This is a genomic window from Streptomyces sp. NPDC093568, from assembly GCF_044764945.1.
In the GTDB taxonomy this organism is placed as follows: Bacteria; Actinomycetota; Actinomycetes; order Streptomycetales; family Streptomycetaceae; genus Streptomyces.
Map to the genome: position 1 here is coordinate 280,170 of NZ_JBIWJD010000002.1, position 56,551 is coordinate 336,720.

Consider the following 56,551-nt stretch of genomic DNA (forward strand, 5'->3'; position numbering starts at 1 on the left):
GCGTGGTCGCGGACTGCCGCTACACCAACACCGGCACCGGGCTGCACCGGATGACCGACCCCGCCGACGGCAGGGTGTATCTGTACACCCATCTCCAGGTGGCCGAGGCGGCCAAGGTCTTCGCCTGCTTCGACCAGCCGTCCCTGAAGGCCCGCTTCACCCTGAGCGTCACCGCGCCGGCGGGCTGGCAGGTCTTCTCCACCTCGCCCACCCCCGCCGAACCCGACGGCGGCACCTGGCACTTCGAGCCGACCCCGCCGCTGCCGACGTACGCGGTGGCCCTGGTGGCCGGCGAGTACCACGTCGTCCGCGACGACACCCACACCGCCCCGGACGGCCGGCCGATCCCGCTCGCGGTGGCCTGCCGCGCCTCGCTCGCCGCGCACCTCGACGCGGACGAGATCCTGCGCACCACGCGCCAGGGACTCACCCACTACACCGAGCTCTTCGGGCCCTTCCCCTTCGCCAAGTACGACCAGATCTTCGCCCCCGAGCTCAACGTCGCGGCCATGGAGAACGCGGCCTGCGTCACCGTCCACGAGAACTACGTCTTCCGCTCCCTGGCCACCGAGGCGGTCCAGGTGCGCCGGGCCGGGACCATCCTGCACGAGATGGCCCACATGTGGTTCGGCAACCTGGTCACCATGCGGTGGTGGGACGACCTGTGGCTCAGTGAGTCGTTCGCCACCTACGCCTCGGCCCGCTGCCAGGCGGAGGCGACCGAGTGGACCCAGTCGTGGACGATGTTCGCCAACGTCGAGAAGGCCTGGGCCTACCAGGCCGACCAGCGGCCCACCACGCACCCGGTCGTCGCCGACATCGACACCCTCACCGACGTCCAGGTCAACTTCGACGGCATCACGTACGCCAAGGGCGCCGCCGTCATCAAGCAATTGGTCGCCTGGGTCGGTGACGAGGCCTTCAACGAGGCGGTCCGCGAGTACTTCCACCGGCACGCCTGGTCGGGCGCCTCCCTCGCCGACCTGCTGTCCGTCGCCGCCGCGAGCTCCGGCCGCGACCTGGCCCAGTGGGCCGAGGAGTGGCTGCGCACCGCGGGTCCGAACACCCTGCGCCCCGAACTCTCGGTGGACGCCGAGGGCAGGTTCACCTCCTTCGCCGTACTCCAGGAGGCGCCCGCCGACCATCCCGTGCTGCGCTCCCACCGGATCGCCGTCGGCCTGTACGAGCTGCGCGACGGCCGCCTCGAACGCGTCCGGCGGGTGCAGGCCGACATCACGGGCGCCCGCACCGAGCTGCCCGAGCTGCACGGGGTGCACCGCCCCGACCTCGTCCTGCTCAACGACGACGACCTCGGCTACACCCGCGTCCGCTTCGACGACCACTCCCTCGTCACCCTGCTGCGCCATGTCACGGCGCTGCGCGGCCCGGTGCAGCGGGCCGTGTGCTGGTACGCGCTGTGGGACATGGTCGGCAGCGCCGAACTGCCCGCCCGGACCTATCTGCGCACGATCGCCGAGTGCCTGCCCCACGAGGCCGACTTCGGCGTGGCGCAGGTCCAGCAGCGCCAGGCGCAGACCGCCGTATCCCAGCTCACCGCCCCCGCCCACCGCGACCGGGCCCGTGACGCGCTCGCCGCCACCTGGTGGGAGCTGCTGGACGGGGCGAAGCCCGGCGGTGACTTCCAGCTGATGTGGGCCCGCGCCTTCGCGGAGACCGCCCGTGCCGACGCCGACCTCGACCGGGTGGCGGCGCTGCTCTCCGGAAGTCTGGTGGTCCCGGGCCTCGATGTGGACGCCGAACTGCGCTGGCAGCTGCTCACCGCGCTCTCGGCGGCGGGCCGTGCCGACGCCGACGCCGTCGACGCGGAGGCGGCCCGCGACCACACGGCGGTCGGCCTGCGCCACGCGGCCCGCGCCCACGCCGCCCGCCCGACCGCCGAGGCGAAGGCGGCCGCGTGGGAGTCCGTCGTCCGGCGCACGGATCTGCCGAACGCCGTGCAGACGGCCGTCGCCGGCGCGTTCAGCGGCCTGCCGCAGGACGGCGGCGAGTTGCTGCGCCCGTATGTCGCCCAGTACTTCGAGGTGATCGAGGACCTCTGGCGCGAGCGCGGCGGCGACGTGGCCAAGGGAGTGGTGGACGCGCTGTACCCCCGCGCCCTGGTCGAGGAGGCCACCGTGACCGCGACCGACACCTACCTGGCCACCCACAGCCCGGCCCCCGCCCTGCGCCGCCTGCTGCTGGACGCCCGGGACGACGTCTCCCGCGCCCTGCGCGCCCGCCGTCACGACGAGGCGGCGGCGGACTGACCGCTGAGCCGTTGTGCCGGCTCCCCCTGCGGGGGGGGCCGGCACCCTCCGACTGCCTCGTCAGCGCACTGAGCTGAACGCGGCCCGCACCTCCGAGGAGAAGAGTTCCGGCGCCTCCCAGGCGGGGAAGTGGCCGCCGCTGTCGACCTCGTTGAAGTAGGTGAGCTTGGGGTAGACCGTCTCGACCCAGCCGCGCGGGGCCGCCCAGATCTCGCCGCGGAACGTCGTGAAGCCGACCGGAACCGAGACCTCCGGCGGAGCCTGGCCGGCCGCGTGGGCTGCGGCCAGGGCGGCCCCGAACTCCCAGTACCAGCGGGCGGCCGAAGCACCGGTACCCGTCAGCCAGTACAGCGTGATGTTGTCGACGATGCTCTCCCGGGTGAGGCCGCCCACGGGCTCGTCGTCGACGAACGCCCGGGAGATCTTGTAGTGGCTGTCCGTGTCGTGGTCGAGCAGCCAGGCCGCCAGCCCGACGGGTGAGTCCAGCAGGGAGTAGCCGATCGTCTGCGGCCGGGTGGACTGCTCCAGGAAGTAGCCGAAGCCGTCCGTCATGAACGTGTTGACCGCGTCGTGCGCGGCCCGTTCCTGCTCTGATTCGGCGGGCAGTTGGTCCTTGAGGCCGAGCGCACCGGCGAGCAGGTTCATGTGGATGCCGATCAGCCCGGCGGGCGCCTGGCGGCCCATCGCGTCGGTGACGGTGGCGCCCACGTCGCCGCCCTGGGCGACATAGTGCGAGTAGCCGAGGCGGTCCATCAGCTCCGCCCACGCGCGTGCGATGCGGCCGGACTCCCAGCCGGGCTCGGTGGGCTCGGCCGAGAAGCCGTAGCCGGGCAAGGACGGCAGCACCAGGTGGAAGGCGTCCTCGGGGGAGCCGCCGTGCGCGGTCGGGTCGGTCAGCGGGCCGACGGTCTGCAACAGCTCGATGACCGAGCCGGGCCAGCCGTGCGTCATGATCAGCGGCAACGCGTTCTCGTGCGGCGACCTGACGTGGATGAAGTGGATCTCGACTCCGTCGATCTCGGTCGTGAACTGCGGCAGCGCGTTCAGTGCCGCCTCGCACTTGCGCCAGGCGTAATCGGTCGTCCAGTACTCGGCGAGTGCCCGCAGGGTCGCCTCCTGCACGCCCTGCGACCGGTCGGCGACGAGTTCACCGGAAGGCCATCGCGTCGCCTCGATCCGGCTGCGCAGCTCAGCGAGCTGTTGCTCCGGAACCTCGACCCGGAACGGACGGATATCTGTTGCTTCGGCCGTGACGGACATGACGGCGCTCCTCGGTTCGCGGACGGCCGGAAAGCCTCGTGGCGCCGAACGCGGCCGCCGAACCCCCGCCCACCGATCTGCCGGCCACCGCCGTGCAACGCCTTGTACCGCGGGCTCACGGCACAACGTCGGCGCCGGCTCGTCCCCACGTTCGTAATGATTCCCATCTAACACCCACAAAAGGCGCACTTCCATTCCGGCCCGTTCCGGGTCGATCACCCCCTGACGTGCGGCCCGCTCATCGCCGCCCCGGGCTCCCGTTTGACAAGGTTCGGACCGGTGACATGGTGGGAGGCGGGGCGAGGTCGACTCAAGGCCCCAGGGCAACAGCGCCAGGAAGCCGAAATGGCCACGACCAAATGGTTCTTCGAGCCCGGCCACACGGGCGCGGAGTTCCGCGCGCGGCACATGATGGTCACCTACGTGCGCGGACAGTTCAAGAACGTGCACGGCTGGTTGCGGGTCGATCCCGACGAGCCGGAGAAGGCCCGCGTCCGGGCGACCGTCGACGCGACCCAGGTGTACACCGGTCAGCCCCAGCGTGACGCCCACCTGCGCAGTGCCGACTTCTTCGATGTCGAACACCACCCGACGTGGACCTTCGTCGGGTCACGCGTTCACCAGCTCAGCGCCACCGAGTTCGAGGTCACCGGGGATCTCACGGTTCGGGGCGTCACGCATCCCGTCTCCTTCGACGTCACCTACTTGGGACAGTGGGACACCCCCTGGTGGGAGGACGACCGTGACCTCGGCCCTCGGCGACGCGCCGGCTTCACGGCCACCGCCCGCATCAACCGCCATGATTTCGAGGTGAGTTGGAACGACACCGTCGACCGGGGCGGAGTCGTCGTCAGCGCCATGGTCGATGTCGTGGTGGACATCGAGGCCGTCCTCGAGCCCGGCGAAAGCCACGAGGTGTGAGTTCCGCTCGCGTCTCCCACAATTGAAGTGTCGCCCCTGGGGCCGTCGGTGTTGTGCACCCCTGACGGAAAGAGGCATATCCATGGGAATCGTTTCGCGAGGCTTTCACGGCCGGGCGCGCCCAGCGGATGTGAAGCTGCCTCCCGGCCAGTATCTGACCGAGGACTTTCCGGTGCTGTCGGCCGGACCCACGCCTCGCATCGCCCAGGAGGACTGGGAGTTCACCATCAGATCCGAGAACGGGACGAGCCACCGCTGGTCGTGGCGGGAACTGCTGGCGCTGCCGAGCGAGCGGCCGACGGTGGACCTGCACTGCGTGACCAAGTGGTCGAAGCTGGGCACCGGTTGGCAAGGGGTGTCGCTGGACACGCTGTTCGCCGATGTGGAGACGGCGGCCGAGTTCGTGCTGGTCCACTCCTACGGCGACTACACGACGAACCTCCCGCTGGAGGACCTGCTGGGCGGCCGGGCCTGGATCGCCTACCGGTACGAGGGCGAGGATCTCGCCCCGGCGCACGGCGGCCCGGCCCGGCTGCTGGTGCCGCATCTGTACCTGTGGAAGTCGGCCAAGTGGGTGCGCGGCATGCGGCTGCTCACCGAGGACGAACCGGGGTTCTGGGAGAGCGCCGGCTACCACGACTACGGTGACCCATGGCGCGAGCAGCGGTACCAGGGCGACTGACGGCGCCCCTGATCTGGCAGACCGCCCGGCTGGCCGGTCTGCGTGACGAGACGCCTTCGGCCCGCACGCTGGCCTTCGACGTGCCCGGCTGGTCCGGGCACCTGGCCGGCCAGCACGTGGATGTGCTCCTGACGGCCGAGGACGGCTACAGCACCCAGCGCAGCTACTCGCTGTCCTCGGCACCCGACGGCGACCGGATCGAGCTGACGGTGCAGCGCGTGCCCGACGGGGAGGTCTCGCCGTATCTGGTCGATGTGATGGAGCCCGGTGACCTGGTGGAGCTCCGGGGCCCGGTGGGCGGCTGGTTCGTCTGGCGACCGGACGACACCCGGCCGGTGCTGCTGGTGGGCGGCGGATCGGGGATCGCGCCGCTGATGGCCATGATCCGCACGCGCCGCGGCCTCGGCAGCCGTGTCCCCTTCCGGCTGGTCTACTCGGTCCGCACCCCGGAGGACCGGTACTACGCCTCCGAACTGCGCATCGCACAGCCCGGTGACGGCGGCCTGGACGTGACCCACCTCTACACCCGGCAGGCGCCCGAGGGCTGGCCGAGACCGGCGGGGCGCCTGCAACCCGCGGACCTGCAGACCCACGGCTGGCCACCGGAGTTCGAGCCGATCTGCTTCGTCTGCGGGCCGACCGGCTTCGTCGAGACCGCCGCGGCCCAGTTGGTGGCCCTGGGCCACGACCCGCGCCGGATCAGAACCGAACGCTTCGGCCCCACGGGAGGCTGACATGGACCGACTCGAGACCATGGACTACGAGGACGGCAACGCGCTCGCCGGCCCCCTGCGGGAACTGTTCACCGCGGACGTCACCTCGGCGGCCGGGCGCTGCGCAGGCTGCGGGCACACCGCTGTCGTCGCCGACCTGCGCGTGTACGCCCGCGCCCCTGGCCTGGTGGCCCGCTGCCCGAGCTGCGACACGGTGCTCCTGCGATTCGTACGGACCCCCGACGCCGCCTGGCTGGACCTGCGCGGCACGGTCTACATGCGCGTCCCCATGTCGCCCGCGTGAAGCCACCGCCCGGGGCGGCGACCGTCGCTTCTCCCGGCTGCCCCGGGTCGGGGCGACGACGGTGATCCGCGGCGGACCCTAGTCGCCGCGCCGTACCCGCGCGGGATCCTCGTCCCGGATCCGCTCGACGGCCCGGTCCTCATCGCCTTCGATGCGGGCGGCCTCCTCCACCACCCTGTGCACGCTGTCGGCGGGGATGACGACGGCGCCGCTGGAATCGGCATACGCGTAGTCACCGGGAACCACGCACACCCCGCCGACCTCGACAGGAATGTTGGCGGCGAACGGCATGACGGTCTCGCCACCCCAGCGAGTGGTCTCGCCCCCGCACCAGGTGGCGAACCCGTAACCGGCGAGCTGAGCGAAATCGCGGAGCCGGCCGTCGGTCAGCACGCCGGCGAGGCCATGGTTCTGCAGCCGGGACAACTTGGTGCCGCCACCGTGGGAGGCATCCGGACAACCGCCGCTGGACAACACCATGACCTTGCCCTCCGGGGTGTCGGCGACGGCCCGGTGGAACAGGGTGGCGAAACCGAGGCCGGCCTGCGGCAGGTCGTCACGGTAGGGAAGGAACGCGACGGTGACCACCGGCCCGAACAGGACCCGGTCCGGGGCAGGGCTGACCAGGTCGAGAATGTGCGCGCGGTGCCCGTGGACCCGTCCCATGGCGTCGACCAGCGACGCGCAGCTGACCCCGGCCACCGACCTGCGGAGATCGTCATTCACACAGCAACACCGCCTCTCACTCCTCCATGGTCACCGCTCGCGCTCCGCTCTTCCCGGTGAGACCGAATGCGGCGACCTTGCGGACGGCGATGATGGCGACCGTCTGCACGATGGCGCTCCACGACAGATCACCCGCGAGGCGCAGCAGGCCGGCCGCGGTGAGAAAGTCCAGGAGCAGCGCGAGAGCGACGCGGATCGTGCGCGTGACCGCGTAGGCCGTCAGGAACGACACGACGCCGAGACCGGTGACCAGCAGCGAGGCTGCCTCGATCGCGTCGTTCACGCTACGGCGCCTTCCGCCCGCCGGACCGGGCCCCCGCCGCCTGCTCCGGTTCGGCTTCCGACTCGCGTTCGAGCTCGGCACGTTCCTGGGCGATCTCGCGGCCCAGGAAGTAGTTGAGGGCCGTCCGGATGGCGGCGATCGCGGCGAGCTGTCCGATCTCGGTGAAGCTGGGCGCCACCGCGGTACGCAGCACATCGCCCGCCAGCTGGAACTCGAGGCCCAGCACGAGGAACCTGCCCAGCGTCAGCCGGATCCGGTTGAAGCTCCGCCCCTGACCGTCACCACGCGCCAGGGCGGCGACGAAACGCGCGAACGCCCAGACCGCCCCGACGAAAATGATCACCGCGCCCGCGGTCTCCACCAGGCGGACGAGGACGCCGATCGCCTCACGGAGGTCCGACTCCGGGAGTACCTCCCACGACAGGATCATGACTGGCGGTTACCCGCCCGCAGGAGTCCTCTCACCGAGGCGCCTGCCGGACCGGTCCGCTCAAAGTCCTGAGTACACACCTCTGCTGAGACGTTTCCGCGAGTCACAGAGGCGCACGGTGGGGCGGGTGGGACTCGAACCCACGGCCGACGGATTATGAGTCCGCTGCTCTAACCGGCTGAGCTACCGCCCCATAGCGGCGTGTCGCGTACAAGTGTGCGCGCCGTCTGCCGCAGCATAGCCGCTCATACGATCTCCTGCTTCGCATGGTCGACTTCGCATGCCCTGAAGGACTCCGCCGTGACCTGCGCGGTTCCCACACAGGGAAGAGGACATGAAAAAGGACCCCTGCGTGGGGTCCTCGTTCAGCATGCTCCCCCGACTGGACTCGAACCAGTAACCTGCCGGTTAACAGCCGGCTGCTCTGCCAATTGAGCTACGGAGGACCGAGCTCCCCCGACTGGACTCGAACCAGTAACCTGCCGGTTAACAGCCGGCTGCTCTGCCAATTGAGCTACGGAGGAATGCCTCGTTGCATCGAACGTACCTACCTGGGTAATCGCCAGGGGGCGTGCGCTCGCTGCGACACATACATTAGCGCAAGCAGGGGGGTGCTCCGCCAATCGGTTCCCCCCGGCACCGACGCCGCACCAGGGACCTACGCAACGGAAGGGTGGTCGCCATGCGCTACCGGCTCACGTTCGTCATCGGAATCGCCGTCGGTTACGTCCTCGGCACACGCGCCGGCCGCGAGCGCTACGAGCAGCTGAAGAAGACCGCCCGGGACATCTCCCAGAACCCCGCGGTCCGCAACACCGCCGAGACGGCCGCCCAGCAGGGCCGCGTCTTCGCGGGCAAGGCGTACCACACGGTCAGCGAGAAGGTGGGCGACCGCGTCCCGGAGACGGTGGCCGCACGGGTCCGCAGCCTGCGCGAGCGCAGCGCCCACAACGGAGGCGCGGAGGATGACTGGGGCACGAGCAACACGTAACGGCACCTTCTGGATGCCGGGGACAGGCACGCCGTCAGGGGCGCGGGGAACCGCGCGACAAGCCACACACAACCCGCACCCCAAATCCCACACGCACCCCTACGGCGCCCACGGCCCAAGCCAGCGCAGCGCTACGGCACAATTTGGGCCATGGGGATAGTCGCCGGGCTGGACAGTTCGCCCGATTTCACTCGCATCGTCGTCTGCGACACGGACACAGGCGCCGTGCTCAGGCAGGGGTACGCCCCGCACCCGGTGGAGTCGCCGGACGGCGGCGCGCGCCCCTCCGACGTCGACCCGCAGGCCTGGCTGCTGTCCCTCGGTGAAGCGGCCGGCGGGGGGCTGCTCGAAGGCGTGCAGGCCATCGGCGTGTCGACGCAGCAGAACGCGGTGGTCCCGCTCGACGCGCAGGGCAACACCGTGCGCCCGGCGATGGTCGGCGGCGACAAGCGTGCCCAGGTCGCGGCGGCCGATCTGATCGACGCGCTGGGCGGGCGCGAGGCGTGGGCGCAGGCCGTCGGGTGTGTGCCGCAGGCCGCGCAGCCGGTGACCAAGCTGCGCTGGCTCGCCAAGACCGAGCCGGAGCACGCCGCCCGCGCCGCCGTCCTCATGCAGGCGCACGACTGGCTGGTGTGGCAGCTGCTCGGCCGGCCCGTGAGAAGGACCACGGACCGCGGCGGCGCCTCCGGCACCGGCTACTGGTCGGCGGCGACCGGCGGCTACCGCACCGATCTCGTCGAGCTGGCGCTCGGCCACCAGGCGATGCTGCCCGAGGTGATCGGTCCGGCCGAGGCGGCCGGTACGACGCCGGAAGGGCTGCTGATCTCCGCGGGGACCGGCGAGACCATGGCCGCCGCCTTCGGGCTCGGCATCGGGCTGGGGGACGCGGTCGTCTCGCTCGGCGCGTCGGGTTCCGTCATGGCCGTGCACCCCGAGGCGCTCGTCGACAGCTCGGGGATGATCACTTCCCTGGCCGACGCGACCGGCATGCACCTGCCGGTCGTCACGACCCTGAACGCCGTACGCACCCTGCGCGGCACCGCCGAACTCCTCGGCGTGTCCGACCTGGAGGGCCTGTCCGACCTGGCGATGAAGTCGACGCCGGGCGCGCACGGGCTCGTACTGCTGCCCTATCTGGAGGGTGAGCGGACGCCGAACCTGCCGCACACGGCGGGCACCCTTGCGGGGCTGCGGCGGGAGTCGATGAAGCCGGAGCATCTGGCGCGGGCCGCGTTCGAGGGCATGCTGTGCGGGCTCGCGGACGCGCTCGACGTGCTGCGCGGGCGGGGTGTCGAGGTGCGGCGGATCTTCCTGCTCGGGGCGGCCGCCGAGCTGCCCGCGGTGCAGGCGGCGGCGCCCGCGCTGTTCGGGACGCAGGTCGTCGTACCGCAGCCCGCGGACTACGCCGCGATCGGCGCCGCCCGGCAGGCGGCCTGGGCGCTCGGGGTGTCGCAGGGCGCCCTCGACCCGCGCACCCCGCCGGTGTGGCAGGGCGCGGCGGCGCAGATCCTGGAGCCCGGGGACGAGCTGGCGGTGGGCCAGGCGGTGCGTCAGCAGTTCGTGTCGGTGCGGGAGCAGACGCATCCGGGTGCGTTCCGGTCGTAGGGACTGGGGCATTCCGGGGGCGTCGGAAGGTAAGACACCGGTATGAACCGAACCCGGAAGGCCGTACGAGACAGCGCTGACGGCTTAATCGGTTGAGGTAACGCCGCCGGAGTGTCCGACGATAGGGGCCAGGGGCAACCAACCCCGCCCCGTCGCCGACTCGCCCACCCCGAGAGAAGCAGCGTGCTCATACGACTCCTGCGGACCTACCTCAGGCCGTACCGAAAACCCATCGCCTGGCTGGTGCTGCTGCAGTTCCTGCAGACCTGCGCCACGCTCTACCTGCCCACGCTGAACGCGGACATCATCGACAAGGGTGTCGTCACCGGCGACACCGGCTACATCCTGAGCTACGGCGCCCTGATGATCGGCATCTCGCTGGCGCAGGTCGTGTGCAACATCGGCGCCGTCTACTACGGCGCCCGGACCGCGTCGGCGCTCGGCCGGGACGTGCGGGCCGCCGTCTTCGACCGGGTGCAGTCCTTCTCGGCGCGTGAGGTGGGTCACTTCGGCGCGCCCTCGCTGATCACCCGGACGACCAATGACGTCCAGCAGGTGCAGATGCTGGCGCTGATGACGTTCACGCTGATGGTGTCGGCGCCCATCATGTGCGTCGGCGGCATCGTGCTGGCGCTCGGCCTGGACGTGCCGCTGTCCGCGGTGCTGGTCGCCGTGGTGCCCACCCTCGGCATCAGCGTGACCCTGATCGTGCGGCGGCTGCGGCCGCTGTTCCGCAAGATGCAGGTGCGGCTCGACACGGTGAACCGGGTGCTGCGCGAGCAGATCACCGGCAACCGGGTGATCCGCGCCTTCGTGCGCGACGACTACGAGCAGCGGCGCTTCGGCAAGGCCAACGCCGAGCTCACCGAGATGGCGATGGGGACGGGCAATCTGCTCGCGCTGATGTTCCCGATCGTCATGACGGTGGTGAACCTGTCGTCCATCGCGGTGGTGTGGTTCGGCGCCCATCGGATCGACAGCGGCGGGATGCAGATCGGTGACCTGACCGCGTTCCTCGCCTATCTGATGCAGATCGTGATGTCCGTGATGATGGCCACCTTCATGTTCATGATGGTGCCGCGCGCGGAGGTGTGCGCCGAGCGGATCCAGGAGGTCCTGGACACCTCCTCCAGCGTGGTGCCGCCGGTCGCGCCCGTGCGCGAGCTGCGCCGGCACGGCCATCTGGAGATCCAGGGCGCGGGCTTCCGCTATCCGGGTGCGGAGGAGCCGGTGCTGAAGTCGATCGACCTGGTGGCCCGGCCCGGTGAGGTGACGGCCGTGATCGGCTCCACGGGCAGCGGCAAGTCGACCCTGCTCGGGCTCGTCCCCCGGCTGTTCGACGCGACCGACGGGCGGGTGCTGGTGGACGGCGAGGACGTGGCGACGCTCGATCCCCAGGTCCTGGCCAGGACGGTGAGCCTGGTCCCGCAGAAGCCGTACCTGTTCGCCGGGACGGTGGCGACCAACCTGCGCTACGGCAATCCGGACGCCACGGACGAGGAGCTGTGGCACGCGCTGGAGGTCGCGCAGGCCAAGGAGTTCGTGGAGCGGCTGGAGGGAGGGCTGAACGCGCCCGTCGCCCAGGGCGGCACGAACGTCTCGGGCGGTCAGCGGCAGCGGCTCGCGATCGCGCGCACGCTGGTGCAGCGCCCGGAGATCTATCTCTTCGACGACTCCTTCTCCGCCCTCGACTACGCCACCGACGCCGCCCTGCGCGCCGCGCTCGGGCGGGAGACGTCCGAGGCGACGGTCGTCATCGTCGCCCAGCGGGTGGCGACCATCCGGGACGCCGACCGGATCGTCGTACTGGACGAGGGCCGGGTCGTCGGCACGGGCCGGCACCACGAGCTGATGGCGGACAACGAGACGTACCGGGAGATCGTGCTCTCCCAGCTGACGGAAGCGGAGGCCGCCTGATGGCCGGGCCCATGGGACGGATGATGGCCGGCGGCGGGCCCGATCAGCGCTCGCTGGACTTCAAGGGGTCGGGCAAGCGGCTGATCGGCCGGTTCAGGGCCGAGCGGATCACGATCTACGTGCTGCTGTTCTGCGTGGTCGTGAGCGTGGGCCTGTCGGTCGCCGGGCCGAAGATCCTCGGTGAGGCCACCGACCTGGTCTTCGCGGGCATCGTCGGGCGGCAGTTCGAGTCCGGGATGACCAAGGAACAGGTCCTCGCGGCCATGCGGGAGCGCGGCGACGACCAGATCGCCGACATGCTGCGCGGCACGGACTTCACCCCCGGCCAGGGCATCGACTTCACGGCCGTCGGACACGTCCTGCTCTTCGCGCTCGCCGTGTTCGTCGTCGCCGGTCTGCTGATGGCGGTGGCGACGCGGCTGGTGAACCGGGCCGTGAACCGCACGATGTACCGGATGCGCGAGGACGTGCAGACGAAGCTGTCGCGGCTGCCGCTGTCGTACTTCGACAAGAGCCGGCGCGGTGAGGTGCTCTCCCGGGCGACCAACGACATCGACAACATCGGGCAGACGCTCCAGCAGTCGATGGGGCAGCTGATCAACTCGGTGCTGACCATCATCGGTGTGCTGGCGATGATGTTCTGGGTGTCGTGGCTGCTGGCGCTGGTCGCGCTGGTGACCGTGCCGCTGTCGTTCGTGGTCGCCACGCGCGTCGGCAAGCGTTCGCAGCCGCACTTCGTGCAGCAGTGGCGCACGACCGGCAAGCTCAACGCGCACGTCGAGGAGATGTACACCGGGCACACCCTGGTGAAGGTGTTCGGGCGGCAGGAGGAGTCGGCCGCGCAGTTCGCAGAGCAGAACGAGGCGCTGTACGAGGCGGGGTTCAAGGCGCAGTTCAACAGCGGTGTGATGCAGCCGCTGATGCTGTTCGTGTCGAACCTCAACTACGTCCTGGTCGCGGTGGTCGGCGGTCTGCGGGTCGCGTCGGGCTCGCTGTCGATCGGTGATGTGCAGGCGTTCATCCAGTACTCGCGGCAGTTCTCGATGCCGCTGACGCAGGTCGCGTCCATGGCGAACCTCGTGCAGTCCGGTGTCGCCTCGGCGGAGCGGATCTTCGAGCTGCTGGACGCCGAGGAGCAGGCGGCGGATCCCGTGCCGGGGGTGCGGCCGGAGGAGCTGCGGGGCCGGGTGGCGCTGGAGCAGGTGTCCTTCCGGTACGACCCCGACAAGCCGCTGATCGAGGACCTGTCGCTGACGGTGGAGCCGGGGCACACGGTCGCGATCGTCGGCCCGACGGGCGCCGGCAAGACGACCCTGGTCAACCTGCTGATGCGGTTCTACGACGTCTCGTCCGGGCGCATCACCCTGGACGGCGTCGACATCGCCCGGATGTCCCGGGACGAACTGCGGGCCGGGATCGGGATGGTGCTGCAGGACACCTGGCTGTTCGGCGGCACGATCGCGGAGAACATCGCGTACGGGGCGTCCAGGGACATCACGCGGGGCGAGATCGAGGAGGCGGCGCGGGCCGCCCACGCCGACCGGTTCATCCGTACGCTGCCCGACGGGTACGACACGGTGATCGACGACGAGGGGTCCGGGGTCAGCGCGGGCGAGAAGCAGCTGATCACGATCGCGCGGGCGTTCCTGTCCGACCCGGTCATCCTGGTCCTGGACGAGGCGACGTCCTCGGTCGACACCCGTACGGAAGTCCTGATCCAGAAGGCCATGGCGAAGCTGGCCCACGGCCGCACGTCGTTCGTGATCGCGCACCGGCTCTCCACGATCCGGGACGCGGACACGATTCTGGTGATGGAGAACGGCTCCATCGTGGAACAGGGCACGCACGGGGAGCTGTTGGCGGCCGACGGGGCGTATGCGCGGTTGTACAAGGCGCAGTTCGCTCAGGCGGTGGCGGAGCTGGACTGACGGCTGCGGGTCCGTTGCGGCTGGTCGCGCGGTTCCCCGTTTCAGGGGCGCGGGGAACTGCGCGACCAGCCCCCACCGGCCCCGCAGACGGCATCAGTCCAAATATCCCCTCAGCTGATCCGCAAATGCATGATCCCTGAGCTTGTTCAGGGTCTTCGACTCGATCTGGCGGATGCGCTCCCGCGTCACGCCGAAGATGCGGCCTATCTCCTCCAGCGTGCGGGGGCGGCCGTCCGCGAGGCCGTAGCGAAGTTGTACGACCTTCCGCTCCCGCTCGCCGAGGGTCGAGAGGACCGCCTCGAGGTGCTCCCTGAGCAGCAGGAACGCCGCCGACTCCACCGGTGACGCGGCGTCGCCGTCCTCGATCAGGTCGCCCAGCGCGACGTCGTCCTCCTCCCCCACCGGGGCGTGCAGGGAGACCGGTTCCTGGGCCAGTCGCAGTACCTCGCTGACCCGCTCGGGCGCCAGGTCGAGGTGGTCGGCGACCTCTTCCGGGGTCGGTTCGTAGCCGCGTTCCTGGAGCATGCGGCGCTGCACGCGGACGACCCGGTTGATCAGCTCGACCACGTGGACCGGCACCCGGATGGTGCGGGCCTGGTCCGCGAGGGCGCGGGACATGGCCTGGCGGATCCACCAGGTGGCGTAGGTCGAGAACTTGTAGCCGCGGGCGTAGTCGAACTTCTCGACGGCCCGGATCAGGCCCAGGTTTCCCTCCTGGACGAGGTCGAGCATGGTCAGGCCGCGGCCGACGTACCGCTTGGCGACGGAGACCACGAGCCGCAGGTTCGCCTCGATGAGGCGCCGCTTGGCCATGCGGCCCATGACGACCAGGCGGTCCAGGTCCAGGGCGAGCTGACTGTCGAGGTCGGGAGTGCCCGCCAGCTTCTCCTCGGCGAACAGGCCGGCCTCGACACGGCGGGCGAGTTCGACCTCCTCGGCCGCCGTGAGCAGCGGGATGCGGCCGATCTCCCGCAGGTACTGGCGGAACAGGTCGGAGGAGGGCCCGCTGTTGTCGGCGCGGGCACGGGCCGGCAGCGGCGCCTCGACCGGCTCGGCGGCCTCGGAGCCGTCCAGCGCCCCGGCGGGCGGCTCGGCCGGCTCGGGCGGGGCCTCCGGCTCCGCCTCGGGATGGTGCACGACACGGTTCTGCGGCGGGACGGCGACGAGAACGTCGGTCTCCGCGGCCGGCGCCGTGCCGTCCGTACTCGTGTCGGTCTGGATGAGGGTCTGGGTCTGCACGGGGGCGACCTCCAGGATGATCGCTGCCGCTGCGTACGACAGCGCTGCTTCGAGGGCGGAGTCGGCGGCCTCGCCGCTGTCCGTCCCGTACGCGATGAGCGGAACCGCGGGGGTCTGGGACCCGTGGGGGACGGGTCGGCCGCGCTCCGAGGACTCAGGCACCGGAACCCAGTGTGGAGTACGACACATCGCCGCCACGAGGGGCGTGCGGTGACTTTTTGCGTCCGGTCCGTGACCGCGTGGTTACCTTGGCGTACGCGAATCCCCGGGAACGGCTCAGAGCGCGGCCGCGCCCCGCTCCCGCAACGCCTGGTCGTACTGCTGCAACACCCACAGTTCGTTCTGCACGGCGGCCAGTTGGGCGGGGTCGCCGCCCGCGCCGAGGCGGGTCAGCTGGCTCTGGATGTCACGGATGCGGCGTTCGACGGCGCGGCGGCGGACCGTGACGAGTTGCTCCCCGGCGTAGTTCTCGTCGACCGTCCGGCGCAGGATCGCCTCGACCGCCAGCTCCGTCACCATCGCGCGGACCTGGTCGTCGGGGGCCGCGTCGCGGACCCGGACGAGGTACTCCTGCGCGTCCTGGAGGCCGTACTCGGCGCCGCCCGCGTCCATGATCGCCTGGCGTACGGCGGCGTAGGGCGCCGCCGTGAACTCGTCGACTCCGTACGCGTCGAACGCCGGTGAGACCAACTCGGGCCGCTGGAGGGCGAGTTTGAGGAGCTCGCGCTCGGTGGCGTAGACCGGGTTGCGCAGGGTCAGGGCCGGGCCGGACATGCGGGGCGCGGGGGCGGCGTCGTAGGGCTGCTGCGGCCCCCGGGACGTCGGCGCCCCGCCTCTGCCGCCCCGCTCCCGGGCCCAACGGGCCAGCTGTGCCACCCGCTTGACCACGAACTGGGTGTCCAGGATGCCGAGCATGCCCGCGAGCTGGACGGCCACCTCGTGCTGGGCGCCGCTGTTCTTGATGCGGGCGACGATCGGCGCCGCCTCGTCCAGCGCGGCCGCGCGGCCCGCCGGGGTGTCGAGGTCGTAGCGGACGACGATCTGGCGCAGGGCGAACTCGAACAGCGGCGTGCGCGGTTCGACCAGGTCGGTGACCGCGTCGTCGCCCTTGGCCAGGCGCAGCTCGCAGGGGTCCATGCCGTCGGGCGCGATGGCGATGTACGTCTCGGCCGCGAACTTCTGGTCGTCCTCGAAGGCGCGCAGGGCCGCCTTCTGGCCGGCCGCGTCGCCGTCGAAGGTGAAGATGACGCGGGCCGAGCCGTTGTCCATCAGCAGCCGGCGCAGGATCTTGATGTGGTCGCCGCCGAAGGCCGTACCGCAGGTGGCGATGGCGGTGGTGACGCCGGCGAGGTGGCAGGCCATGACGTCCGTGTAGCCCTCGACCACCACCGCGCGGCTCGCCTTCGCGATGTCCTTCTTCGCCAGGTCGATGCCGTACAGGACGTGGGACTTCTTGTAGATCGCCGTCTCGGGGGTGTTGAGGTACTTCGGCCCGTTGTCCGCCTCGTACAGCTTGCGGGCGCCGAAGCCGACCACGTCGCCGCCGATGTCGCGGATCGGCCACATCAGGCGGCCCCGGAAGCGGTCGATGGGGCCGCGGCGGCCCTCCTGGGACAGGCCGGACAGGAGCAGTTCCTTGTCGGTGAAGCCCTTGCCGCGCAGATAGCGGGTGAGGTGGTCCCAGCCCTGGGGGCTGTAGCCGACGGAGAAGTGCTGGGCGGCGGCCTGGTCGAAGCCGCGCTCGGCGAGGAACTGGCGGCCGGTGTCGGCCTCCGGGCTGGTGGCCAGCTGCTCCATGTACCAGTCGGCGGCGATCTTGTGGGCCTCGACCAGGCGGATGCGCTCGCCGCGCTGGTGGGAGGGGTTGTACCCGCCCTCCTCGTAGCGCAGGGTGATGCCGGCCTGGGCGGCGAGCCGCTCGACCGCCTCGGAGAAGGACAGGTGGTCGACCTTCATCACGAACGTGATGGTGTCGCCGCCCTCCTGGCAGCCGAAGCAGTGGAAGAGCCCCTTGCTGGGGCTGACCTGGAAGGAAGGCGACTTCTCGTCATGGAAGGGGCACAGCCCCTTGAGGTTCCCGCCGCCCGCGCTGCGCAGCTGGAGGTACTCGGACACCACGGCGTCGATCGGGACCGCGTCCCGTACCGCCTTCACGTCCTCGTCGTTGATCCGTCCTGCCACGCGTGAATTCTACGGGGGTGTACTGACACCTAAGAGACGAGGTTTTCGAGCGGAATGTGCGGGTCCGCCAGGGACTCCGTGTTCACCTGGGTCTTCGAGCGGATCAGCTGCTGGATCGGCTCTGTGACGTCCCACACGTTCACGTTCATCCCGGCCAGCACCCGGCCGTCCTTCAGCCAGAAGGCGATGAACTCCCGCTTGCCCGCGTCCCCGCGGATCACCACCTCGTCGTACGACCCCGCCGGCGCCCACCCGCTGTACTCCATCCCCAGGTCGTACTGGTCGGAGAAGAAGTAGGGCACGCGGTCGTAGGTGGCGTCCTGGCCGAGCATCGCCCGGGCCGCCGCCGGTCCCCCGTTCAGCGCGTTGGCCCAGTGCTCCACCCGCAGCCGGGTGTCGAACAGGGCGTGCGGGAAGGAGGCGACGTCACCGGCCGCGTAGATGTCGGGGTCGGAGGTGCGCAGCCGTTCGTCCACCACCACGCCGCGGCCGTCCGCGCGGTCGGCGATGCCGAGTCCCGCCGCCTCCGCAAGCCCCGTACGGGGAGCGGCCCCGATCGCCGCGAGGACGTCGTGCGCCGGGTGCTCCTCGCCGTCGTCGGTGCGTACGGCCAGCACCATGCCGTCCTGGCCGACGATCTCCGTCAGCCGCCGGCCGAAGTGGAAGCGCACGCCGTGCTCGCGATGCAGCTCGGCGAAGACGGCGCCCAGCTCGGGGCCGAGGACGCCGTGCAGCGGGGTCGGGTTGTGCTCGATGACGGTGACCTCGGCGCCGTACTCCCGGGCCGCCGCCGCCACCTCCAGGCCGATCCAGCCGGCGCCGGCGATCACGAGGTGGCCGTTGTCCCGGCCGAGCGAGGTCAGGACGCCCTTGAGGCGCTCGGCGTGCGCGAGCCGGCGCAAATGGTGGACGCCGGCCAGGTCGGTGCCCGGGATGTCCAGGCGGCGCGGCTCGGCGCCGGTGGCCAGCAGGAGCTTGTCGTAGTGGGCGAGGGTGCCGTCCTCGCCGAACCGGACGGTCTTCGCCGTGCGGTCGATCGCGTCGACGGTCTGGCCGAGGTGCAGCTCGATGTCGTGGCGCGCGTACCAGGCGGGCTCGTGCACGAAGACGCTGTCGCGCTCCTCCTTGCCGAGCAGGTAGCCCTTGGACAGCGGCGGCCGCTCGTACGGGTGGTCGCGCTCGTCGCAGATCAGTATCACCCGCCCGGTGAAGCCCTCGGCCCGGAGTGTCTCGGCCGCCTTGGCGCCGGCGAGCCCTCCTCCGACGATGACGAATGTCTGATCCGCGTCGACCACTTGATGCCTCCTCGTAAGGGTGCCGCCACACGAGCGTCCCGCACGCAGCGTGATGCGGGAAGAGGGGGTGACCCGATCAGGCCACGCAGGGTCACTTTCGTGTGCCTGTTCGTCCCCCGAGCCTCACCTGTCGCGCGCGGGTGACGGGACGGCGCTCAGCCCCGGCCCGTCAGCCGCGCGTGCAGCGACCGCGCGGAGGCGTCCGTCAGCGACGCGATCTGGTCGACGATGACGCGCTTTCGGGATCGGTCGTCGGTCGCCGCGTCGAACAGCGCCCGGAACTGCGGATCCAGCCCGTCCGGCGCGCGGCCGGTGAGCGCCTCGGCCAGCTCGGCGACCACGATCCGCTGGTCCGCGCGCAGCCGCTCCTGCTCGGCGCGCTGCATGACGTACCGGTCGGCGACGGCCTTGAGGACCGCGCACTCCAGGCGGATCTCGTGCGGTACGACGAGTTCGGCGCCGTAGCGGGTGAGCCGTCCGTCGCCGTACGCCGCGCGCGTGGCGCCCTCCGCGGCCAGGCAGAAACGGCCGATGAGCTGGCTGGTGGCGTCCTTGAGACGGGCCTGCGCGACGGCCGAGCCGTCGTAGCCGTGCGGCCACCACTCCTCGTCCTGGAGCCGGTCGAGGGCGGCGGCGAGTTCGGCGGGGTCGGTGTCCTCGGGGACGTACCGTCCGACGGCCACCGCGAACACCGCCTGGCGTTCGGGCTCGGCGTGCAGGCAGTTGGGGTCGATGTGGCCGGCGTGCAGACCGTCCTCGACGTCGTGCACGGAGTACGCCACGTCGTCGGACCAGTCCATGACCTGCGCCTCGAAGGTCGTACGGGAGCCGGGGGCGTCCTTGCGGACCCAGTCGAAGACGGGCCGGTCGTCCTCGTAGACACCGAACTTCGCGGACTTGGGGTCGGCCGGGTGGGCGCCGCGGGGCCAGGGGTACTTGGTGGCGGCGTCGAGGGTGGCGCGGGTGAGGTTGAGGCCGACGGAGCCCTCCGGGGTGAACCGCTTGGGTTCGATGCGGGTGAGCAGGCGCAGGGACTGGGCGTTGCCCTCGAAGCCGCCGCAGTCCTCGGCGAACTCGTTCAGCGCGACTTCGCCGTTGTGGCCGAAGGGCGGGTGGCCGAGGTCGTGGGCGAGGCAGGCGGCTTCCACGAGGTCGGGGTCGCAGCCGAGGGCCGCGCCGAGCTCGCGGCCGACCTGGGCGCACTCCAGGGAGTGGGTGAGGCGGGTGCGGGGGCTTGGGTCCCACGCGTGGGTGTGGGTGCCCGGGGTGACGACCTGGGTTTTGCCGGCGAGCCTTCTCAGCGCGGCGGAATGCAGGATTCGGGCGCGGTCTCGCTGGAAGGCGGTGCGGCCGGGGCGCTTGTCGGGCTCGGGGGCCCAGCGTTCGAGGGACGGCAGGTCGTACGACATGTCTCGACAGTAAGGGCACGTGGTGACAAACGGAGTGCGCCTTCGCGTCTGCCAGGTGGCGTCGAGTGGCGGGTGCGGGTGGTTTGGTGGCTGGTGGCGCCCACGCGGCGGAGCCGCATATCGATACAGCCCCGCGCCCCTGGTACGTGTCGGTCCCCGGCGTCTTAGGCCGTCGCCAACTCCAGAGCCGCCGTGGCCGGCGTCTTCAGCATCTGGTCGTAGCGGTGGAGGAGCAGGCGGGCCATCGCCGGGTGCGTGCCCAGCGGCGCCGACGCCATCCATGGGGCCTTCTGCGCGCACTCCGTCGCGAAGCGGCCGGGAGCCGTGAAATAGGAGGCCACCGCCACTCTCGTACGCCCCCGGGCCGCCAACTCCGCCAGTGCGTCCGGGACGGTCGGGGCCGCCGTCGTCGCGTAGGCCGGGACGACCGGGACGCCGAGGCGGTCGGCGAGGAGGCGGGCCGTGCGGGAGGTGTCGAGCTTGGACTCGGGGTCGCGGGAGCCCGCCGCCGCCAGGACCACCGCGCTCGTGCGGCGCGTGGACTCGTCCATGCGGGTGCGCCAGCCCGCCTCCACCAGGCGGGCGGTCAGCGCCTCCACCAGCAGGGGGTGGGGGCCGAGCGCGCCGGCCACGCGGGCGCGTACCGACGACTCGGCGGCCATCTCGGGGATGTCCCGCTTGATGTGATAGCCGCGGCTGAGCAGGAGGGGGACGAGGATCGCCTCGCGGTCGCCGAGGGCGGCGAGGGTGTCGGGGAGCAGGGGCTCGTTCAGCTCGATGTGGCCGAGGTGGACCGGCAGGCCGGGACGCAGCGCGCGGACCTGGTCGAGGAGCGCGCTCACGGTGGTGAGGGCGCGCGGGTCGCGGCTGCCGTGGGCCACGACGACGAGCGCGGGCGCCTCGGGGCGGCGCCTGCCGTCGAGCGTGAGGACGCTGAGCCGGCTCGCGAGCCGTGCGCTGATGCGGTTCATGAGGTGCGCCGTACTGTCGAGGTGGACCGTCGTGGACTCGTCGTGAAGTGGGTTCGACGCCGTCATGAACCGATGGTGGCGGCGGGAGGTTGCCGCCCCGTTTCACAGGAATGACGGGTTCTTACACCGGGTTCACGGTGCGGTACCCGGTCGGTGTGAGGTGGCGTGACCTGCGGTTTCACCGGCCTGAGTGAAGCTGATCACGCCGTGGGGAGTGAACCGCGGCGGCCGGACGGGCGTCCCTGAAGGTCGAGGACAGGCCGTGTGCCGACCGGGGAGGGACCGTCCGATGCGCCGACCGAAGCTGGGCCGACCGAGACTTCCGCGCACCCGCGCGGGGCAGCGGCGGCTGGTGCGGGCCGTGATGGCCGGATGTGTGCTGGCGCTGCTTCCGGCCACCTGGATGTACCTGGTCAGCGGTGACCGGCTGCGGACCACGGCGGACGTGCCGCGCACCGATGTCGCCGTCGTCTTCGGCGCCGGGCTGTGGGCCGGCGAGCCGTCCCCGTATCTCGCGAACCGGCTCGACGCGGCGGCCGAGCTGTACCGGACCGGGCGGATCAAGGTGGTCCTCGTCACCGGCGACAACAGCCGCAAGGACTATGACGAGCCCGACGCCATGCGCACGTACCTGACCAGGCATGGCGTACCCGACTCACGCATCGTCAGCGACTACGCCGGCTTCGACACCTGGGACTCCTGCGTGCGCGCCAAGAAGATCTTCGGCGTCGACGAGGCGGTGCTGATCAGCCAGGGCTTCCACATCCGGCGGGCGGTCGCGCTGTGCCAGGAGGCGGGGGTGACGTCGTACGGCGTCGGGGTCGAGGCCCGGCACGACATCACCTGGTACTACGGCGGGACCCGGGAGCTCCTCGCGGCCGGAAAGGCGGCCCTGGACGCGGTGTTCGAGCCCGACCCGCGCTTCCTCGGGCCGAGGGAACCGGGGGTGGCGAACGCGCTGGCGGCCAGGTGAGACCGGCGCCCGGAACACCGGGCCCACGCTCTCGCACGCAGGTTTTGACACGCGCACGCCAGCCAACGGTGTGAACCGCCCAGCGGAGACGTTCCGTAGTCACTCGACTACACATAGCGTCCATCGCAGGAGCGGCGGCGGATCGGACCGGCGCCGCGACTGGGGGAAAGGACATGTGATGACTCGTCTTCGCTCTCTGTTCGCCGCGGCCGCGACGGTGGTGCTGATCACCGGTGCGACCGCCGCGGGTACCGCCTCGGCGGCGGCGGCCGGACAGCCGAGGGAGCCGGGCTGCGCCCACCTCGTCGGCTACGGCTCAGGCTGGGCGGACATCTACAACGAGTGCGGGTACACCGTCTTCGCCAGCGTCGAGGTCGACGGTTTCGACCCGTCGTGCATCCAGATCGGTCCCGGTGCGGTCGGAACGATCGGCCTGGAGCCGGGCGACGTCCCGTACTACGCGTACGAGTGCTGACCCAGGGGGTCCTCTGACCAGGGACCGTCCCTGAAAAGGGCGGGAGCGGGGCCGTTGCCCGCTCCCGCCCTCCTCGTGCGAGTCCTTCGGCGCCTCAGCGCACGTTCACCGCGCGCCAGGCGGCGCCCACCGCGTCGTACTCCGCGCTCCCGGCCCCGTACAGGTCCTCGGCGGCGTCGAGGGTCGCCGTGCGCGCCCCGGCGTAGTCCGTCGAGGACGTCATGTAGACCGTCAGCGCCCGGTACCAGATCCGGCCCAGCTTGTCCCGGCCGATCCCGGTGACCGATGAGCCGTCGCAGGTGGGCGAGTCGTAGCGGACGCCGTTGATCGTCTTCGCGCCGCTCCCCTCGGCCAGCAGGTACGCGAAGTGGTTGCCGACGCCGGACGAGTAGTGCACGTCGAGTTCTCCGGTCGTGGTGCTCCAGCAGTCGGCCGAGACCCCGTCCTTCGACGGCTTGTCCATGGCGCGCAGCGCGTCGCGCCCGAGGCCCGACCGGACGACCTTCTCGCCGATCAGATAGTCCCCGGGGTCCGCGGAGTTGGCCGCGTGGAACTCCACCAGCGTGCCGAATATGTCGGACGTCGCCTCGTTCAGGCCGCCCGACTCGCCCGAGTACGTCAGCGCCGCCGTCTTCGACGTCACGCCGTGCGTCATCTCGTGCCCGGCGACGTCCAGCGACACCAGCGGGCCGAGCTTGCTGCCGTCACCGTCGCCGTACGTCATGCAGAAGCAGGTGTCGTCCCAGAAGGCGTTGTTGTAGGCGTTGCCGTAGTGGACGCGGTTGTAGGAGCCCTTGCCGTCGCCCGCGATGCCGTCGCGGCCGTGGACGTCCCGGTAGTAGTCCCAGGTCGTGTCGGTGCCGTACTGCGCGTCCACCGCGGCCGACGAGCGGTCGGCGGTCGTGCCGGTGCCCCAGTGGTTGTCGGCGTCGGTGAAGACCGTGGACGGGGCGCGGTTGAGGCAGATCGTGAGGACGCACAGGTCCGTCTTGTTCGCCGCGTCACCGGTGTAAGTGCCGCCGCGTGTCGGGTCCTTGAGCTGGTACGCCGACCCCGACGCCGTGGTCTCGAGCGGCACCGTGCCCGCGTACAGCGACTTCCCGTCGCCGGACGCCGTCTCGATGCTGTCCCACGCGTCGATCTGCGCGCCGCTGCCGGCGTCCGTGAGCACCGTGCGGGCGACCGGGTTGCCGCGGGCGTCCTGGGCGGCCGCGTCGGTCCGCCAGGCCAGCTTCGGTGCGCCGTGCAGGGCGTCGACGACGAGTTCGGGCCGGGACGTCAGCCGCTTCAGCGTCTCGCCGAGGTTCACCGCGCGCAGCGCGTTCGCGGCGAGGTCGGCGGCCTTGGGTGCCGAGAGCTTCGGCGTCACGCTCTTGAGCGAGATCGCGCCGGTGGTGGCGCGGGAGGCGCCGCGGTACGTGCCGTCCTTCGCCAGGTGGACGACGAAGTCGCCGCCGAGGACGGGGAGTTGGTGGTACGTGCGGTCGTAGCGGACGTGCTGTGTGCCGTCCGCGTCCACGATCACGTCCCGGACGCGGGTGTCCTGCGCGGCCGTCGGTCCCAGTCCGCCCGCGAGGTCCGCGAGCGCCTTCGTCGCGTTCTCGACGGCGTCGGCCCTGCTCGGCCTGATGTCCGCGCCGGCGCTCGGGGAGAGCGTGGTGACCAGCAGGGTGGCCACGGTGAGGGCGACACCCGCCGTGGCGGGACGGGCCCCTCGGATGTGCACGCGTATTCGGCTCATCGGTCTCCTTGAACTGGGCGGCGCGGGAAGGTGACCAAGATTCAAGGCGGCGTGCACATGCTGTGGCCAGGGTGAATACGTGGAGGTGTGTGAGAGGAGAGAATCGTTTCCGTGACCCTCCCTCCTCGACTCCCGTTCTTCGTCTACGGCACCCTGCGGCCCGGCGAGCCCAACCACGACCACTTCCTGCGCGGGCGCACCCTCGACGAGGAACCGGCGCGGCTCGAAGGGGCGGTGCTGTACGACGGCCCGGGCTACCCGTACGCGGTCGAGGACGCGGCGGGCGGCGGCACGGTGTACGGCGACCTGGTCACGGCCCGCCCCGCGGAGTACCCGGCGCTGCTGGCCGCCCTCGACCGCCTGGAGGAGTACGCGCCGGGCGACCCGCGCAACCTCTACGAGCGCCTGGCCCGCAAGGTGCTGCGCGCTTCCGGCGCAACTGCTGTGCAGGCGTGGGTGTATGTCGCGGCGCCGGCCGTGGCAGCCCGGCTGCGCGCGCGGGGGCGGCTCATCGAGAGCGGCGATTGGACGACACGGCTCGGCTGACTCCCGCGCCCGCTAGGACTTCACCGCCTCCACCCGCACCGCGCACGCCTTGAACTCCGGCATCCGTGACGTCGGGTCCAGCGCCGGGTTGGTCAGGGTGTTGGCACGGCCCTCGCCCGGCCAGTGGAACGGCATGAAGACGGTGTCCGGGCGGATGCCGGTCGTGATGCGGGCGGGGGCCACCGCACGGCCCCGGCGCGAGACCACCGCCACCGGGTCGCCCTCGGCCGCCCCGAGCCGGGCGGCGAGCCGGGGATGCAGCTCGACGAACGGGCCCGGAGCGGCGGCGTTCAGCTCGTCGACGCGGCGGGTCTGCGCGCCGGACTGGTACTGCGCGACGACCCGGCCGGTGGTCAGCAGGACCGGGTACTCCTCGTCGGGCTCCTCGGCCGCCGCCCGGTGCGAGACGGGGGCGAAGCGCGCGCGGCCGTCCGGCGTGGCGAACCGGTCGAGGAAGAGGCGTGGGGTGCCGGGGCGCACCGCGTCGGAGTCGTCGGCGGCGGGCTTGGCGGGGCACGGCCAGAAGACGCCGTTCTCCCGCGCCAGCCGCCCGTACGTGATGCCCGAGTAGTCGGCCGGACCGCCCGCGCTCGCCCGGCGCAGCTCCTCGAAGACCTCCTGCGGGTCGGTCGGGAAGCCCTTCTCCAGGCTCCTCTCCCCGCCGAGGCGCGCGGCGAGTTCGTGCATGACCTCCAGGTCGCTGCGGACGCCTTCCGGCGGGGTGATCGCGCGGCGGCGCAGCAGGACCCGGCCCTCCAGGTTGGTCGTGGTGCCGGTCTCCTCCGCCCACTGGGTCACCGGCAGGACGACGTCCGCGAGGGCCGCCGTCTCCGAGAGCACCACGTCGCACACGGCGAGGAAGTCGAGGGACCTGATCCGCTCCTCGATGTGCGCGGCGCGCGGCGCGGACACCACCGGGTTGGAAGCCATCAGCAGCAGCGCCTTGATGTCGGAGCCCAGTGCGTCCAGCAGCTCGTACGCACTGCGTCCCGGCCCGGGCAGGCTGTCCGGGTCCACGCCCCACACCTCGGCCACGTGCCGGCGCGCCGCCGGGTCGTCCAGCTTGCGGTAGCCGGGCAACTGGTCGGCCTTCTGGCCGTGTTCGCGCCCGCCCTGCCCGTTGCCCTGCCCGGTGAGACAGCCGTAGCCGGACAGCGGCCGGCCCGCCCGGCCGGTCGCCAGGCACAGGTTGATCCACGCGCCCACGGTGTCCGTGCCCTTGGACTGCTGCTCGGGCCCGCGCGCGGTGAGCACCATCGCGTGCTCCGGCTCGCAGAACAGCCGCACGGCTTCCCGGAGTTGGGGCACGGACACCCCCGTGATCCGCTCCACGTACTCCGGCCAGTGCGCCATCGCGGCGGCCCGCGCCTCCTCCCAGCCGGCCGTGCGTTCGCCGACGTACTCCTCGTCGACCCGTCCCTCGGCGACGACGAGGTGCAGCAGGCCGAGGGCGAGCGCGAGGTCGGTGCCGGGGCGGGGCGCCAGGTGCAGGTCGGCCTGCTCGGCGGTCTTCGTGCGGCGCGGGTCGACGACGATGAGGGTGCCGCCGTTCTCGCGCAGCTCGGTGAAGTAGCGCAGGGCCGGCGGCATGGTCTCGGCGGGGTTGGAGCCGACGAGGATCACACAGCCCGTCCGCGGGATGTCCTCCAGCGGGAAGGGCAGGCCCCGGTCCAGGCCGAACGCCTTGATCCCGGCCGCCGCGGCCGACGACATGCAGAAGCGGCCGTTGTAGTCGATCTGCGAGGTGCCGAGCACGATCCGCGCGAACTTGCCGAGGCTGTACGCCTTCTCGTTCGTCAGGCCGCCCCCGCCGAAGACCCCGCACGCGTCCGGGCCATGTTCCGTACGCGTGCGGCCGAGGCCTTCGGCGACGCGGTCGAGCGCCTCGTCCCAGGTGGCCGGCACGAGCGCGCCGCCCGACCGCACCAGCGGCGAGGTGAGGCGGACGCCCGACGCCAGCACCGCGGGAGCCGTACGGCCTTTGCCGCACAGCGCCCCCCGGTTCACCGGGAAGTCCGGGCGCTCGACCACCGCGACACCCCCGTCCTGCTGGGGCGTGAGGTTCATTCCGCACTGCAGGGCGCAGTACGGGCAGTGCGTGGGCGTCGCGGAGTTCGGCATACCGTTCAGGGTGCTTCCGGCGTGTTACGTGCGCGGCGGCCCGCTGTTACGCCGCCGGGACGGTGACCTCCCCGTCGCCGGCGGGCCGCCGTGAGGCGCCCGGACGGCCTGCTCGGGGGCACCCGTCACCCGTTCACACGCGGACCGCGCGCCCAACCGATTCTCTTGCTCCCAGGCCCCGCCCCGCCGCCATGACCTGCTGAAACGTCCTAGCCGGCAGTCCCCCTGCCCTCCCCGGGACACCCATTCACCCCATTTCCGACGCCCTCTCGGGAAGCGCGCCCGCCCCGCTGCCTCTTACCTCGGAAGGGCAGGGGCTCGGCCGAGGCGGCGGCACATGGGGGTGCCGCGGGTCAGGGGCCCGTTGCACTCGAGGGAGCACCGATGCGACGTACCGCCCGTCTGCTGACCGGGACCGCGCTGGCCGCCGGCGCCATGGGGCTCGTCGTCACACCGGCGGCCGGCGCGGGCGCCGGCCGCCTGGAGCTGGGCCCCGCCTCGGTCCTGCCGGGCGAGGAGGTCACGGTGACCACGACCGCGTGCCGGGACGGCGGCGCGGCGGGCGACGCCAGCGCGGTGGGCGCCGGCACCTTCACGCTGGCGCCGGGCGAGCGGAAGGCGAGCGGGCGGTTCCGGGTGCCGCCGAGCGCGCAGCCGGGGACGTACGAGATCGTCGCGGCCTGCGCCGGGGGCGGCCGGCGGGTGACGGGCGACCTGGTGGTCACGCTGACGTCGACGCCCGGGCAGGTGCATCCGAAAGGAAGTGTGAAGACGGGGGTCGGCGGCGCTCTTGGCACCGATCCCGTACGGACCGCGGCCGGCGTGACGGCTCTCGCCGTCGCCGCCGCGGGCGGTACCTGGCTCCTGCATCGCCGGGCGAGAGGCGACGGGATCTGACGGACACCCTCCGCTGTCCGTCCGCCGGTACCGCACGTCCCCTCCCCCTCCGGGTCCGACGCCCCTCGCGGCCCGGAGGGGGAACGGGTGGCCGAGGAGAGTCACAGGAGGCTCACGTGCGCAGTCGAAGGAGCGTCGGTGACGCCGCGATAGCCGCCGTCACCGTCCTGGCCCTCGGCTCCGGGGCATGGCTGCTGCACGACGGCGCCGTGACGCACACCCCGCCGCAGCCGTCGGCGGCGCAGGCCGCGCAGAGCGCGCCGGACGCCCGGGGCGACGGCCGCACGCTGCCCCCCTCCCCGCCCGACCGCATCCGCATCCCCTCGATACGCGTCGACGCCCCTCTCATGGGCCTCGCCCTGACCGCCTCGGGCAGCCTCGACGTGCCGCCCGCCGGGCGCAAGAACCTCGCCGGCTGGTACGAGGCCGGCACCACACCCGGCGAGCGCGGCACCGCGATCGTCGCCGGCCATGTCGACAACGCGGACGGACCCGCCGTCTTCTACCGGCTCGGCGCCCTGCGCAGGGGCAGCACGATCGAGGTGGACCGGCGCGACGGCGGCACGGCCCTGTTCTCGGTCGACGCCGTCGAGGTGTACGACGCGAAGGACTTCCCCGACGAGAAGGTGTACGGCCCGGCACCGCGCCCCGAGCTGCGGGTGATCACCTGCGGGGGCGGCTACTCACGGACGACCGGGTACCAGGGCAACGTCGTCGTGTTCGCGCATCTCACCGGCAGCCGCTGACCGCTCCGCGCGAGCACCCAGGAGGTTCTCCCGGCCCCAGGCTCCGAGCGGGGCGAGCGCCGCGTTGAGGGAGGTGCCGAGCGGCGTGAGCGAGTACTCGACGCGCGGCGGCACCTCGTCGTACGCCTCCCGGTGGACGATGCCGTCGGCCTCCAGCTCCCGCAGTTGTGCGGCGAGCACCTTCTCGGTCACCCCCGGCAGCTGACGGCGCAGCTCCCCGAAACGGCACGGGCGCTCGTTCAGCGCCCACAGGACGAGCACCTTCCACTTGCCGCCCACCACGTCGATCGCCGCGTCGATCCCGCAGATGTACGCCCCCGGTCGCCGACCCACCGCCATACCGCCCCCTCCTCTGCCCGGACCCTTTCCCTCAGGTAACCACCCACTCCGAAGTACGTACTTGAGCAGGCCGTTCCCTGCGACGAGCCTAAAGGCCATGACTGACAACCCCGTTGCTTCCCCCACCCCCCTGTCCCTCCTCGGCACCGGTGCCATGGGCACCGCCCTGGCCCGCGCGTGGCTCGCCGCCGGGCATCCGCTCACCGTCTGGAACCGCACGGCCGCCCGGGCCGAGCCGCTGGCCGCCGAGGGGGCGACCGTCGCCGCGAGCGCCGCCGACGCGGTGGCCGCGAACCGGCTGGTCGTCGTCTGCCTCCTCGACGACGCCTCGGTCGGCGAGGCCCTCGACGGCGCCGACCTGACCGGCCGTGACCTGGTGAACCTCACCACCGGCACCCCCACCCAGGGCCGCTGCCGCGCCGCGTGGGCCGAGGCGCGCGGCGCCCGTTTCCTGGACGCCGGGATCATGGCCGTACCGCCGGTGATCGGGGAGGCGGAGTCGGGGGCGTACGTCCTCTACAGCGGCTCCCCCGAGCTGTTCGAGGAGCACGCGGGGACCCTCGCCGTCCCGGCCGGCACCCGTTACGTCGGCGCGGACCCCGGCTTCGCGGCGCTGCACGACGTGGCGCTGCTGAGCGCGATGAACGGCATGTTCGCGGGCGTGCTGCACGCGTTCGCGCTGATCCGCCGGGAGGACATCGCCCCGACGGACTTCGCGCCGCTGCTGGTGTCGTGGCTCGGCGCGATGGCGCCCGCCGCGCACCAGGCCGCCGAGCAGCTGGAGAGCGGCGACTACGGCAAGGGTGTCGTGTCCAACCTCGCCATGCAGGTCGCGGGCAACGCCACCTTGCTGGCCACGGCCGAGGAGCAGGGCGTGAGCGCGGAGTTGCTGACGCCGTACACCACCCTCATGGAGCGGTGGCTCGCCGCGGGGCACGGCGACGAGGACACCACCGGCATCGTCGAACTGCTCGACCTGCGGCAGAGGTAGGCCCCGCCGGGGAGCGTCGGCTCACGCCAGCCACTGCTCGTACGCCAGCTTCGCCACCAGGCTGAACACCACCGTCAGCAGGACGGCCCGGACGAACCCGCTGCCCTTCTTCAGCGCGGTGTGCGCCCCCAGCGTGCCGCCCGCCAGGTTGAACACGGCCATCACGGCGGCCAGCTGCCACAGGACCGTGCCCTGCCAGGCGAAGGTGGCGAGCGCGCCGGCGTTGGTGCAGCAGTTGACGATCTTGGCGGTGGCGGAGGCGGTGACCAGGTCGAGGTGGAGCACGGCGGTGAGGGAGAGGACGAGGAAGGTGCCGGTGCCGGGGCCGATCAGGCCGTCGTAGAAGCCGATGCCCAGACCGGCCAGGCCGATCGCGGCGAGGACCCGGCGGCGCGAGGCCGGGCCCGTCGCCGGGGCCGTGCCGAACGCGGGGCGCAGGATCACGAAGGCGGCCACGGTGAGCAGCACCACCATGATCACGGGCTTCAGCACCTCGGTGCTCATGCCGGCCGCGAAGAAGGCGCCGCCGGAGGAGCCCGCGAGGGCCGCGAGACCGATGCGTACGGCGAGCCGTACGTCCACGGGGGCCTTGCGGGCGTAGGTCACCGCGGCACCCGAGGTGCCGACGATCGCGACCGCCTTGTTGGTGCCGAGCGCGTACGCGGCCGGGGTGCTCGCCGGGAGGCCGAGCAGCAGCGCGGGGAGCAGCAGGAGGCCGCCGCCGCCGACCACGGCGTCGATCCAGCCGGCCGCGAGGGCCGCGAGGCACAGGACGACGACCATGGTCAGCGATATGTCGGGCATGATCGCGACCCTAGGCAGCCGATACGTGCGTCGTCCATGTACATGAGGAGTATCTGAGGTTCGGGCACCGGCGGCGCACCTCACAGCCCGCCTCATTCGTGCCCCGCGAACCCTCACACCCGTCCCCCGGCCTCGCTGAGGGCAGCGTTCCCCGTGGGAAACAGACGTGATGCGGTCGGGAAACACCGGCATCGCACGCTCGTCACCATGACCTCGAATACGCGTGTGGTGGTGATCGGCGCCGGCCTCGCGGGCGTACGACTCGCCCGGCGGCTCGGCGAGCTCGGCACGCCCGTGACGCTCGTCGGCGACGAGGAGCACCGCCCGTACAACCGGGTGCTGCTCGCCGAGGTGCTGGCCGGACGGTACAGCCCCGACGTGATCGCCCTGCCGTCGCCCGCCCGGCTGACGCGTGGCCGGGTCGTCGGCATCGACCGCGAGGTGAGAGCCGTACACCTCGCGGACGGGTCGGAGATCGCATACGACTCGCTCGTCCTGGCCACCGGTTCCAACCCGGTGCTGCCGCCGCTGCGTGGCCTGTTCACCCCCGACCGCGAACTGCCGGAGGGCGTCCACGCCTTCCGGACGATGGACGACTGCCTGGGCCTGTCCAAGGCGGTACGGCCGGGTGCGCGGGCGGTCGTGATCGGCGGCGGGCTCCTCGGGGTCTCCGCGGCCCGTGCCCTCGCGCTGCGCGGCGCGCAGGTCGTGCTCGCCCAGCAGTCCGAGCGGCTGATGGAACGTCAGCTCGACCCGGCGGCCTCGAAGCTGGTCCGGCGCCATCTGGTCGACCTCGGCGTCGAGGTGCACACCGAGTGCCGGGTACGCGATGTGCGCTGCGTGGGCGGCGCGGTCCGCTCGGTCGAGATGCACGACGGATTCGCCCTCGACGCCGACCTCGTGGTCATCGCCTGCGGTGTGCACCCGCGCATCGGTCTGGCCAAGGACGCGGGGCTCGCCGTCCACAAGGGCGTCCTCGTCGACGACGAACTGCGCACCTCCGACCCGCGCATCCGGGCGATCGGCGACTGCGCACAGCACGACGGCACGGTCTACGGACTGGCCGCGCCCGCGCTCGAACAGGCAGATGTGCTGGCCGAGTCGCTCTCCGGCGACGCGGGCGCACGCTACACCGGCACCCGTGCGCTGACCCGTCTCACCCTGGCCGGCGAGTCGGCCTTCGACCTCGCCGCGTTCGGCGAGACCGAGGCCCTGCCCGGCGACGACGTCGTGCAGCTCGCCGACGCCACCCGCGGCACCTACCGCAAGGTCGTCGTCCGCGACGACCGCCTGGTCGGCGGGGTTCTCGTCGGCGAACTCGGCACCGTCGGCGCGCTCGCCCGCGCCTGGGAGGGAGCGGAGCCGCTCCCCGACGACGGCCCGCTGCTCCACCTGCTCACCAACGATGGAGGCTCCTGATGACCGCCACCCCGGAGGCCACGGAGGCCACCCCCACGATCGTGCTCGTCGGCCACGGCATGGTCGGCCAGCGCTTCCTGGAGGCGCTCGCCGAGCGCGGCCTGACCGTCACGCACCGCGTGGTCGTGCTGTGCGAGGAGCCGCGCCCGGCCTACGACCGCGTGGCGCTCACCTCGTACTTCTCGGGCAAGACGCCCGAGGACCTGTCCATGACGGACATGGAGTTCATCGAGACGCACGGCATCGAGCTGTACGTCGGCAACCCGGCCGTGGCCGTGGACCGCGAGGCGAAGAAGGTCACCGCCAGGTCCGGCGAGGTCTTCGAGTACGACACGCTCGTCCTGGCCACCGGCTCGTACCCGTTCGTGCCGCCGGTCCCGAACAAGGACGCCGAGGGCTGCTTCGTCTACCGCACGATCGAGGACCTGCTCGCGATCGAGGAGTACGCGAGGACGAAGGCCACGACCGGTGCCGTGGTCGGCGGCGGTCTGCTGGGCCTGGAGGCGGCCGGTGCGCTGAAGGGACTGGGGCTCGAGGCGCACATCGTGGAGTTCGCGCCGCGGCTGATGCCCGTCCAGGTCGACGAGGGCGGTGGCGCCGCGCTGCTGCGGACCATCGAGGACATGGGCCTGAGCGTGCACACCGGCGTCGGCACCCAGGAGATCGTGGTCGGCTCCGACGGCGCCGTCACCGGCATGAAGCTGTCCGACGGCTCCGAACTCGCCACGGACATGGTGGTGTTCAGCGCCGGTGTCCGCCCCCGCGACCAGCTGGCCCGCGACTGCGGTCTGACGGTCGGCGAGCGCGGCGGCATCACGGTCGACGAGCAGTGCCGTACGGTCGCCGACCCGGACGTGTTCGCGATCGGCGAGTGCGCGCTGGCCTCGGACGGCCGGGTGTACGGCCTGGTGGCGCCCGGTTACGAGCAGGCGGAGACGGCGGCGGCGACCATCGCCTCCGACGAGGCGGCGTTCCTCGGCGCCGACCTGTCCACCAAGCTGAAGCTGCTCGGCGTGGACGTGGCGTCCTTCGGTGACGCGCACGGCACCGCCGAGGACTGCCTGGACGTCGTGTACTCCGACTCCCGCGCCGGTCTGTACAAGAAGCTGGTCATCGGACGCGACGGCACGCTGCTCGGCGGCATCCTGGTCGGCGACGCGGAGGCGTACGGCACGCTGAAGGCGTTCACCGGCTCGGTCCCGCCGGTCTCGCCGGAGTCGCTGGTGCTGCCGGCCGGCGCCGGGGCGCCCGCCCAGCTCGGCCCGTCCGCGCTGCCGGACGAGGCGATCATCTGCTCCTGCAACAACGTCACCAAGGGCACGATCCGCGGCGCGGTCACCGACCACCGGTGCACGACCGTGCCCGAGGTGAAGAAGTGCACCAAGGCCGGTACGACCTGCGGCAGTTGCGTCAAGGTGCTCGGCCAGCTGATCAACGCCGAGCTGGAGGCGTCCGGCGTCGAGGTCGACAAGGGCCTGTGCGGCTGCTTCGCGCAGACCCGCGAGGAGCTGTACGAGATCGTCCTCGCCCTGCGCATCAACACCTACCAGGACCTGCTCGACCGCTACGGCCGCGACGGCGCCCGGGGCGGCGACGGCTGCGAGATCTGCAAGCCGGCGGTCGGCTCGATCATCGCCTCGCTCGCCCCGACGATCGGCGCGAGCGGCTATGTCCTGGACGGCGAGCAGGCGGCCCTGCAGGACAGCAACGACCACTTCCTCGCCAACATCCAGAAGAACGGCTCGTACTCCGTCGTACCGCGGATCGCCGGCGGTGAGATCACCCCGGAGGGCCTGATCGTGATCGGCGAGATCGCCCGCGACTTCGGCCTCTACACGAAGATCACCGGCGGCCAGCGCATCGACATGTTCGGCGCTCGGGTGGAGCAACTGCCGCTGATCTGGGCGAGGCTGGTGGACGCCGGTTTCGAGTCCGGCCACGCCTACGGCAAGGCGCTGCGCACGGTGAAGTCCTGTGTGGGTCAGACCTGGTGCCGCTACGGCGTCCAGGACTCGGTCCGGATGGCGATCGATCTGGAGCTGCGCTACCGGGGCCTGCGCTCCCCGCACAAGCTGAAGTCGGCGGTCTCCGGCTGCCAGCGCGAGTGCGCGGAGGCCCAGTCGAAGGACTTCGGCGTGATCGCCACGGCGGGCGGCTGGAACCTCTACGTCGGCGGCAACGGCGGCGCGACCCCGCGCCACGCGGACCTGCTCGCGCAGGACCTGTCCGACGCGGAGCTGATCCGGCTGATCGACCGGTTCCTGATGTTCTACATCCGCACCGCGGACCGCCTGGAGCGCACCAGCGTGTGGCTGGAGCGGATCCCCGGCGGCCTGGACCACGTCCGCGACGTGGTCGTCGAGGACTCGCTCGGCATCTGCGAGGAGCTGGAGTCCTTGATGGCCGCCCATGTCGCGAACTACCGCGACGAGTGGGCGGAGACCATCAAGGACCCGGAGAAGCTGGCCCGCTTCGTCTCCTTCGTCAACGCGCCCGACACCCCCGACCCCGTCGTCGGCTTCGTCCCCGAGCGCGACCAGATCAAGCCCGACCTGCCGCTGCTGACCATCGGCCAGCGCCCCCTGGAAGGAAGCGCCCAGCGATGACCCTGGCACCCGAGACCACCGACCTGAAGGTCCAAGTACGGCTGGACGAGGACTGGTTCACGGTCTGCGACCTGACCCGGCTGCTCCCGGGCCGTGGCGTGGCGGCACTGCTGCCGGACGGCGGCCAGGTGGCACTGTTCCGCGACCGGGCCGGTCAGCTGTACGCCATCGACAACCGCGACCCGTTCTGCGGCGCGGCGGTCCTCTCCCGCGGCCTGACCGGCACCCACCAGGGCCGCCCGTTCGTCGCCTCGCCGCTGCTGAAGCAGCGGTTCGACCTGGAGACCGGGCAGTGCCTGGACGAGGAGACGGTGCGGATCGCGACGTACGAGGTCCGGGCCTCGTAGGCAGTCTGAGGTCTGGGCCGCGTAGGAAGTTTGAGGTTCGGGCTTCGCAGGAAGTTTCTTGACCGATCGTTCTCCTTGATCTTAGGCTGCGACACGTGGCCAGGACCAAGGAGTTCGATCCCGAGGCCGCGCTCCAGGCAGCGCTTGAGCTGTTCTGGCGGCGCGGCTACGAGGCGACGTCGATGTCCGACCTCGTCGAGCACCTCGGCATCGGACGGGCGAGCCTGTACGCGACCTTCGGCAGCAAGCACGAGCTGTATCTGAGGGCGCTGGAGCGCTACGACCGGGCGGGGCTCCCGCCCATCGTGCGGGAGCTGTCCCAGCCGGGGCCCGCACTGCCGGCCGTACGCGAGGTCGTACGGCGGTACGCGACGGAGGCCGCCGACGCCCGGCTGCGTCTGACCGGCTGCATGATCACCAACGCGGCCGCCGAGCTCGCCCCGCACGACCCGGCCGCGGCCCGGCACGTGGAGCGCAACTGGGACCAGCTGGAGACGGTGCTGCACTCCGCACTGGTCCGCGCCCAGGCTCAGGGCGAACTGCCCGCCGACCGCGACCCGCTCACCCTCGCGCGCATGCTGCTGGTCCTGCTCCAGGGCCTGCGCGTGGTGGGCAAGGCCTCCTCGGACCCGGCGCGGGTACGGGACGCGGCGGAGCAGGCACTGGCGCTGCTGGACTGAGAGCCACCTCGACCGGCGATTCACCGAGCCCGGGGTGCTTTTTCTTGCCTCGATACTGAACCGATCGTTCAAGAAACCGACGAAGAGAAGGAACGCGCATGACAACCGCATCGCACCGGCCCCGCTTCACCGACCGCACCGCGCTGGTCACCGGCGCGGGCTCGGGCATCGGACGGACGATCGCCCTGGCCCTCGCCGCGGAGGGCGCGAACATCGTGGTGGTGGGCCGGAGGCCGGGCCCGCTGGAGGAGACGGTGGCGCTCATCCAGGAGGTGGGAGGCAAGGCGCTGGCGGTGCCCGCGGACGTCGCCCGCGCGACGGACATCGAGGCGGCGGTGACAGCCAGCGTGGCCCACTTCGGCTCCCTGGACGTGGCGGTGAACAACGCCGGTGTCTTCCGGGGCGGCGCGCCGCTGGCCGACCTCTCCGAGGAGGACTGGCGCACCCAGCTCGAGGTCAACGTCACGGGCGTGTTCCTGGCCCTCCAGGCCGAGATAAGCCAGATGCGCACCCAGTCGACCGGCGGCGCGATCGTCAACATCGCCTCCACCTTCGGCGTCCACACCCGCAACCCCGGCGCCGCCGCGTACGCCGCGACGAAGGCCGCCGTCTCCGTCCTCACCAGGGGCGCCGCCCTCGACCACATCCGCGAGGGCATCCGCATCAACGCGGTCAGCCCCGGCGCGGTGGAGACCCCGATGTCGCTGCGCCCCGGGGAGACGGACGAGGACCGGGCCACCCGCGCCCGGGCCACCCTCCCCCTCGGCCGCGTCTCGACCACGGCGGAGGTGGCCGCGGCCGTCCTCTACCTCGCCTCCGACGACGCCACGTCGGTGGTGGGCACGGACCTGGTGGTGGACAGCGGGGCGACGGCCTGAGAGATCCGCCGGTTCGGCCGTCCCGTTTCGATGAAGTGCCGCCCCCCGCTCCGCTCGGTTCAACCTTCTCCCGCCACGCGCCCTGTAGTGGGCAACAACTTGTGTGGATGCCACGGGGCGACAAGATGGACGGAGAGACGGGCCCATGGGTTTCGAACTGCTGGCGGCTGTGGCGCCGGGGGTGACCGCGGCGCTGGGATGGATGCTGACCTCGCGGGTCGGCCGGTCCAACTTCTGTGACGTATTGCTCGAGCTGGCTCGCGGACATGCCCGCAAGGGGCTCGAGCGAGAGCACCGACGCACGATCCGCATGCTGCTCCGCTCAGGGCGGGCGACCGGAGGTGATCAGAATTCGTGTTCGTGACCGTGTCAGGCTCGCACGAGAACCCGGCGGTGCCGGATCAGTTCACCCCGTTCTTCCTGGAGTGGGAGCCACAGGTCCGGCGCTATCTGGTGTGGCTTGAGGGCGACCTCTCGCTCATCGACGACGCCGCCCAGGAGACGATGATCAGCGCGTATCGTTACTGGCAACGTCTGTCGACCTTGGAGCAGCCTCGCGCATGGCTGTTCAAGGTCGCCGGCCAGCGCCTCGCCGACGCGCAGGAGGCTCGCAGCCGACTGGGGGTGTTCACCGAACTCCCGGACGTGTGCGACTCCTTCGCCTCGCGAGACGAGATCGGGACGTGCGATGACCGGCTGCACATCCTTGAGGCGGTACGAAGGCTTCCTCCTCAACAGGCTGCGGCCATGGCCCTTCTGATCCAGTACGACCTGCCATTCCGCGAGATCGCCGACATCCTCGGCATCTCCGTGGGTGCGGTCAAGAAGCACCTCCATCTGGCACGCAAACGGTTGAAGGAGTGGCTCGACACAGAGGAAGGGGGTTCCCATGGGGCTTGAGAAGCGGCTTCGCGAGGCGTCACGAGCTGTTGACGGCCTGTGGACGGACGGCCGGGCGACATGGGACCGACTGGCTCAACTCCGACGACACCTCCCATCGGCGGCCCCCTCGGACGTCGTCGGGCCGCCACCCGATGCCACAACCACTCCCGGTCTCATCACACTCGTCGCCCGGTGCCGCAAGAGCCTGGCGTCGGATTCCGGGGCGCTCCATGCGCGTTCGTCCCTGCGGGCCGTTGCCGAGGTTGCGGCCGTGGTTGGGCTCAGCCTGGTCGATCACGGGCCCGAGAGGCTCCGGGAACCCGCCCAGGGCCTTGTCGACAGGATTGCTCGGTTGACGACCTCCTCCGACGCCCAGGCCGTCGTCCTCACCGACACGGACGACTTGCCCCAGCTGCTGTCTCTTCTGGGCGGGCTGCTCGGGGAAGCCGGCATTGCCGCGGTCGGTGTCGCCTCGTCAGCAGAAGAAGAGGGCACCTATTGGGAGATGATGGAAATGATCGACACCCTCGATGAGGCGCGGGACACCATTCTCGAGATGCTGCGTAGGCTGTCGACATTCGAGCGCGCCTGGTCACAGCCCTACGCAGGTTGAGAACGCGAAGCATGCCGCTCTTGAGGCCGGACGCAGTCGCGGTCACACCTTCAGGGCGTCGTACGCCACCCCCGTCAGCCGCTCCGAGGCGCCCCAAAGCAGGTCGCTCATCGTGTCGTTGAGCGTCCACGGGGCGCGCCAGGACGGGGCGGGGGTCCCTCGCCACATCGCGAAGGACGGACCGGTGAAGGAGTCGGGGCGGACGGCGGGCGCGGTCGCGGCGTAGAGGGTGGGGAGCGCGCCGGCGTCGGCGGACTGGGCGAAGAGGCGGTTGCCGAGCAGGACGAGCCGCTCGCTGCCCCGGCGTCCTCGCATGCGCGGCCCCGCGGTCTGCAGGTTGGTGTCCGCGTACCCGGGGTGCGCGGCCGCCGCGATCACGTCGGCGCCCCGCACCGCCAACCTGCGCGCCAGCTCGTGGGTGAAGAGCAGGTTGGCCGTCTTCGAGCGGGCGTAGGCGAGCCAACGCCGGTAGCGGTGCTCGCTGTTGAGGTCGGTGAGGTCGACGTTGGACAGCGCGTGCAGCGGGCTGGAGACGGTCACCACCCGCGCGCCCGGGGTACCGAGCAGCGCGGGCAGCAGCAGACCGGTGAGCGCGAAGTGTCCTAGGTGGTTGACGCCGAACTGGGTCTCGAAGCCGTCCGCCGTCGTGCCGTACGGCAGCGCCATCACCCCGGCGTTGTTGACGAGCAGGTCGAGACGGTCGTAGGGGAAGGTCGCGGAGAACTCCCGTACGGAGCCGAGGTCCCCCAGGTCGAGGAGCTTCAACTCGGCTCGGGCGCCCGGGACTTCGCGCACCAGGCGGTCCCGTGCCGCTGTGCCCCGCGCCTCGCTCCGGCACGCGAGCACCACCCGCGCGCCCTTGCGCGCCAGCTCCCGCGCCGTGACGTGTCCGAGCCCGCTGTTGGCCCCGGTGACGACGGCGACGCGGCCGCTCAGATCGGGGATGTCCTGCGCGCTCCAGCCGGCCATGGCGAGTCCTTCCCGTGGGCAGGGACTGCGTCCAGCCTACGGCCGGCCGGCGGTGTCAGCGGTTCGCGCGCCGCCGGTGCACCGCCAGCAGCACCCCGCCGCCGGTCAGCAGCGCCGCCGCGCCGCCCGCCGCCAGGTACGGGGTGCTGTCGTCGCCGCCGGTCGCGGCGAGGTCGGTGCCGCCCTGGGACCCGGAGTCGTCGGCGGGGGCGGCCGCCTCGCCCTCGGCCTCGTCGTCCGCCTCGCTCCCGGCCTCGTTCTCGGCCGGGACGAAGTCGGCGGGCGGGTTGTCGCAGCCGATGCCGTCGTCGTCGCGGTCGAGGTGTTCGCCGTAGTGCTCGTCGTTCGCGGGGATGTCGGAGTACCCGTTGGCGTACGCCTCGGCGCAGTTCTTGAACGGATGGTCACCGTCATGGGCGGCGGCGGTGGCCGGCAGCGCGGCCAGGGCCAGCGCGGCGACGACGGCGGCGCCGGGCTTGCGGAGCAGGTTCACGGGGAGTCCTTCCCTGGGTGGTTCACGAGGTGACGAACGTAGCCAGGGGCCGCAGGTGCGGCGGAGTTATGAAGGACCCGTGATACTAACGTGACGTGACCGGACGGTAGCTCTCCGCATACCCCTCGGGATACCCCTGGGGATACCCCTGCGCATGTCCCTCCATACGGTCCTCGTAACCGGCGGGCAGCGGGCGCGTGTCCAGGTAGAACCACTCGGCCTCGGGGCCGGGGGCAGGGCGCGGGGGCTCGGGCGCCGGGGCGACGGGGACCTCCGTCCTCGCCGGGCCCGGCATCAGCAGCTCCACGCGCAGGCCCAGCCCCCGCTGCTGCGCGGTGAACTCCTCCACCTGGCTGCGGCAGGCGTGGTCCAGGTGTGTCACGCCGGTCAGGTCCAGGCGGATGCGGGGCCTGCCGGAGGCCGCCGCGTCCTCCAGGGCCTCGATGAGCCGCGGCAGCCGCAGGAACGTCGCGTTGCCGGCCATGACGACCTTCGCGGTGTCGTCCTCGACGTGCTGCCGGATCACCGTCTGCGACATGCGCAGGGCGGCCAGCACGATCCCGGCGGCGAGGCCGATCAGGACGCCTTCCAGCAGTGCGGTGGCGACGATGACCAGCGTGGTCACGGTCATCACCGCGAACTCGCCCCGGTCCTGGCGCCACATCTTCGGGAACTCCTCCGGCGCGAACAGCTTCCACCCGCTGTGCACGAGGACGCCCGCGAGCACCGAGATCGGGATCAGCGCCAGGACCTGAGGCAGCAGCAGCGCGAAGGCCAGCAGCCACAGGCCGTGCAGGGTGCGGGAGATACGGGTCTTCGCGCCCGCCTGGACGTTCGCCGAACTGCGGGCCACCACGGCCGTGATGGGGAGGGCGCCGAGGATGCCCGCGACCGTGTTCCCGGCGCCCTGGGCGATGAGTTCGGTGTTGTAGCGGGTGCGCGGGCCGCTGTGCATCCGGTCCACGGCGGCCGCGGTGAACAGGCTCTCCGCCGACGCGATCACCGTGAAGGTGAGGACGGACGTGATGACCGCCGCGTCCGCGAGGCCCGCGAACTCCTCCGCCCCCGGCACCCGGACCGACGCCAGCAGATTGCCGACCTGGAGTGTCTTCACGTCCACGCCGGGCAGCGCGGCGACCGCGATGCCGATGCCGACCGCCACCAACGCCGCCGGGATCCGCTTCGCCGGGCCCGGCACCTTCTTCCACACGAAGCTCAGCACGATCGTGGCGATGCCGAGCAGCGTGGCGATCATCGCCTGCCGGTCGGTGAGGATGTCGCCGAACAGGCCCGGAATCCCGGCCATGTTCTCGATCGGCGTGCCCGGCGCCTTGGCGTCGGCCATCGGATAGGCCTGGCTGAACATCAGCGGCAGCCCGATGCCGGCCAGCATCCCCTGGACCACGGCGATGGAGATCGCCTGGAACATCCGGCCCAGGCGTACGACCCCGAGCACGATCTGCAGGATGCCGGAGCCGAGGACGATCACGCCCAGCATCGCCAGGCCGTGTTCCAGCACCGTCTCCGCGACCAGCGCGGCGAGCCCGGCGGCCGGCCCGCTGACCTGGAGCGTGCTGCCCCGGACCGCGCCGACGACCAGGCCGCCGATCACGCCCGAGATGATGCCGAGTTCGGCCGGGACACCGGAGGCCACGGCGACACCGATGCACAGCGGCAGGGCGACGAGGAAGACGACGAGGGAGGCGGTGATCTCGTTCGCGAGGTCGGGCTTGGCGCCGCCCTTCTTCGACCCGCCGCCCTTCTTCGGCCCGCCGGCCGTTTTCGTACCGCCGGCCGCTTTCGTACCCCCGGCCGTTTTCATACCGCCGGACCCACGCCCGCGCGCATGCGCCCCGCTCATCCGCTATGCACCCGGAACCGTCCGTCGCCCTCCAGCTCGTGCACCCGCCCGGTGTCGACCTCGTAGTACCAGCCGTGCAGCCGCAGCCGCCCCCCGTCCAGCCGCTGCCGCACCACCGGGTAAGTCCGCAGTACGGCCAGCTGGTTGACGACATTGCCCTGCGCCACGTCCGGCAGCGAGGGGTCGTCCGAGGCGGTGGTGAGGACCGGCGCCAGTTCGGGGCGGGCCAGCTGGAGCCAGGCGTCCACGCCGGGCAGCGCGGTCAGGTCGTCGCCGGACTTCAGCGCGCCCATCGCGCCGCAGTGTGAGTGACCGCACACGACGATGTCCTGAACCCCGAGCACCTCCAGTGCGTACTCGATGGTGGCGGCCTCCCCGGACGCGCCGGGGCTGCCGTACGGCGGCACGATATTGCCCGCGTTTCGCAGCTCGAATATCTCACCGGGGCGCGCGCCGGTAATCAGGGCGGGTATGACCCGCGAGTCCGAGCAGGTAATGAAGAGCGCCTCGGGATATTGCCCCTCGGCCAGTTTCCGGTATTCATCGCTCTCGAAATCGACCCTGCGCCCGAACGAGCGGGCGCGGTCCAGCAATGCCTTCAACGATGCCTCCTCAGCTGGAAGTTCGACCAGTTCACCGCACCGTAGAGGAGGGCACACCAGCGGAAGGTTAAGTAAAGGACAGTGCGCGTCCAGTAATTGGACATTCTTTGTCGCAATGCCCGGCAAGCGCTTGTCCCCTGTAGCGTGTCGACGTCAGGGCAGAGAATGTGAATTCACGGAGAGACAGGACGCATGGGCATACGAGTGCTGCTCATCGAGGACGACGAGACGATCGCCGAACCGCTCACCGAGGGGCTCGGCCACTTCGGACTGACGGTGGATCATGTCACCACCGGCGCGGAGGGGTTGAGAAGCGAGTACGGCGATGTCGTCCTGCTCGACCTCGGGTTGCCGGACATGGACGGCATCGACGTGTGCCGGGGCATCCGGCGGGTCTCGGACGTGCCGGTGATCATCCTGAGTGCGCGGGGTGAGGAGGCCGACCGGGTGCTGGGCCTGGAGCTGGGGGCCGACGACTATCTGGCGAAACCGTTCAGCATCCGGGAGCTGGTGGCACGGGTGCGCGCCGTGACCCGGCGGACCCAGCGCGCGGAGACGCCGGCGGAGGCGGGCCCGGAGCCCGCTCTCGAGCGTGGGCGTACGGAGGCGCTGGTGGAGCGGCTGCGCGCGGAGGCGGCGGCCGCACCGGCGCTCACCGCACCGCCCGCGCCCCTGTCGTACGAGGCCGCGCCGGCCTCGTCGTACGAGGAACCCCCTCCCCCACCCTCGTACCCGCCCGGCCCCCTCGTCGTCGACCGCCGCACCCGTCAGGTCTGGGTGGGCGAGATCCCCGTAACGCTCACCCCCAAGGAGTTCGAGCTGCTGGCGCTGCTGACCGAGGATCCGGGCGCGGTCTACTCGCGGCAGCAGATCCTGGACCGGGTGTGGGACCCGCACTACGAGGGCCCGACCAAGACGCTGGACGTCCATGTCGCCGCGCTGCGGCGGAAGTTGGGCGACTCGGCGTGGATCCAGACGCTGCGCGGGGTCGGTTTCCGGCTGGCGGTGCAGACCGATCCGGGCGGGCAGCGGGTGTCCTCGCCGTGACCCGGCGGCTGCTGTTCAGCTATCTCAGCCTCGCCGCGCTCGTGCTGGCCTGCCTGGAGATCCCGCTGGGCTTCGTGTACTCGCGCAGCGAGCGGGAGCGGGTGGTCAACGCGGCGAAGGACGAGGCCGAGTCGGTGTCCGCGTACGCCTCGCTCTCGCTCAGCGCGGGGCGGGCCCGGCGGGACCTGCCCCGCCGGGTGGTGCACTGCGCCGAGCGCATCGGCGGCAAGGTGGTGATCGTGGACGCCTCGGGCGCGCTGCTCGCCACCTCGCATCCGCGGGCCGCCGTCATGTCGTCCGATCTCGCCACCCGCCCCGGGATCGCGGCGGCACTGCGGGGCACGTCCACCGTGGACGTGCGCACGTCGACCATCGGCGGGGTCGAGTATCTGTCGGTGGCCTCGCCGGTCCGGCACGCCACGGGTCTGCAGGGTGCCGTGTGGCTGACGGTGCCGACCCGGACGGTGCACGAACGGGTCCATCACGTCTGGCTGCTGCTGTGCCTGGGCGGGCTCGGGGTGCTGGCGGCGGTCGCCGTGGTGGGGTTCGCGATCGCCCGCTGGACCGGGCGGCCGATCCGCGAACTGGAGCGTGCCACCCATGAGCTGGCGGAGGGCGGCCGGGCCACGCCGGTGACGATGACCAAGGGCCCGCCGGAGGTGCGCCGGCTGGCCACCGCGTTCAACCGTACGGCGGCCCGGCTCGCCCATCTCCTCGCCGCCCAGCGGGCGTTCGCGGGCGAGGCGTCGCACCAGCTGAAGACGCCGCTCGCGGCGCTGCGGCTGAGGCTGGAGAACCTGGAGCCGAACGTGACCGACCCCGGCCTCGGCAGCCTCGCCGCCGCAGTGACCGAGACGGACCGGCTCTCCCGGATGGTCGAAGGGCTGCTGGCGATGGCCCGTCTGGAGGAGGACTCCGCGACGCCGGCCCCGGTCGACGTCGGCGGGGTCTGCGCGGAACGGCACCGCACCTGGCTGCCGCTCTTCGAGCAGCGGCGGGTCGCGCTGGTGCTGTTCGCGGGCAGCGTGGGTCCGGTGCTCGCGGTGCCGGGCGGGGTGGAGCAGATCGTGGACAACCTACTCTCCAACGCCCTGCGCGCCTCGCCGCCGGACAGCACCGTGACCATCGAGCTACGGCTCCGTGTGCCGGCCCGGCGTGCCCTGCGGGACGCCCGCCCCGCCTGGGTCGACCTGCACATCACCGACGAGGGGCCCGGTATGACGCCGGAGCAGCGCGCCCGCGCCTTCGACCGCTTCTGGCGCGCGCCGGGCGCCCCCAAGGGCGGTACGGGGCTGGGATTGTCGCTGGTCCAGCGGCTGGCCCACGCGAGCGGCGGCGAGGCGAGCCTGCACGCCTCGGCCGCGGGCGGGCTGGACGCGGTGGTCCGCCTGCCGTCGGCGGAACCGCCGCGCGAGGGTCACGGTCCGGGCGCGGACCGGCCCGGGCAGCGCAAGCGGGTGGTGCCGGCGTTGCCGGCGTGAGCGGGCACCGGCGTTGTCGAGCGCCCATTGGCAGCTCGCAGGTGCGCCGTCCGGCGGTCATCAACTGGCCACGGCCCGTCCACCCTGCTCCTCTAGGTTCCATGCCGCTCCCTCGCACGACCCCGTCGCCGACCGGCGGCGGGGCGGTACGGCACCTCTTGGAGTGAGAGTGGAACGTCGTCACCTCCTGCGTGCGGCCGTCCTCGGCGGTTCCGCCGCCGTGTTCGGCGGAACCCTGTGGCGCGGCGCCGCGTACGCCGCGCCCGCGCAGCCCGGCACAGGCCCCTACGGCGCGCTGGGCTCGCCCGACGCCAACGGCATCAGACTGCCGAGCGGCTTCACCAGCCGGGTCATCGCCCGTTCCGGCCAGACGGTCCCCGGCACCTCGTACACCTGGCACAACGCCCCCGACGGCGGGGCCTGTTACCCGGACGGCTCGGGCTGGATCTACGTCTCCAACTCGGAGATCAACCCATCCGGCGGCGCGAGCGCGGTGAAGTTCTCGTCGGCGGGCGCGGTCACGGGCGCGTACCGCATCCTCTCGGGCACCCGGCAGAACTGCGCGGGCGGCAAGACGCCCTGGAACACCTGGCTGTCCTGCGAGGAGGTGTCCCTCGGCTACGTCTACGAGACCGACCCCTGGGGCACGAACGCGGCGGTCCGCCGGGCCGCGATGGGCCGCTTCAAGCACGAGGCGGCGGCGGCCGACCCGGTGCGCAGGGTGGTCTACCTGACCGAGGACGAGACCAACGGCCGCTTCTACCGCTTCGTCCCGACGACGTGGGGCGACCTGTCCGCCGGCACGCTCCAGGTGATGGTCGCGGGCAGCGGCACCTCGGGCTCCTTCAGCTGGGCGAACGTCCCCGACCCGGACGGCTCCCCCACGGCGACCCGCTCCCAGGTGTCCGGCTCCAAGTCCTTCAACGGCGGCGAGGGTTGCTACTACGCCGACGACACGGTGTGGTTCACCACCAAGGGCGACAACCGCGTCTGGCAGCTCAACCTGACGGCGAACACCTACGAGTTGGCGTACGACGACTCCCTGGTCACCTCCGGCACGGCCCCGCTGACCGGCGTCGACAACATCACCGGCTCCTCGTCCGGGGACCTGTTCGTCGCCGAGGACGGCGGCAACATGGAGATCTGCGTGATCACCCCGGGCGACGTCATCGCGCCGTTCCTGCGGATCGACGGCCAGTCGGGCTCGGAGATCACCGGCCCGGCGTTCTCCCCGGACGGAAGGCGGCTGTACTTCTCCAGCCAGCGGGGCACCAGCGGCAGTTCGTCGGGCGGGATCACGTACGAGGTGACGGGCCCCTTCCGCGCCTAGCGATCCGGCGATCCGGCGATCACAAAACAGCCACACTTCCTCCACATCAGATCACCGGGCATTACGGTCATCCCCTCACGCAACACCAGTGGGGGGATGACATGACCCATCCGTACACCTCGGCACCCTTGCCGCAGCCACCCTCGCGCCCGGCCCCCAGGTGGGCCCGGAAACGCTACGCACTCCCCGCGCTCGCCCTGGCCTTCTTCGTCGGCCTCGGCGCGGGCGGCGCGTCGGGCGACGACTCGAAGAACACCGAGGCACGGCCCAAGGCGGCGTCACCCCAGCCGACGGTCACCGTCACGACGACCACGACGGCACCGGCCGAGGAACCCGAACCGGCGCCGACGGTGACCGCCACGAGGACGATCAGGGCCACGACCACGGTCACGGCGCCCGCTCCGGCCGCGGACAGCGGCACCGTCTCCGACGAGGACAGCGGCAGCGGTAGCGGTAGCGCCAGCGGCGGCGACGGGGGCTCCTCCGGCGGCGATGTCTACTACGACAACTGCGACGCCGCCCGAGCCGCCGGGGCCGCGCCGGTCTACGCGGGCGACCCCGGTTACGGCCGTCACCTCGACCGGGACGGGGACGGCGTGGGCTGCGAGTGACTCACTGGTGCGGAGCGTCAGGGGGCGGGAGACGGTAGGTGAGCTCCAGGTCGACGGAATCGACGCCGTCCACCGCCTCCAGAGCGGGGATCCGGTCCTCCGCGACGGTGCCGGAGAGCGTGCCGAGGATGGGCTGCTCGCCCGTGACCGTCAGGCCCTCCCGTCGCAGGGCCTCGACGACCTCCGCGAACCGGTCGGGGTCGACCGCGAGGACGACCCCGACCGGCCCGGACCGGGACGGCTCGGTCACGGGGCCTGCAGCAGGCCCGCGCCGACGTCCCTGAGGGGCTGCATCAGCGGGAACGCGCCGGACTTCATGGCGGCCATGAGGTCGGGCGCGGAGATGGCGGGGTTCGCCTCGACCAGCAGCGCGAGGACTCCCGCGACATGCGGTGTGGCCATGCTGGTGCCGCTCAGGCTCTGGTAGCCGCCCCCGGGGGCGGCCGAGCGCACATCTCTGCCCGGCGCGGCGATGTTGACCTCGCCGCCCTGGCCGTTGATGCCGCCGTTGGAGAAGAACGACGGCGTGACGGACTTGTCGAGCGCCGCCACCGCGAGGATGGAGGGGCAGTTGGCGGGCCGGCTGACGGGTTCGATGCGCGGGGGCCTGCGGCTGTCGTTGCCGGCGGCGGCGACGATCACCGTCCCCTGTTCCAGTGCGCGCTTGGCCAGGATCTCGTAGGTCTGCGGGAAGAGCTCCCCCGGTCGGACGAACCCGCCCAGCGACATGGAGATCACCCGCGCACCACGGGAGACCGCCCAGGCCATGCCCGCGAGGATCTGGCCGTCGGTGCCGCTGCCCGCGTTGCTGAGCACCTTCCCGGCGAGGATCCGCGCGTCGCACGCCACGCCGTAGCGGGGTCCCTGCTGGGGGTGGGCCGGGCCGGCGACGGTGCCGATGCAGTGCGTGCCATGGCCGTTGCCGTCCTCCACGGACTCGCCGAGCACGAAGGACATCGTCTCCTCGAGACAGCCGACCAGGTCGGGGTGGTCGGTGTCCACACCGGTGTCGAGGACGGCGATCTTCGCACCGCGTCCGGTCAGATGGGACAGGTTGGCCCGGATGGCCTGCAGTCCCCACGTCCAGGCCTGCTCGTCCCAGGCGGGGCCCTGCGCGGCCGCCATCTCGGCCCTGGAGTGCCGTACGACGACGTCCTCGTCGCTGCGGTACGCCGGGAAGAACTCGGTCGGCGCCTGCGTCGGGGCGGTGATCGGCATGGCGTACACCCTGCGTTCCGGCTCCGCCGCGATGATCGTCGGCTCGGCCTCGGCCGTGGTCACCAGCGCGTGGCGCTGCTCGGGCCGCACCTCGACCACGGCGGCGCCGAGTTCCTCGAACTGCACCGAGACGTCCGGGTTCTCCAGCAGTTCGGAGACGTTCTGGATTTCGGATCCGCGGACGCGTTCGACGTTCGCTATGCCTGCGGAGGAACGCAGCGCGTTCAGCCCGCTCTCCTGGTTGCCCTGGTCGAGCAGGACCACGTACCGCCCGGTGTAGTCAGCACCCTGGCCGGTAGCGTGGCCGTTGGGCCGGTCGGGCTGCCCGCCGAAGGCGCGCCTGTCCATGGGTCCGTTCGCCATTGAATTTCCCGCTTTCTGTGTGCTCCCCCTTGGTCGGACGCACGTCGAGGCACGGAGCGGCGGTTGGCCGGGAAGGTGGAATGAGATCCGAGTCCGGTCCAGGCCGGTCCGGGTCCGGTCCAGATCAACGCGAAACGTGCTCGACGCAAAGTGCCGTCGCTCGCAAGGGCGTCCCTTGCCGGGCCCTCGGCACGACCCCCTCGAACACGGTCGCACCGCACACCGCGCCCCGCAACACATCACCCCTGGTGACGGCCGGGGGGCGGGCCGCCGGGCCGGCCCGCCGGCCGTGAAAGCGACCGCCCGCCGCGACACAGATCGCGGCGGGCGAAGCCTCCCTCAGTCGTCTTCTCTAGTCCCTGCTCACTTCCCCGCTCACTTCACATCGACGTAGTCGGCGGAGCCGGTCGTGCCCACGGTGAGGCTCGTGGCCGCGAAGTCGTAGCGGTACGCGCCGTCCGCCGTCGCCTTCACGGTGGCCGAGGCCCAGCCGTTGCGGTCGGTCTTGACCTTCTTCAGCGTGACGAAGGGACCGCTGGTGCCCTTGCGGTACTGGAGCAGCACCTGGTGCCCGATGAGGGGCGCGTTCTTGCGCGTCTCCCAACTGGCGACGGTCATCCGGGCCTTGACCGTGAGGTCCTTGCCCTTCTTCACCGGCTGCGGGGTGGCGACGGTCTGGGACATGTAGGTCTGGCGCTTGATGCGGGCGAAGTAGGCGCCGTCCCCGCGGGTGACGTTGCCGGCTCCGTCGGTGGCCACGGGGGTGATGGTCCAGACACCCGCGAGGGCGTTGCTGCGGAGGTTGGTGTTCGGGTCGGCGGTCACGAGGGCCGAGCAGACAGAGGTCATCTCGTTGATCTTCACGCAGTGACTGGACCCGACCATGACCCCGTCGGCGTTCGCCCGGTCCGCTCCGTGCCAGAGCTCGTACGACACGCTCTGGACGCCGGACGGGTCGCTGACCGTCGCGGAGACCGAGAACACCCTCTTCCGCGTGGCCTCGACGCCGACGGTGTAGTCACGGTCGTGGTTGACATCGATGTTCCAGAACGCCGTATCCGCGTCCTGATCGGCCCCGGAGGCCGGCACGGCGAAGGCGGCCACGGCCAGGACGGCACTGAAGGCGGCGGCAGCGGCGGTGACGGCGGTGGTGGTGGTGCGTCTGCGCATGGTGTGGTTTCCCCCCACGTCTGTGAATCGAGTGGTTACTTCATCCGCGTCAGACCAGGGGGGTATGCGGGGGGTTGCGCACCTTGATCGGCCCTATCCAGCTCTTAACCCTGCCGTCGCCCAGGGTTGGCGGGATCAGGGGTCCCCGGCCAACTGCCCTGCGGACGGGCTGAATTCGAGGGGACGCAGGAGAGGGCGGCACCCCCGCACAGGATGCCGCCCTCTTTGGTGCACCGGAGTCGCCGCCCATCGGTCTTGAGGGTCGGGGACGGGCGACGACTCCGGAGTTTTGGTCGCCGTGGGCCTGACGCGAGGCCCTACGGCCTAGCGGTGGTCGCTGCCCACCGACTGGGACGCCGCGCGGCCCGCCTCCAGGCGTGCCACCGGGATGCGGAACGGCGAGCAGGAGACGTAGTCGAGGCCGACCTCGTGGAAGAAGTGCACCGACTCCGGGTCGCCGCCGTGCTCGCCGCAGACGCCGAGCTTCAGGTCGGGGCGGGTCTCGCGGCCCGCCTTCGCCGCCGCGGCGACCAGGGAGCCGACGCCGTCCTTGTCGATCGTCTCGAACGGGGAGACGCCGAAGATGCCCTTCTCCAGGTAGGCCGTGAAGAACGAGGCCTCCACGTCGTCCCGGCTGAAGCCCCACACCGTCTGGGTGAGGTCGTTCGTGCCGAAGCTGAAGAACTCCGCCGCCTCCGCGATCTGGCCGGCCGTCAGCGCGGCACGCGGGAGTTCGATCATCGTGCCGATCGACAGCTTCAGGCGAACGCCCGTAGCGGCTTCGACCTCCGCGATGACCTGGTCGGCCTCCTCGCGGACGATCTCCAGCTCCTGGACGGTGCCGACGAGCGGGATCATGATCTCGGCGCGCGGGTCGCCCTTGGCGTTCTTGCGCTCGGCGGCCGCTTCCGCGATCGCGCGGACCTGCATGGTGAACAGGCCGGGGATGACCAGGCCCAGGCGCACGCCGCGCAGACCCAGCATCGGGTTCTGCTCGTGCAGGCGGTGGACGGCCTGGAGGAGGCGCAGCTCGTTCTCGTGGGGCTCCTGGCGGGACTCCGCCAGGGCCACGCGGACCGAGAGCTCCGTGATGTCGGGGAGGAACTCGTGCAGCGGCGGGTCGAGGAGACGGACCGTCACGGGGAGGCCGTCCATCGCCGAGAACAGCTCGACGAAGTCCTTCTTCTGGAGCGGGAGCAGCTCCGAGAGGGCCGCCTCGCGCTCCGCCTCGGTGTCGGCGAGGATCAGCTTCTCGACCATCTCGCGGCGCTCACCGAGGAACATGTGCTCCGTGCGGCACAGGCCGATGCCCTGCGCGCCGAAGCGACGGGCGCGCAGCGCGTCCTCGGCGTTGTCGGCGTTGGCGCGCACCCGCAGCCGGCGCTTGCGGTCCGCGAAGGCCATGATGCGGTGGACCGCCTCCACCAGCTCGTCGGCGTCCTGCGCACCCGCGTGCATCCGGCCCTCGAAGTACTCCACGACGGGAGAGGGGACCACCGGGACCTCGCCCAGGTAGACCTTGCCGGACGAGCCGTCGATGGAGATGACGTCGCCCTCCTCGACTACGTGTCCGCCCGGGACCGTCATCCGGCGGCGCTTGGTGTCGACCTCGAGCTCCTCCGCGCCGCAGACACAGGTCTTGCCCATGCCGCGCGCGACCACGGCCGCGTGGGAGGTCTTGCCGCCGCGGGAGGTCAGGATGCCCTCGGCCGCGATCATGCCGTCCAGGTCGTCGGGGTTGGTCTCGCGGCGGACCAGGATGACCTTCTCGCCCGAGCGCGACCACTTCACCGCGGTGTACGAGTCGAAGACCGCCTTGCCGACCGCCGCACCCGGCGACGCCGCGATGCCCCGGCCGACCTGCTCGACCTTCGCGTCGTCGTCGAACTTCGGGAACATCAGCTGGGCGAGCTGGGCGCCGTTGACGCGCTGGAGCGCCTCCGCCTCGTCGATCAGGCCCTGGTCCACGAGCTGCGTGGCGATGCGGAAGGCCGCGCCCGCCGTGCGCTTGCCGACGCGGGTCTGGAGCATCCACAGCTGACCGCGCTCGATCGTGAACTCGATGTCGCAGAGGTCCTTGTAGTGGTTCTCCAGCGTCTCCATGATCTGCATCAGCTGGTCGTACGACTTCTTGTCGATCTGCTCCAGCTCCGCGAGCGGCACGGTGTTGCGGATGCCCGCGACGACGTCCTCGCCCTGGGCGTTCTGGAGGTAGTCGCCGTAGACGCCCTGGTGGCCGGAGGCGGGGTCACGGGTGAAGGCGACGCCGGTGCCGGAGTCCGGGCCGAGGTTGCCGAAGACCATCGAACAGACGTTGACGGCCGTGCCGAGGTCGCCGGGGATGCGCTCCTGGCGGCGGTACAGCTTGGCGCGGTCGGTGTTCCACGAGTTGAAGACCGCCTCGATGGCGAGGTCCATCTGCTCGCGCGGGTCCTGCGGGAAGTCCCGGCCGGCCTCCTTCTTGACGATCTTCTTGAAGGAGGTGACCAGCTTCTTGAGGTCCGCGGCCTCCAGGTCGGTGTCGACCGTGACCTTCTTGGCCTCCTTGGCCTTGTCGAGGGCCTCCTCGAAGAGGTCGCCGTCGACGCCGAGGACGGTCTTGCCGAACATCTGGATGAGGCGGCGGTAGGAGTCCCACGCGAACCGCTCGTCGCCCGCCTGCTCGGCGAGGCCCTTCACGGACTTGTCGGAGAGTCCGATGTTCAGGACCGTGTCCATCATGCCGGGCATCGAGAACTTCGCGCCGGAGCGGACGGAGACGAGCAGAGGGTTGTCGGGCTGGCCGAGCTTCTTGCCCATGCGGGTCTCGAGGGCGTCGAGGTGCGCACTCACCTCGTCACGCAGTGCCGCGGGCTCCTCGCCGCTTTCGAGGTAGACCTTGCAGGCTTCTGTCGTGATCGTGAAGCCGGGGGGAACGGGAAGCCCCAGGTTGGTCATCTCGGCGAGGTTGGCGCCCTTGCCGCCCAGCAGGTCCTTGAGGTCTTTGTTTCCCTCGGTGAAGTCGTAGACGAACTTCGCTACGTGGGGATCTTTGTTTTCCGACACGGTCTCGACTCCCTCGAGGACGCGGTGGCTGCCCTGACGGCCAGGAACATACCCAGATCGAAGGCGTCTGGGTACGTCCACTCATGCGTCATGCGCCTGTAACCACTCGTCCGCCAGAGGATCGAAAGTCAAAGGTTGGCAAGCGCTGAGACGCGGATGTTTTCACTTCTTGAACGCAAGGGTGCCCACAGGGGCGCTTTTTCGCTCAGATGAGCAGCCTTACCGCACGTCTGATTTCGATCGATGAACGATCAAGGGGTGGCACGGAGTGCCACCCCTTGGAGAAGTGCAGCCGCTCAAGATCCGCTCATCTGAGCGCAACCCTTATCAAGGGTGGCGAGAATCACGCTGCCACAGCAGACGAGATTTCACCATGCGGACGTGCGAACGGGACGGAAACACGCTTGTCACACACCCAGCGTGACCAGCCGTTCCTCCACTCGATCGGGCGCGTACAGGTGCTCCACGACCAGCGCCCCGGCCCCGATCAGCCCGGCCCGCTCCCCCAGCCGCGAGGTCACCACCTCCAGATGAGCGGTGGAGCGCGGCAGCGCCCGCTGGTACAGCAGTTCCCGCACACCGGTGAGGAAGGGTGTTCCGGCCAGATCTCCGGCGATCATCAGCACCCCGGGGTTGAGGAGCGTCACGACGGTCGCCAGCACGTCCCCGACCTGCCGCCCGGCCTCGCGTGCCAGCGCGGCCGCCCCCGGATGCCCGGCCGCCAGCAGGTCCCGCACATCTGAGCCCGAGGCCGCCGGCACGCCGTCCTCGGCCAGCCGCCGGGCCACGGCACCGCCACTGGCGACGGCGGCCAGACAGCCGTACGAACCGCACCGGCACCGCGCCTCGGCGCCCACCCGGATGTGCCCGAGATCGCCCGCGCCGCCGTCGATGCCGCGGTAGAGCGAGCCGTCCACCACCACTCCGGCGCCGATCCCGGTCGACACCTTGACCAGCACGAACGCCGAGCACTTCGGATATCCCGTGCGCTGTTCGCCGTACGCCATGAGGTTGGCGTCGTTGTCGACGAGGACCGGCACCGGCACGGCTCCCGTCCGCTCGGTGAAGGCCCTGGCCAGCCGTCCTCGTATGTCGAAGCCGTCCCAGCCGGGCATGATCGGCGGCTGGACGACCCGGCCGCTCTCGCTGTCCACCGGTCCCGGCACCGCGAGCCCGATGCCGCACACCTCCGCGGCCGGCCGCCCGGCCTTCTCCAGCAGCTCGGCGAACCAGCGCCCCAGTTCGTCCAGGACCGCCTCGGGCCCGTCCTCGACGACCAGCGTGCCGCTGTGCTCGGCGAGGATCTCGCCGGTCAGCGACAGTACGGCGGCACGCGCGTGCCGGGTGTCCAGGTCGGCGGCGAGGACGACGGCGTGGGCGTCGTCGAACTCCAGGGTGATGGAGGGGCGTCCGCCCAGCGGGGAGTCCACGGGACCGCCGGCTCCCTCACGCAGCCAGCCGGCCCGGAAGAGGCGGTCGAGGCGCTGGCCGACGGTGGCACGGGAGAGTCCGGTCGCCTGCTGGAGTGCTCCGCGCGTGACGGCCCGTCCGCTCCGCACCAGTTCGAGCAGTTCTCCGGAACTCGCCTGACCCCGTGCGCTCATGCACACCCCCTTGTGTTTCTCAAGCTTGCATTACATGCTGGGTTTTGCGTGTTAAATAGACGTAACTCTACTGTGGCGCCGACTGGTACGGACCGCACCGGTCGGCCGGACGTCTTTCGGAGAGCCCCGAAGTGGATCGCACCGCTCAACTCACCGCCCGCCCAGCGGCCCGTGACATCGCATACGATCCGCCCCCGGCGGTCGGCACCCGGCACCTCGGCGCCGCTCGGGTGCTGGAGGACAACTGGACCGGCAGCTCCACGGTGCCCTCACGCAGCCTCTACCCGCACCAGTGGTCCTGGGACTCGGCGTTCATCGCGATCGGCCTTCGGCACCTCTCGCCGTTACGGGCCCAGACCGAACTGGAGACGCTGTTCGGCGCCCAATGGGGTGACGGGCGCGTCCCGCACATCGTGTTCAATCCCTTCGTGCCGCTCGACGCCTACTTCCCGAGCCCCGACTTCTGGCGCTCCTCCACCGCGGGACGGGCGGCAGGCGCCCCGCGCACCGTACAGACCTCCGGCATCGTGCAGCCACCGGTGCACGCGCTGGCGGCCTGGCTCGTGCACCGCGCCGACCCCGGGCTGTCCCGGGCGCGCGGCTTCCTCACCCGGATGTACCCCCGGCTGGCCGCCTGGCACCGCTATCTGCTGCACCGGCGCGACCTCGGCGGAGCCGGCCTCGCGTCCGTCGTGCACCCCTGGGAGCAGGGCATGGACAACAGCCCCTGCTGGGACGCGCCCCTGAGCCGGGTCACCCCGGCCCCGGCCCGCTCCTTCCGCCGCGCCGACCTCGACCACGGGGCCCCCGAGGACCGGCCGACCGATCTGGACTACGGCCGCTATGTGCGGCTGGCGGCGGACTACCGGGACGGGCGGTACGCCGACGGAGCGGGGGACTTCGCCGTCGAGGACCCGGCGTTCAACGCCCTGCTCATCGCCTCCGAGCACGCGCTGGCGGCGATCGCCGGGGAGCTGGGCGCGACGGGCACGGCCCGGCACGCCCGCGCCGAACGCCTGACGGCCGCGCTGATCGAGCGCCTGTGGGACCCGGCGAAGGAGATGTTCTTCTGCCACGACGTCCGGACGGGCGAGCCGATCCCCGAACGAAGCGTCGCCGGCCTGATCCCCCTCCTCCTGCCCACCCTCCCCCGCGACCTGGTCACCGCCCTGGTCCGCACGGCCCACGGCCCGCACTTCGGCCTCGGCACCACGACCCGCCTCGCCCCGTCCTACGACCTCCTCGGCGAGGCCTTCGACCCGCACCGCTACTGGCGGGGCCCGGCCTGGTTCAACACCAACTGGCTGCTGGAGCGCGGCCTGCGCACGCACGGCGAGCTGGAGCGCGCCGACGCCCTACGCGAGGCGGTGCTGGAGCTGGCCGCCGGCTCCGGCTTCGCCGAGTACGTGGATCCGTACACCGGCGAGGCCTGCGGGGCCACCGGCTTCGGCTGGACGGCCGCGCTCGCGCTCGATCTGCTGCACGACACCGAGGAACTCATGGACCCCAAGGGAGGGAACCGGGGATGACGGACCGTCATCATCTGCTCGTGTACGGGGGAACCTTCGCCGCCGTGGGCGACGGCGGGGACATCAGCGGCGTTCGGGCCGCCGGCTCCCCCGAGGGCCTGTTCGTCCGTGACGCACGCCACCTGAGCCGCTGGCAGCTCACCGTGGACGGAGCGGTGCCGGAGGCGCTGAGTCCGGTCGCCGACGGGGACACGGCACGCTGTGTGCTGGTGCCGCGCGGCGGCCGCAACGAACCGCCGGCGTGCACGATCTTCCGCGAACAGGCCGTGGGGGACGGCTCGTTCGTCGAGTCCCTGCGCGTCACCAGCAACCGCCCGGTGCCGACGACGGTCCGCCTCGCGGTGACCGCGGACGCCGACTTCACCGACCAGTTCGAGCTGCGCTCGGACCACCGCACCTACGCCAAGACCGGTGCCACCCGCACCCGCCAGGTCCTCGACCACGGCGTGGAGTTCGGCTACCAGCGCGGCGAGTGGCGCTCGCTGACGACGGTGACGGCCGACCCGGCCCCGGACGCGGTGGAGGAGACCGGGACGGGCGCCCGGCGCATGGTCTGGACCCTCGACCTCGAGCCGCACGGCACGGCGGAGCTGACCCTCCGGGTGATGGCCCGCCCGCACGGCGACAAGCGGGCGTTGCGGGTACCCCGCTCCCCCGCGGCCCTGTCCGCTCACCTGCTGTCCCTGGAGGGCGAGTTCGTGGAGGGCGTGGCCTTCCCGACGGGCTGGCCCGAGCTGGCCGCCGCCTGTGCGCGGGGTCTGGCCGACCTGGCCGCGCTCCAGGTCCCGGCGACGGGCCCGGACGGCGAGGAACTGCGCGTCCCCGCGGCGGGCGCCCCCTGGTTCCTGACCCTGCTGGGCCGCGACGCCCTGCTCACCTCCCTCTTCGCCCTCCCCTACCGCCCTCGCCTGGCCGCCGCCACGCTTCCCGCACTGGCCGCGACGCAGGCCACGGAGACGGGAGCCGACGCGGTCTCGCAGCCGGGCAAGATCGTGCACGAGGTACGGCACGGCGAGCTGGCCCACTTCGGGCAGGTGCCGTTCGGGCG

The 56,551-nt window shown here is 71.6% G+C and carries 51 protein-coding genes and 3 tRNA genes (2 of these 54 only partly in view); 29 read left to right on the forward strand and 25 right to left on the reverse strand.

Features of this window, described 5'->3' with window-relative positions; genetic code table 11:
- On the forward strand, positions 1-2,267 hold the 3' portion of the coding sequence (gene pepN, locus ACIRD7_RS10775) for an aminopeptidase N (protein WP_403452197.1). The gene continues 283 nt to the left of window position 1, outside the view; 2,267 of the gene's 2,550 nt are visible here — the last part of the coding sequence; its start codon lies beyond the left edge, outside the window; it ends in the stop codon at positions 2,265-2,267.
- A gap of 60 nt (positions 2,268-2,327) precedes the next feature.
- On the opposite strand, the gene ACIRD7_RS10780 is transcribed toward pepN, so the two are convergent.
- Positions 2,328-3,527, reverse strand: a complete 1,200-nt coding sequence (locus ACIRD7_RS10780) for an epoxide hydrolase family protein (protein WP_403452199.1) — start codon at positions 3,525-3,527, stop codon at positions 2,328-2,330.
- 345 nt (positions 3,528-3,872) lie between these two features.
- Here ACIRD7_RS10780 and ACIRD7_RS10785 point away from each other — a divergent pair, with 345 nt between their 5' ends.
- From ACIRD7_RS10785 to ACIRD7_RS10800, 4 genes are all read left to right on the forward strand, one after another.
- The gene (locus ACIRD7_RS10785) at positions 3,873-4,448 is read left to right on the forward strand and encodes a YceI family protein (protein ID WP_403452201.1); all 576 of its coding nucleotides are present in this window, start codon (positions 3,873-3,875) and stop codon (positions 4,446-4,448) included.
- An 82-nt stretch (positions 4,449-4,530) separates the two neighbouring features.
- Positions 4,531-5,130: a sulfite oxidase-like oxidoreductase gene (locus ACIRD7_RS10790; protein ID WP_403452203.1), complete on the forward strand. Its 600-nt coding sequence runs from the start codon at positions 4,531-4,533 to the stop codon at positions 5,128-5,130.
- A complete protein-coding gene (locus tag ACIRD7_RS10795) occupies positions 5,100-5,864 on the forward strand; it encodes a ferredoxin reductase (protein WP_403452205.1) in 765 nt (254 codons plus the stop codon). The genes ACIRD7_RS10790 and ACIRD7_RS10795 overlap by 31 nt, the downstream gene beginning before the upstream one ends.
- A gap of 1 nt (position 5,865) precedes the next feature.
- Complete coding sequence (locus tag ACIRD7_RS10800; protein WP_403452207.1) at positions 5,866-6,147, forward strand: DUF6510 family protein; 282 nt, start codon at positions 5,866-5,868, stop codon at positions 6,145-6,147.
- A 78-nt stretch (positions 6,148-6,225) separates the two neighbouring features.
- On the opposite strand, the gene ACIRD7_RS10805 is transcribed toward ACIRD7_RS10800, so the two are convergent.
- The 6 genes from ACIRD7_RS10805 to ACIRD7_RS10830 form a co-directional block, all read right to left on the reverse strand.
- A complete protein-coding gene (locus tag ACIRD7_RS10805; protein WP_403452209.1) occupies positions 6,226-6,873 on the reverse strand; it encodes an RraA family protein in 648 nt (215 codons plus the stop codon).
- 16 nt (positions 6,874-6,889) lie between these two features.
- Positions 6,890-7,156, reverse strand: coding sequence for a hypothetical protein (locus ACIRD7_RS10810; RefSeq protein ID WP_403452211.1), 267 nt, complete (start codon positions 7,154-7,156; stop codon positions 6,890-6,892).
- 1 nt (position 7,157) lies between these two features.
- The gene (locus tag ACIRD7_RS10815) at positions 7,158-7,586 is read right to left on the reverse strand and encodes a DUF1622 domain-containing protein (protein WP_403452213.1); all 429 of its coding nucleotides are present in this window, start codon (positions 7,584-7,586) and stop codon (positions 7,158-7,160) included.
- 119 nt (positions 7,587-7,705) lie between these two features.
- Positions 7,706-7,779: transfer RNA gene (locus tag ACIRD7_RS10820), tRNA-Ile, on the reverse strand.
- A 180-nt stretch (positions 7,780-7,959) separates the two neighbouring features.
- Positions 7,960-8,032, reverse strand: a tRNA-Asn gene (locus ACIRD7_RS10825).
- Positions 8,033-8,037: 5 nt separating this feature from the next.
- Positions 8,038-8,110 (reverse strand) — tRNA-Asn (locus ACIRD7_RS10830).
- A gap of 158 nt (positions 8,111-8,268) precedes the next feature.
- Between ACIRD7_RS10830 and ACIRD7_RS10835 the strand changes: the two genes are divergently transcribed.
- The 4 genes from ACIRD7_RS10835 (at position 8,269) to ACIRD7_RS10850 (ending at position 14,027) form a co-directional block, all read left to right on the forward strand.
- The gene (locus ACIRD7_RS10835) at positions 8,269-8,577 is read left to right on the forward strand and encodes a YtxH domain-containing protein (RefSeq protein ID WP_403452214.1); all 309 of its coding nucleotides are present in this window, start codon (positions 8,269-8,271) and stop codon (positions 8,575-8,577) included.
- 150 nt (positions 8,578-8,727) lie between these two features.
- The gene (locus ACIRD7_RS10840; protein ID WP_403452216.1) at positions 8,728-10,182 is read left to right on the forward strand and encodes an FGGY-family carbohydrate kinase; all 1,455 of its coding nucleotides are present in this window, start codon (positions 8,728-8,730) and stop codon (positions 10,180-10,182) included.
- 183 nt (positions 10,183-10,365) lie between these two features.
- Positions 10,366-12,099, forward strand: a complete 1,734-nt coding sequence (locus ACIRD7_RS10845) for an ABC transporter ATP-binding protein (RefSeq protein ID WP_403452218.1) — start codon at positions 10,366-10,368, stop codon at positions 12,097-12,099.
- Positions 12,099-14,027: an ABC transporter ATP-binding protein gene (locus ACIRD7_RS10850; protein ID WP_403452220.1), complete on the forward strand. Its 1,929-nt coding sequence runs from the start codon at positions 12,099-12,101 to the stop codon at positions 14,025-14,027. Before ACIRD7_RS10845 ends, ACIRD7_RS10850 begins: the two co-directional genes overlap by 1 nt.
- Positions 14,028-14,120: 93 nt before the next feature.
- Here ACIRD7_RS10850 and ACIRD7_RS10855 read toward each other — a convergent pair whose 3' ends face one another.
- The 5 genes from ACIRD7_RS10855 to ACIRD7_RS10875 all read right to left on the reverse strand — a co-directional run bounded on the left by ACIRD7_RS10855 (position 14,121) and on the right by ACIRD7_RS10875 (position 21,188).
- On the reverse strand, positions 14,121-15,428 hold the full coding sequence (locus ACIRD7_RS10855) for an RNA polymerase sigma factor (protein ID WP_403452222.1): 1,308 nt from the start codon (positions 15,426-15,428) through the stop codon (positions 14,121-14,123).
- Between the two features lie 114 nt (positions 15,429-15,542).
- Positions 15,543-17,447 carry a DNA primase gene (gene dnaG / locus ACIRD7_RS10860; RefSeq protein ID WP_403452224.1) on the reverse strand — a complete coding sequence of 635 codons (1,905 nt, stop codon included), beginning with the start codon at positions 17,445-17,447 and terminating at the stop codon, positions 15,543-15,545.
- 29 nt (positions 17,448-17,476) lie between these two features.
- Positions 17,477-18,742, reverse strand: a complete 1,266-nt coding sequence (locus ACIRD7_RS10865) for an NAD(P)/FAD-dependent oxidoreductase (protein ID WP_403452225.1) — start codon at positions 18,740-18,742, stop codon at positions 17,477-17,479.
- 155 nt (positions 18,743-18,897) lie between these two features.
- Positions 18,898-20,151 carry a deoxyguanosinetriphosphate triphosphohydrolase gene (locus ACIRD7_RS10870; RefSeq protein WP_403452227.1) on the reverse strand — a complete coding sequence of 418 codons (1,254 nt, stop codon included), beginning with the start codon at positions 20,149-20,151 and terminating at the stop codon, positions 18,898-18,900.
- Between the two features lie 164 nt (positions 20,152-20,315).
- Positions 20,316-21,188: a sirohydrochlorin chelatase gene (locus ACIRD7_RS10875; protein ID WP_403452229.1), complete on the reverse strand. Its 873-nt coding sequence runs from the start codon at positions 21,186-21,188 to the stop codon at positions 20,316-20,318.
- Between the two features lie 223 nt (positions 21,189-21,411).
- On the opposite strand from ACIRD7_RS10875, the gene ACIRD7_RS10880 reads away from it, so the two are divergent.
- The gene (locus ACIRD7_RS10880; protein ID WP_403452230.1) at positions 21,412-22,095 is read left to right on the forward strand and encodes a vancomycin high temperature exclusion protein; all 684 of its coding nucleotides are present in this window, start codon (positions 21,412-21,414) and stop codon (positions 22,093-22,095) included.
- A 178-nt stretch (positions 22,096-22,273) separates the two neighbouring features.
- Positions 22,274-22,570, forward strand: coding sequence for a hypothetical protein (locus tag ACIRD7_RS10885; RefSeq protein ID WP_403452232.1), 297 nt, complete (start codon positions 22,274-22,276; stop codon positions 22,568-22,570).
- A gap of 94 nt (positions 22,571-22,664) precedes the next feature.
- Here ACIRD7_RS10885 and ACIRD7_RS10890 read toward each other — a convergent pair whose 3' ends face one another.
- Complete coding sequence (locus ACIRD7_RS10890; RefSeq protein WP_403452234.1) at positions 22,665-24,311, reverse strand: M4 family metallopeptidase; 1,647 nt, start codon at positions 24,309-24,311, stop codon at positions 22,665-22,667.
- A 111-nt stretch (positions 24,312-24,422) separates the two neighbouring features.
- Between ACIRD7_RS10890 and ACIRD7_RS10895 the strand changes: the two genes are divergently transcribed.
- Positions 24,423-24,857, forward strand: a complete 435-nt coding sequence (locus ACIRD7_RS10895) for a gamma-glutamylcyclotransferase family protein (RefSeq protein WP_403452236.1) — start codon at positions 24,423-24,425, stop codon at positions 24,855-24,857.
- 12 nt (positions 24,858-24,869) lie between these two features.
- On the opposite strand, the gene ACIRD7_RS10900 is transcribed toward ACIRD7_RS10895, so the two are convergent.
- On the reverse strand, positions 24,870-26,978 hold the full coding sequence (locus ACIRD7_RS10900) for a molybdopterin oxidoreductase family protein (protein ID WP_403452238.1): 2,109 nt from the start codon (positions 26,976-26,978) through the stop codon (positions 24,870-24,872).
- 384 nt (positions 26,979-27,362) lie between these two features.
- On the opposite strand from ACIRD7_RS10900, the gene ACIRD7_RS10905 reads away from it, so the two are divergent.
- Entirely contained in the window at positions 27,363-27,875 is a 513-nt protein-coding gene (locus ACIRD7_RS10905) for a hypothetical protein (RefSeq protein ID WP_403452240.1), read from the forward strand.
- A 116-nt stretch (positions 27,876-27,991) separates the two neighbouring features.
- On the forward strand, positions 27,992-28,621 hold the full coding sequence (locus ACIRD7_RS10910; RefSeq protein WP_403452241.1) for a class F sortase: 630 nt from the start codon (positions 27,992-27,994) through the stop codon (positions 28,619-28,621).
- On the opposite strand, the gene ACIRD7_RS10915 is transcribed toward ACIRD7_RS10910, so the two are convergent.
- On the reverse strand, positions 28,559-28,960 hold the full coding sequence (locus ACIRD7_RS10915; RefSeq protein WP_403452243.1) for a winged helix-turn-helix transcriptional regulator: 402 nt from the start codon (positions 28,958-28,960) through the stop codon (positions 28,559-28,561). The two genes, ACIRD7_RS10910 and ACIRD7_RS10915, sit on opposite strands and share 63 nt — an antisense overlap.
- A 97-nt stretch (positions 28,961-29,057) precedes the next feature.
- Between ACIRD7_RS10915 and ACIRD7_RS10920 the strand changes: the two genes are divergently transcribed.
- Positions 29,058-29,951 (forward strand): NAD(P)-dependent oxidoreductase, encoded by an 894-nt coding sequence (locus ACIRD7_RS10920; protein ID WP_403452244.1) that lies wholly within the window; start codon positions 29,058-29,060, stop codon positions 29,949-29,951.
- Positions 29,952-29,972: 21 nt separating this feature from the next.
- Here ACIRD7_RS10920 and ACIRD7_RS10925 read toward each other — a convergent pair whose 3' ends face one another.
- Complete coding sequence (locus ACIRD7_RS10925) at positions 29,973-30,755, reverse strand: sulfite exporter TauE/SafE family protein (protein WP_403452246.1); 783 nt, start codon at positions 30,753-30,755, stop codon at positions 29,973-29,975.
- A gap of 207 nt (positions 30,756-30,962) precedes the next feature.
- Here ACIRD7_RS10925 and ACIRD7_RS10930 point away from each other — a divergent pair, with 207 nt between their 5' ends.
- The 8 genes from ACIRD7_RS10930 (at position 30,963) to ACIRD7_RS10965 (ending at position 38,180) form a co-directional block, all read left to right on the forward strand.
- Positions 30,963-32,174, forward strand: coding sequence for an NAD(P)/FAD-dependent oxidoreductase (locus ACIRD7_RS10930; RefSeq protein WP_403452248.1), 1,212 nt, complete (start codon positions 30,963-30,965; stop codon positions 32,172-32,174).
- Positions 32,174-34,780 carry a nitrite reductase large subunit NirB gene (nirB, locus tag ACIRD7_RS10935; protein ID WP_403452249.1) on the forward strand — a complete coding sequence of 869 codons (2,607 nt, stop codon included), beginning with the start codon at positions 32,174-32,176 and terminating at the stop codon, positions 34,778-34,780. The genes ACIRD7_RS10930 and nirB overlap by 1 nt, the downstream gene beginning before the upstream one ends.
- Complete coding sequence (gene nirD / locus ACIRD7_RS10940; RefSeq protein ID WP_403452251.1) at positions 34,777-35,127, forward strand: nitrite reductase small subunit NirD; 351 nt, start codon at positions 34,777-34,779, stop codon at positions 35,125-35,127. The genes nirB and nirD overlap by 4 nt, the downstream gene beginning before the upstream one ends.
- 95 nt (positions 35,128-35,222) lie before the next feature.
- Complete coding sequence (locus ACIRD7_RS10945; protein WP_403452252.1) at positions 35,223-35,807, forward strand: TetR/AcrR family transcriptional regulator; 585 nt, start codon at positions 35,223-35,225, stop codon at positions 35,805-35,807.
- A gap of 98 nt (positions 35,808-35,905) precedes the next feature.
- Entirely contained in the window at positions 35,906-36,685 is a 780-nt protein-coding gene (locus ACIRD7_RS10950; protein WP_403452254.1) for an SDR family NAD(P)-dependent oxidoreductase, read from the forward strand.
- Positions 36,686-36,830: 145 nt separating this feature from the next.
- Positions 36,831-37,049 (forward strand): hypothetical protein, encoded by a 219-nt coding sequence (locus ACIRD7_RS10955; protein ID WP_403452256.1) that lies wholly within the window; start codon positions 36,831-36,833, stop codon positions 37,047-37,049.
- The gene (locus ACIRD7_RS10960) at positions 37,040-37,585 is read left to right on the forward strand and encodes an RNA polymerase sigma factor (protein WP_403452258.1); all 546 of its coding nucleotides are present in this window, start codon (positions 37,040-37,042) and stop codon (positions 37,583-37,585) included. The genes ACIRD7_RS10955 and ACIRD7_RS10960 overlap by 10 nt, the downstream gene beginning before the upstream one ends.
- Complete coding sequence (locus ACIRD7_RS10965) at positions 37,575-38,180, forward strand: DUF6099 family protein (protein ID WP_403452260.1); 606 nt, start codon at positions 37,575-37,577, stop codon at positions 38,178-38,180. The genes ACIRD7_RS10960 and ACIRD7_RS10965 overlap by 11 nt, the downstream gene beginning before the upstream one ends.
- A gap of 42 nt (positions 38,181-38,222) precedes the next feature.
- On the opposite strand, the gene ACIRD7_RS10970 is transcribed toward ACIRD7_RS10965, so the two are convergent.
- The 4 genes from ACIRD7_RS10970 to ACIRD7_RS10985 all read right to left on the reverse strand — a co-directional run bounded on the left by ACIRD7_RS10970 (position 38,223) and on the right by ACIRD7_RS10985 (position 42,105).
- A complete protein-coding gene (locus ACIRD7_RS10970) occupies positions 38,223-39,149 on the reverse strand; it encodes an oxidoreductase (protein ID WP_403452261.1) in 927 nt (308 codons plus the stop codon).
- 55 nt (positions 39,150-39,204) lie between these two features.
- Positions 39,205-39,642, reverse strand: a complete 438-nt coding sequence (locus ACIRD7_RS10975) for an excalibur calcium-binding domain-containing protein (RefSeq protein WP_403452263.1) — start codon at positions 39,640-39,642, stop codon at positions 39,205-39,207.
- 85 nt (positions 39,643-39,727) lie between these two features.
- On the reverse strand, positions 39,728-41,464 hold the full coding sequence (locus ACIRD7_RS10980; RefSeq protein ID WP_403452264.1) for a SulP family inorganic anion transporter: 1,737 nt from the start codon (positions 41,462-41,464) through the stop codon (positions 39,728-39,730).
- A 35-nt stretch (positions 41,465-41,499) separates the two neighbouring features.
- Positions 41,500-42,105 carry a carbonic anhydrase gene (locus tag ACIRD7_RS10985; RefSeq protein ID WP_403452266.1) on the reverse strand — a complete coding sequence of 202 codons (606 nt, stop codon included), beginning with the start codon at positions 42,103-42,105 and terminating at the stop codon, positions 41,500-41,502.
- A 192-nt stretch (positions 42,106-42,297) separates the two neighbouring features.
- Here ACIRD7_RS10985 and ACIRD7_RS10990 point away from each other — a divergent pair, with 192 nt between their 5' ends.
- The 4 genes from ACIRD7_RS10990 (at position 42,298) to ACIRD7_RS11005 (ending at position 46,574) form a co-directional block, all read left to right on the forward strand.
- On the forward strand, positions 42,298-43,152 hold the full coding sequence (locus ACIRD7_RS10990) for a response regulator transcription factor (protein ID WP_403452268.1): 855 nt from the start codon (positions 42,298-42,300) through the stop codon (positions 43,150-43,152).
- Positions 43,149-44,633 (forward strand): ATP-binding protein, encoded by a 1,485-nt coding sequence (locus tag ACIRD7_RS10995; protein ID WP_403452270.1) that lies wholly within the window; start codon positions 43,149-43,151, stop codon positions 44,631-44,633. Before ACIRD7_RS10990 ends, ACIRD7_RS10995 begins: the two co-directional genes overlap by 4 nt.
- A 169-nt stretch (positions 44,634-44,802) precedes the next feature.
- A complete protein-coding gene (locus ACIRD7_RS11000; protein WP_403452271.1) occupies positions 44,803-45,963 on the forward strand; it encodes an alkaline phosphatase PhoX in 1,161 nt (386 codons plus the stop codon).
- A gap of 101 nt (positions 45,964-46,064) precedes the next feature.
- Entirely contained in the window at positions 46,065-46,574 is a 510-nt protein-coding gene (locus ACIRD7_RS11005; RefSeq protein WP_403452273.1) for an excalibur calcium-binding domain-containing protein, read from the forward strand.
- Position 46,575: 1 nt separating this feature from the next.
- Here ACIRD7_RS11005 and ACIRD7_RS11010 read toward each other — a convergent pair whose 3' ends face one another.
- The 5 genes from ACIRD7_RS11010 to ACIRD7_RS11030 form a co-directional block, all read right to left on the reverse strand.
- The gene (locus tag ACIRD7_RS11010; RefSeq protein ID WP_403452275.1) at positions 46,576-46,824 is read right to left on the reverse strand and encodes a hypothetical protein; all 249 of its coding nucleotides are present in this window, start codon (positions 46,822-46,824) and stop codon (positions 46,576-46,578) included.
- Positions 46,821-48,155 (reverse strand): S8 family peptidase, encoded by a 1,335-nt coding sequence (locus tag ACIRD7_RS11015; RefSeq protein WP_403452277.1) that lies wholly within the window; start codon positions 48,153-48,155, stop codon positions 46,821-46,823. Before ACIRD7_RS11015 ends, ACIRD7_RS11010 begins: the two co-directional genes overlap by 4 nt.
- A 375-nt stretch (positions 48,156-48,530) precedes the next feature.
- Complete coding sequence (locus tag ACIRD7_RS11020; RefSeq protein ID WP_403452279.1) at positions 48,531-49,325, reverse strand: hypothetical protein; 795 nt, start codon at positions 49,323-49,325, stop codon at positions 48,531-48,533.
- A gap of 324 nt (positions 49,326-49,649) precedes the next feature.
- On the reverse strand, positions 49,650-52,370 hold the full coding sequence (gene ppdK, locus ACIRD7_RS11025; protein ID WP_403452280.1) for a pyruvate, phosphate dikinase: 2,721 nt from the start codon (positions 52,368-52,370) through the stop codon (positions 49,650-49,652).
- Between the two features lie 407 nt (positions 52,371-52,777).
- A complete protein-coding gene (locus ACIRD7_RS11030) occupies positions 52,778-53,974 on the reverse strand; it encodes an ROK family protein (protein ID WP_403452282.1) in 1,197 nt (398 codons plus the stop codon).
- Positions 53,975-54,105: 131 nt separating this feature from the next.
- Between ACIRD7_RS11030 and ACIRD7_RS11035 the strand changes: the two genes are divergently transcribed.
- Positions 54,106-55,503 carry an MGH1-like glycoside hydrolase domain-containing protein gene (locus ACIRD7_RS11035; RefSeq protein WP_403452284.1) on the forward strand — a complete coding sequence of 466 codons (1,398 nt, stop codon included), beginning with the start codon at positions 54,106-54,108 and terminating at the stop codon, positions 55,501-55,503.
- On the forward strand, positions 55,500-56,551 hold the 5' portion of the coding sequence (locus tag ACIRD7_RS11040) for a glycogen debranching N-terminal domain-containing protein (RefSeq protein WP_403452286.1). The gene runs 886 nt beyond the window's last position; the window shows 1,052 of its 1,938 coding nt (coding positions 1-1,052); its start codon is at positions 55,500-55,502; the stop codon falls past the right edge of the window. The genes ACIRD7_RS11035 and ACIRD7_RS11040 overlap by 4 nt, the downstream gene beginning before the upstream one ends.

Bases quoted from the DNA above. Each gene is read 5' to 3' on its own strand.
- ACIRD7_RS10835 (WP_403452214.1), top strand. From the start codon at position 8,269: ATGCGCTACCGGCTCACGTTCGTCATCGGAATCGCCGTCGGTTACGTC.
- ACIRD7_RS10840 (WP_403452216.1), top strand. From the start codon at position 8,728: ATGGGGATAGTCGCCGGGCTGGACAGTTCGCCCGATTTCACTCGCATC.
- nirB (WP_403452249.1), top strand. From the start codon at position 32,174: ATGACCGCCACCCCGGAGGCCACGGAGGCCACCCCCACGATCGTGCTC.
- ACIRD7_RS11015 (WP_403452277.1), bottom strand. From the start codon at position 48,155: ATGGCGAACGGACCCATGGACAGGCGCGCCTTCGGCGGGCAGCCCGAC.
- ACIRD7_RS11020 (WP_403452279.1), bottom strand. From the start codon at position 49,325: ATGCGCAGACGCACCACCACCACCGCCGTCACCGCCGCTGCCGCCGCC.
- ACIRD7_RS10790 (WP_403452203.1), top strand. From the start codon at position 4,531: ATGGGAATCGTTTCGCGAGGCTTTCACGGCCGGGCGCGCCCAGCGGAT.
- ACIRD7_RS10905 (WP_403452240.1), top strand. From the start codon at position 27,363: ATGCGACGTACCGCCCGTCTGCTGACCGGGACCGCGCTGGCCGCCGGC.
- ACIRD7_RS10955 (WP_403452256.1), top strand. From the start codon at position 36,831: ATGGGTTTCGAACTGCTGGCGGCTGTGGCGCCGGGGGTGACCGCGGCG.
- ACIRD7_RS10930 (WP_403452248.1), top strand. From the start codon at position 30,963: ATGACCTCGAATACGCGTGTGGTGGTGATCGGCGCCGGCCTCGCGGGC.
- ACIRD7_RS10870 (WP_403452227.1), bottom strand. From the start codon at position 20,151: ATGTCGTACGACCTGCCGTCCCTCGAACGCTGGGCCCCCGAGCCCGAC.
- ACIRD7_RS10915 (WP_403452243.1), bottom strand. From the start codon at position 28,960: ATGGCGGTGGGTCGGCGACCGGGGGCGTACATCTGCGGGATCGACGCG.
- ACIRD7_RS10920 (WP_403452244.1), top strand. From the start codon at position 29,058: ATGACTGACAACCCCGTTGCTTCCCCCACCCCCCTGTCCCTCCTCGGC.
- ACIRD7_RS10880 (WP_403452230.1), top strand. From the start codon at position 21,412: ATGCGCCGACCGAAGCTGGGCCGACCGAGACTTCCGCGCACCCGCGCG.
- ACIRD7_RS10780 (WP_403452199.1), bottom strand. From the start codon at position 3,527: ATGTCCGTCACGGCCGAAGCAACAGATATCCGTCCGTTCCGGGTCGAG.
- ACIRD7_RS10875 (WP_403452229.1), bottom strand. From the start codon at position 21,188: ATGACGGCGTCGAACCCACTTCACGACGAGTCCACGACGGTCCACCTC.
- ACIRD7_RS10900 (WP_403452238.1), bottom strand. From the start codon at position 26,978: ATGCCGAACTCCGCGACGCCCACGCACTGCCCGTACTGCGCCCTGCAG.
- ACIRD7_RS10800 (WP_403452207.1), top strand. From the start codon at position 5,866: ATGGACCGACTCGAGACCATGGACTACGAGGACGGCAACGCGCTCGCC.
- ACIRD7_RS10795 (WP_403452205.1), top strand. From the start codon at position 5,100: ATGGCGCGAGCAGCGGTACCAGGGCGACTGACGGCGCCCCTGATCTGG.
- ACIRD7_RS10925 (WP_403452246.1), bottom strand. From the start codon at position 30,755: ATGCCCGACATATCGCTGACCATGGTCGTCGTCCTGTGCCTCGCGGCC.
- nirD (WP_403452251.1), top strand. From the start codon at position 34,777: ATGACCCTGGCACCCGAGACCACCGACCTGAAGGTCCAAGTACGGCTG.
- ACIRD7_RS11030 (WP_403452282.1), bottom strand. From the start codon at position 53,974: ATGAGCGCACGGGGTCAGGCGAGTTCCGGAGAACTGCTCGAACTGGTG.
- ACIRD7_RS10890 (WP_403452234.1), bottom strand. From the start codon at position 24,311: ATGAGCCGAATACGCGTGCACATCCGAGGGGCCCGTCCCGCCACGGCG.
- ACIRD7_RS10970 (WP_403452261.1), bottom strand. From the start codon at position 39,149: ATGGCCGGCTGGAGCGCGCAGGACATCCCCGATCTGAGCGGCCGCGTC.
- ACIRD7_RS10815 (WP_403452213.1), bottom strand. From the start codon at position 7,586: ATGATCCTGTCGTGGGAGGTACTCCCGGAGTCGGACCTCCGTGAGGCG.
- ACIRD7_RS11005 (WP_403452273.1), top strand. From the start codon at position 46,065: ATGACCCATCCGTACACCTCGGCACCCTTGCCGCAGCCACCCTCGCGC.
- ACIRD7_RS10785 (WP_403452201.1), top strand. From the start codon at position 3,873: ATGGCCACGACCAAATGGTTCTTCGAGCCCGGCCACACGGGCGCGGAG.
- ACIRD7_RS10990 (WP_403452268.1), top strand. From the start codon at position 42,298: ATGGGCATACGAGTGCTGCTCATCGAGGACGACGAGACGATCGCCGAA.
- ACIRD7_RS10965 (WP_403452260.1), top strand. From the start codon at position 37,575: ATGGGGCTTGAGAAGCGGCTTCGCGAGGCGTCACGAGCTGTTGACGGC.
- ACIRD7_RS10950 (WP_403452254.1), top strand. From the start codon at position 35,906: ATGACAACCGCATCGCACCGGCCCCGCTTCACCGACCGCACCGCGCTG.
- ACIRD7_RS10980 (WP_403452264.1), bottom strand. From the start codon at position 41,464: ATGAAAACGGCCGGGGGTACGAAAGCGGCCGGCGGTACGAAAACGGCC.
- ACIRD7_RS10850 (WP_403452220.1), top strand. From the start codon at position 12,099: ATGGCCGGGCCCATGGGACGGATGATGGCCGGCGGCGGGCCCGATCAG.
- ACIRD7_RS10885 (WP_403452232.1), top strand. From the start codon at position 22,274: ATGACTCGTCTTCGCTCTCTGTTCGCCGCGGCCGCGACGGTGGTGCTG.